The sequence below is a fragment of the Burkholderia sp. USMB20 genome (assembly GCF_000949135.2).
In the GTDB taxonomy this organism is placed as follows: domain Bacteria; phylum Pseudomonadota; class Gammaproteobacteria; order Burkholderiales; family Burkholderiaceae; genus Burkholderia.
The window spans coordinates 913,487-971,157 of record NZ_JTAN02000019.1; the positions used below are offsets into that span (position 1 = coordinate 913,487).

44 protein-coding genes (2 of these 44 running past the window's edge) are annotated in these 57,671 nt (G+C 64.5%); 21 read left to right on the forward strand and 23 right to left on the reverse strand.

The genetic code is table 11. The annotated features are described in order from the left end of the window. The 9 genes in view from PL79_RS28740 to PL79_RS28780 are tightly spaced (at most 60 nt apart) and all read right to left on the reverse strand, a layout consistent with a single transcriptional unit that may run on beyond the window. Positions 1 to 5,631, reverse strand: the 5' portion of a protein-coding gene (locus tag PL79_RS28740; RefSeq protein WP_082088460.1) for a glycosyltransferase. The gene continues 108 nt to the left of window position 1, outside the view; only the first 5,631 of its 5,739 coding nucleotides appear in the window; its start codon is at positions 5,629 to 5,631; its stop codon lies off the left edge, out of view. Positions 5,632 to 5,643: 12 nt separating this feature from the next. Continuing rightward, positions 5,644 to 7,500 (reverse strand): BNR repeat-containing protein, encoded by a 1,857-nt coding sequence (locus tag PL79_RS28745; RefSeq protein ID WP_082088459.1) that lies wholly within the window; start codon positions 7,498 to 7,500, stop codon positions 5,644 to 5,646. Further along, the gene (locus PL79_RS28750) at positions 7,497 to 10,214 is read right to left on the reverse strand and encodes a hypothetical protein (protein ID WP_135801169.1); all 2,718 of its coding nucleotides are present in this window, start codon (positions 10,212 to 10,214) and stop codon (positions 7,497 to 7,499) included. Before PL79_RS28750 ends, PL79_RS28745 begins: the two co-directional genes overlap by 4 nt. Positions 10,215 to 10,220: 6 nt before the next feature. After that, positions 10,221 to 11,489: a UDP-N-acetyl-D-mannosamine dehydrogenase gene (wecC, locus tag PL79_RS28755; protein ID WP_044844067.1), complete on the reverse strand. Its 1,269-nt coding sequence runs from the start codon at positions 11,487 to 11,489 to the stop codon at positions 10,221 to 10,223. Beyond that, positions 11,483 to 12,556, reverse strand: coding sequence for a non-hydrolyzing UDP-N-acetylglucosamine 2-epimerase (gene wecB / locus PL79_RS28760; RefSeq protein WP_328592085.1), 1,074 nt, complete (start codon positions 12,554 to 12,556; stop codon positions 11,483 to 11,485). The genes wecC and wecB overlap by 7 nt, the downstream gene beginning before the upstream one ends. A gap of 60 nt (positions 12,557 to 12,616) precedes the next feature. Then, positions 12,617 to 13,789: a chain-length determining protein gene (locus PL79_RS28765; RefSeq protein WP_235879351.1), complete on the reverse strand. Its 1,173-nt coding sequence runs from the start codon at positions 13,787 to 13,789 to the stop codon at positions 12,617 to 12,619. Beyond that, a complete protein-coding gene (locus PL79_RS28770; protein WP_044844064.1) occupies positions 13,786 to 14,448 on the reverse strand; it encodes an ABC transporter ATP-binding protein in 663 nt (220 codons plus the stop codon). Before PL79_RS28770 ends, PL79_RS28765 begins: the two co-directional genes overlap by 4 nt. Continuing rightward, the gene (locus PL79_RS28775; protein ID WP_044844063.1) at positions 14,445 to 15,260 is read right to left on the reverse strand and encodes an ABC transporter permease; all 816 of its coding nucleotides are present in this window, start codon (positions 15,258 to 15,260) and stop codon (positions 14,445 to 14,447) included. Before PL79_RS28775 ends, PL79_RS28770 begins: the two co-directional genes overlap by 4 nt. Positions 15,261 to 15,266: 6 nt before the next feature. Further along, positions 15,267 to 16,433, reverse strand: a complete 1,167-nt coding sequence (locus PL79_RS28780) for a polysaccharide biosynthesis/export family protein (RefSeq protein ID WP_044844062.1) — start codon at positions 16,431 to 16,433, stop codon at positions 15,267 to 15,269. 714 nt (positions 16,434 to 17,147) lie between these two features. Here PL79_RS28780 and PL79_RS28785 point away from each other — a divergent pair. Next, a complete protein-coding gene (locus tag PL79_RS28785) occupies positions 17,148 to 17,960 on the forward strand; it encodes a mechanosensitive ion channel family protein (protein ID WP_044844061.1) in 813 nt (270 codons plus the stop codon). 176 nt (positions 17,961 to 18,136) lie between these two features. On the opposite strand, the gene PL79_RS28790 is transcribed toward PL79_RS28785, so the two are convergent. Continuing rightward, positions 18,137 to 18,820, reverse strand: a complete 684-nt coding sequence (locus tag PL79_RS28790; protein WP_044844060.1) for a DedA family protein — start codon at positions 18,818 to 18,820, stop codon at positions 18,137 to 18,139. 171 nt (positions 18,821 to 18,991) lie between these two features. Between PL79_RS28790 and mutL the strand changes: the two genes are divergently transcribed. Further along, on the forward strand, positions 18,992 to 20,986 hold the full coding sequence (mutL, locus tag PL79_RS28795) for a DNA mismatch repair endonuclease MutL (RefSeq protein WP_044844059.1): 1,995 nt from the start codon (positions 18,992 to 18,994) through the stop codon (positions 20,984 to 20,986). Beyond that, complete coding sequence (gene miaA / locus PL79_RS28800) at positions 20,983 to 21,960, forward strand: tRNA (adenosine(37)-N6)-dimethylallyltransferase MiaA (RefSeq protein ID WP_044844058.1); 978 nt, start codon at positions 20,983 to 20,985, stop codon at positions 21,958 to 21,960. Before mutL ends, miaA begins: the two co-directional genes overlap by 4 nt. Positions 21,961 to 22,131: 171 nt before the next feature. On the opposite strand, the gene purM is transcribed toward miaA, so the two are convergent. Next, positions 22,132 to 23,187, reverse strand: coding sequence for a phosphoribosylformylglycinamidine cyclo-ligase (gene purM, locus PL79_RS28805; RefSeq protein WP_014897998.1), 1,056 nt, complete (start codon positions 23,185 to 23,187; stop codon positions 22,132 to 22,134). 247 nt (positions 23,188 to 23,434) lie between these two features. Between purM and hda the strand changes: the two genes are divergently transcribed. The 7 genes from hda to PL79_RS28840 all read left to right on the forward strand — a co-directional run bounded on the left by hda (position 23,435) and on the right by PL79_RS28840 (position 29,158). After that, on the forward strand, positions 23,435 to 24,169 hold the full coding sequence (hda, locus tag PL79_RS28810; RefSeq protein WP_044844057.1) for a DnaA regulatory inactivator Hda: 735 nt from the start codon (positions 23,435 to 23,437) through the stop codon (positions 24,167 to 24,169). An 11-nt stretch (positions 24,170 to 24,180) separates the two neighbouring features. Continuing rightward, positions 24,181 to 24,858, forward strand: coding sequence for an HAD family hydrolase (locus PL79_RS28815; RefSeq protein ID WP_044844056.1), 678 nt, complete (start codon positions 24,181 to 24,183; stop codon positions 24,856 to 24,858). 5 nt (positions 24,859 to 24,863) lie between these two features. After that, positions 24,864 to 26,399 carry a polynucleotide adenylyltransferase PcnB gene (pcnB, locus tag PL79_RS28820; RefSeq protein WP_044844055.1) on the forward strand — a complete coding sequence of 512 codons (1,536 nt, stop codon included), beginning with the start codon at positions 24,864 to 24,866 and terminating at the stop codon, positions 26,397 to 26,399. Positions 26,400 to 26,434: 35 nt separating this feature from the next. Beyond that, a complete protein-coding gene (folK, locus tag PL79_RS28825) occupies positions 26,435 to 26,977 on the forward strand; it encodes a 2-amino-4-hydroxy-6-hydroxymethyldihydropteridine diphosphokinase (RefSeq protein WP_044844054.1) in 543 nt (180 codons plus the stop codon). Then, positions 26,974 to 27,660 carry a deoxynucleoside kinase gene (locus PL79_RS28830; RefSeq protein ID WP_044844053.1) on the forward strand — a complete coding sequence of 229 codons (687 nt, stop codon included), beginning with the start codon at positions 26,974 to 26,976 and terminating at the stop codon, positions 27,658 to 27,660. Before folK ends, PL79_RS28830 begins: the two co-directional genes overlap by 4 nt. Positions 27,661 to 27,703: 43 nt before the next feature. Continuing rightward, a complete protein-coding gene (panB, locus tag PL79_RS28835; protein WP_044844052.1) occupies positions 27,704 to 28,519 on the forward strand; it encodes a 3-methyl-2-oxobutanoate hydroxymethyltransferase in 816 nt (271 codons plus the stop codon). Between the two features lie 186 nt (positions 28,520 to 28,705). Continuing rightward, positions 28,706 to 29,158, forward strand: a complete 453-nt coding sequence (locus tag PL79_RS28840; protein ID WP_135801171.1) for an STY0301 family protein — start codon at positions 28,706 to 28,708, stop codon at positions 29,156 to 29,158. 7 nt (positions 29,159 to 29,165) lie between these two features. Here PL79_RS28840 and PL79_RS28845 read toward each other — a convergent pair whose 3' ends face one another. The 5 genes from PL79_RS28845 to grpE form a co-directional block, all read right to left on the reverse strand. Beyond that, the gene (locus PL79_RS28845; protein ID WP_044844051.1) at positions 29,166 to 31,103 is read right to left on the reverse strand and encodes a chorismate-binding protein; all 1,938 of its coding nucleotides are present in this window, start codon (positions 31,101 to 31,103) and stop codon (positions 29,166 to 29,168) included. A 4-nt stretch (positions 31,104 to 31,107) separates the two neighbouring features. Then, positions 31,108 to 32,244: a molecular chaperone DnaJ gene (dnaJ, locus tag PL79_RS28850; protein ID WP_044844050.1), complete on the reverse strand. Its 1,137-nt coding sequence runs from the start codon at positions 32,242 to 32,244 to the stop codon at positions 31,108 to 31,110. 264 nt (positions 32,245 to 32,508) lie between these two features. Continuing rightward, the gene (gene dnaK, locus PL79_RS28855; RefSeq protein ID WP_044844049.1) at positions 32,509 to 34,452 is read right to left on the reverse strand and encodes a molecular chaperone DnaK; all 1,944 of its coding nucleotides are present in this window, start codon (positions 34,450 to 34,452) and stop codon (positions 32,509 to 32,511) included. Positions 34,453 to 34,599: 147 nt separating this feature from the next. Further along, complete coding sequence (locus tag PL79_RS28860; RefSeq protein WP_044844048.1) at positions 34,600 to 35,040, reverse strand: thioredoxin family protein; 441 nt, start codon at positions 35,038 to 35,040, stop codon at positions 34,600 to 34,602. Positions 35,041 to 35,050: 10 nt separating this feature from the next. Continuing rightward, positions 35,051 to 35,596 carry a nucleotide exchange factor GrpE gene (gene grpE / locus PL79_RS28865; protein WP_044844047.1) on the reverse strand — a complete coding sequence of 182 codons (546 nt, stop codon included), beginning with the start codon at positions 35,594 to 35,596 and terminating at the stop codon, positions 35,051 to 35,053. A 350-nt stretch (positions 35,597 to 35,946) separates the two neighbouring features. Between grpE and PL79_RS36280 the strand changes: the two genes are divergently transcribed. Beyond that, the gene (locus tag PL79_RS36280; RefSeq protein WP_006476841.1) at positions 35,947 to 36,108 is read left to right on the forward strand and encodes a hypothetical protein; all 162 of its coding nucleotides are present in this window, start codon (positions 35,947 to 35,949) and stop codon (positions 36,106 to 36,108) included. On the opposite strand, the gene PL79_RS28875 is transcribed toward PL79_RS36280, so the two are convergent. The 3 genes from PL79_RS28875 to hrcA form a co-directional block, all read right to left on the reverse strand. Continuing rightward, positions 36,080 to 36,487 carry an RNA-binding S4 domain-containing protein gene (locus tag PL79_RS28875; protein WP_044844046.1) on the reverse strand — a complete coding sequence of 136 codons (408 nt, stop codon included), beginning with the start codon at positions 36,485 to 36,487 and terminating at the stop codon, positions 36,080 to 36,082. The genes PL79_RS36280 and PL79_RS28875 overlap by 29 nt on opposite strands. Positions 36,488 to 36,492: 5 nt before the next feature. Further along, a complete protein-coding gene (gene hemH, locus PL79_RS28880) occupies positions 36,493 to 37,557 on the reverse strand; it encodes a ferrochelatase (RefSeq protein ID WP_044844045.1) in 1,065 nt (354 codons plus the stop codon). A gap of 137 nt (positions 37,558 to 37,694) precedes the next feature. Further along, entirely contained in the window at positions 37,695 to 38,717 is a 1,023-nt protein-coding gene (hrcA, locus tag PL79_RS28885; protein WP_011544637.1) for a heat-inducible transcriptional repressor HrcA, read from the reverse strand. A gap of 130 nt (positions 38,718 to 38,847) precedes the next feature. On the opposite strand from hrcA, the gene PL79_RS28890 reads away from it, so the two are divergent. Beyond that, on the forward strand, positions 38,848 to 39,750 hold the full coding sequence (locus PL79_RS28890) for an NAD kinase (protein ID WP_044844044.1): 903 nt from the start codon (positions 38,848 to 38,850) through the stop codon (positions 39,748 to 39,750). 19 nt (positions 39,751 to 39,769) lie between these two features. Continuing rightward, positions 39,770 to 41,419, forward strand: coding sequence for a DNA repair protein RecN (gene recN, locus PL79_RS28895; RefSeq protein ID WP_044844043.1), 1,650 nt, complete (start codon positions 39,770 to 39,772; stop codon positions 41,417 to 41,419). A gap of 259 nt (positions 41,420 to 41,678) precedes the next feature. On the opposite strand, the gene glnE is transcribed toward recN, so the two are convergent. Beyond that, positions 41,679 to 44,480: a bifunctional [glutamate--ammonia ligase]-adenylyl-L-tyrosine phosphorylase/[glutamate--ammonia-ligase] adenylyltransferase gene (gene glnE / locus PL79_RS28900; protein WP_044844042.1), complete on the reverse strand. Its 2,802-nt coding sequence runs from the start codon at positions 44,478 to 44,480 to the stop codon at positions 41,679 to 41,681. Positions 44,481 to 44,707: 227 nt separating this feature from the next. On the opposite strand from glnE, the gene PL79_RS28905 reads away from it, so the two are divergent. The 3 genes from PL79_RS28905 (at position 44,708) to tldD (ending at position 51,345) form a co-directional block, all read left to right on the forward strand. After that, the gene (locus PL79_RS28905) at positions 44,708 to 48,907 is read left to right on the forward strand and encodes a YhdP family protein (protein WP_044844041.1); all 4,200 of its coding nucleotides are present in this window, start codon (positions 44,708 to 44,710) and stop codon (positions 48,905 to 48,907) included. A gap of 51 nt (positions 48,908 to 48,958) precedes the next feature. Next, positions 48,959 to 49,786, forward strand: a complete 828-nt coding sequence (locus PL79_RS28910; RefSeq protein ID WP_044844040.1) for a carbon-nitrogen hydrolase family protein — start codon at positions 48,959 to 48,961, stop codon at positions 49,784 to 49,786. Positions 49,787 to 49,878: 92 nt separating this feature from the next. Further along, positions 49,879 to 51,345 carry a metalloprotease TldD gene (gene tldD / locus PL79_RS28915; RefSeq protein ID WP_044844039.1) on the forward strand — a complete coding sequence of 489 codons (1,467 nt, stop codon included), beginning with the start codon at positions 49,879 to 49,881 and terminating at the stop codon, positions 51,343 to 51,345. A 110-nt stretch (positions 51,346 to 51,455) separates the two neighbouring features. Here tldD and PL79_RS36385 read toward each other — a convergent pair whose 3' ends face one another. After that, positions 51,456 to 51,701 carry a hypothetical protein gene (locus PL79_RS36385; protein WP_185725004.1) on the reverse strand — a complete coding sequence of 82 codons (246 nt, stop codon included), beginning with the start codon at positions 51,699 to 51,701 and terminating at the stop codon, positions 51,456 to 51,458. A gap of 42 nt (positions 51,702 to 51,743) precedes the next feature. On the opposite strand from PL79_RS36385, the gene aroG reads away from it, so the two are divergent. The 3 genes from aroG (at position 51,744) to PL79_RS28935 (ending at position 53,592) form a co-directional block, all read left to right on the forward strand. Beyond that, a complete protein-coding gene (aroG, locus tag PL79_RS28925; protein ID WP_044844038.1) occupies positions 51,744 to 52,817 on the forward strand; it encodes a 3-deoxy-7-phosphoheptulonate synthase AroG in 1,074 nt (357 codons plus the stop codon). A 119-nt stretch (positions 52,818 to 52,936) separates the two neighbouring features. Continuing rightward, a complete protein-coding gene (locus PL79_RS28930) occupies positions 52,937 to 53,206 on the forward strand; it encodes a type II toxin-antitoxin system Phd/YefM family antitoxin (RefSeq protein WP_044844037.1) in 270 nt (89 codons plus the stop codon). Next, positions 53,203 to 53,592: a type II toxin-antitoxin system VapC family toxin gene (locus PL79_RS28935; protein ID WP_044844036.1), complete on the forward strand. Its 390-nt coding sequence runs from the start codon at positions 53,203 to 53,205 to the stop codon at positions 53,590 to 53,592. Before PL79_RS28930 ends, PL79_RS28935 begins: the two co-directional genes overlap by 4 nt. An 85-nt stretch (positions 53,593 to 53,677) precedes the next feature. Here PL79_RS28935 and hmpA read toward each other — a convergent pair whose 3' ends face one another. Together hmpA and PL79_RS28945 are read right to left on the reverse strand one after the other, a co-directional pair. Then, a complete protein-coding gene (hmpA, locus tag PL79_RS28940; protein WP_044844035.1) occupies positions 53,678 to 54,886 on the reverse strand; it encodes an NO-inducible flavohemoprotein in 1,209 nt (402 codons plus the stop codon). Positions 54,887 to 54,980: 94 nt separating this feature from the next. Beyond that, a complete protein-coding gene (locus tag PL79_RS28945) occupies positions 54,981 to 55,532 on the reverse strand; it encodes a cob(I)yrinic acid a,c-diamide adenosyltransferase (protein ID WP_044844034.1) in 552 nt (183 codons plus the stop codon). A gap of 140 nt (positions 55,533 to 55,672) precedes the next feature. Between PL79_RS28945 and PL79_RS28950 the strand changes: the two genes are divergently transcribed. Continuing rightward, entirely contained in the window at positions 55,673 to 57,082 is a 1,410-nt protein-coding gene (locus tag PL79_RS28950) for an FAD-binding oxidoreductase (protein ID WP_044844033.1), read from the forward strand. Positions 57,083 to 57,119: 37 nt separating this feature from the next. Continuing rightward, positions 57,120 to 57,671, forward strand: the 5' portion of a protein-coding gene (locus PL79_RS28955; RefSeq protein WP_044844032.1) for an FAD-linked oxidase C-terminal domain-containing protein. It continues 942 nt past the right edge of the window; the window shows 552 of its 1,494 coding nt (coding positions 1-552); it begins with the start codon at positions 57,120 to 57,122; the stop codon falls past the right edge of the window.

The following is a 57,671-nucleotide window of genomic DNA, read 5'->3' on the forward strand; positions in this document are numbered from 1 at the left end:
CCCCGGATAATCAGGATGCAATTTTTCGAGCGCGGCATTACCTTCGGCAACCAACTTGGCTTTCTCACCCTTGAAGCTGGCAGTTCGTACGTGGAATACGAAAGACCACGGAGACAGAAGATTTTTATAACCAGCCTTCAGTCCACGCATGCAGAAGTCATTTTCCTCTCCATAGCCTCGCGGAAATGCTTCCTCATCAAATGCTCCAATCTTGTCGACAAGTTCCCGCTTGATATACATACAGAAGCCATTGCCGGTCGGAAGTTCGATCGGATCTTTAGGCGTACTCCCCGACAGAACCACGGACGCATATTCGTCATACGACATGCTGTCCGGTTTCGGATTCGCTCGGCCTGGAACAGGAAACGAAAATGCGCCTGCGTTGTCACTCATGGCAGTCACCGTGCCGACCGAGTCGGGCCCATACGCTGTGATTCTCAGTCCAAGTAACCAATTCGACGTCACCACCGTATCGCTGTTCAACAGAACGACGTCATCCGTACCGGCGAGCTTCAGCCCTCTATTGACCGTTTTCGTATAACCGATGTTTCGCTCGTTACGAACGACGGTCACATTGCCCACGCCGTCGAATTTCGAGAGAGCGGGAAACACTTGCTGATCCGGACTTCCATCATCGATAACGAGCAAGCGCGTATGTTGCGGGTCCGTATTTGCGATGACGCTTTCGATGCACGCTATCGACTCGTTCAGTGCGTTATATACAGGAACGATTACCGTGACATCCCGACTAACTGCGTGTGACGGAAAACGCCCGTATCTTTCCGTCGCGAGCTTGAGCATCTGCTTGGCTTGGTCTGCAGCCCGCGATACTTCATTCACGACCTGCTCTCGTCCGAGAATTTTCGAGAACGCCTTGCCGAGGTTGCCTTGAAGCGTTGCAGGGGTGTATTTCTCGAGGACAAATTGCCGCCCTGCCTCGCCGAAGGTGTCTATCAGTGCAGGGTTCGCACAGAGCGCCCTGACCTTCTGTGCAACCTGTGCAACATCCCGATATGGAACCAAGAATCCTGTTTTCCCAGATTGGACGAGCTCGCCCAATGCACCCCAGTCGTACGCGATAACGGGGCGTCCTGCCGATAGCGCTTCGGCTACCGTTCGTCCGAACGATTCGGCAAACAACGACAGGTTGAGGACCACATTGACACCCACTAGCGCCTCACGAGGCGTTTGTTTGTATCCTGCAAAAACCACATTTCGTGGAATCCGTCCACTCTCCTGAAGCGCCATGAGCTCGCTTATTTCCTTTCGCTCTGGCCCAACCAACCAGAATCTCGCCGCCGGGGCGATTCTTTCGCAAATTCGAGCCACCTCGACAAGATCATAGATCCCCTTTTTCGGGATATTGCTGCTGATCAGCGCGAATGTGATCTCCCCCGGATAAATGGGGTTGGGCACATCAAGGCACGTCAGATCGACGACGTTTGGTGCTACAAACGTGCGATCCGGGTGTCCCAGCGCCTGAGCAGTCGTCCTCGAGTTCGCCACGACGTAGTCGGCGCTCGCATACACGTGGCGGGCGATGTCCTCGGGCGACATCCCGATAGCCTTCGAAAGATGCTCATCATTCGAAATCATTTCCCGCACGTGAACGACGCTGGGCACGCCACACTCCCGAGCAGCGAGCAACGGCTCCCGGATAACGATCGTGTTGACGTAGACGGCATCGATCGAATGCTTTTTAACGATGGCAGAGAATCGTTCCACGGCAGATCGCGACATCGGTACTTCTTTTTGCCAGTGGTGATACTCGAAAACATATAGCGCATGGACGTACTGTAGAACCTCTGCCAGATACTCCTCATTGCCGAAACCCGGAAAGGTTGCAACGACGTTGAAACCGCATCCGTTCAATGCGACGAGCATATCCAGGAAGCTTCGCTCACCTCCGAACAACTGCGTTCCGGCCGCGTGCGCACACAGGAGCAGCCACGGCGCATCCGGCCGGATCGACCGCTTTCCGCCGACAAACGTATCTCGCTTAGGCACAACAGCGTCACCCGATACGTCCGTAATAGGCCAGGACACGGCGTGCTCCCGGTCAAGGGTGGTCCGTGTCTCGGCGCGAGCGACCACAGGACGATAGACCGCAATACCCCTCTCCAGATTTCTTTCCGAATCGACTCGCCACTCCTTCACGACGTACCCATCCTCCGCATAGTAGGAGAAGTCGTCAGGCGTGTGCTTTTCCGACCATCGCGCAATAAATTTTGCTCGATTGTGCGCAATATATTTTCCGCGGCCGGGCGTCTTGCCTTCATAGTGAATCACCGTGGCGTCTGCGGCGTACCAACAATGTCCATGAAAGCGCTCTCTGAGCCTGAGGCATAGATCGATGTCCTCTTGCCCGTTGATGAATACAGGATCGAATCCTTCGATTTCCGCAAAATCCTCGCTGCGCAGCGCTATACAGGCAGCCGTAATGGCCTGGAACGGCCGACTCTTGTTGATGCACTCGGCATCCCCCGGAAATTCCACGTATATCGGATAGCCGAGGGCACTCCATCGCGAAAACACCACCCCGCCACATTGCAGCGTTCCGTCCGGGAACAGGAGCTTGGGCTGGACGGCCATGACCTTTGCATCCGCAAGGGGCTGTACCAATTTTTCCAGCCATCCATTCGTGACCGTCGTATCGTTGTTCAGAAACACGACTGACTTCCCGCTTGCGTGCGCAAAGCCGACGTTGCAGCCAAGGGCAAAATTCAGGTTCTCCCAATTTCGCACGACTTTGACCCGCGTACCGCTCTTGAGCTTTTCGACCTGCGCCGCCGTAACTGGGTCGCTGCCATTGTCGACGAGAATGACTTCCCATGACAGCGTAGAATCCGCGTTCAATATCGATTGCACGCATTTCACGGTGAGCTCGGGTTGGCCATACACAGGAATCACGATAGACACGTCGAGCGTGCGAGGCTTCCGAGATTCCGCGGCGAGCCGATTCCAGTCGATCAGCGTCCTGTTCAGTACTTCGAACCGAAACTGCGGCTCCCTCTCAGGCTCGCTGAACAGCAACCTGCCCTCTCGCGCACCGCTGGACAGATAATGGAACAACGGCTCAACCCTGTGTCGCCTAACATCCTGATTCTGAGACAGATATTGTGTCGGACTGAATGACTTGACCGGACGCTTTCCGCTGAAGCAACCGATCAGAATATAATGCGCCAACGCATCGACATCCATCGGCAGTTCTTCGGAATACTGAAATCTGTAAAGCGCTTCGTCAAAGACCCCCGCCTTCCGGATCGCGTCCACATATCGCGCAAGACTAGCTCGATGCGCAAGAGCGGCACCTACGTCAGCCTTGCCGACGAAAGCGGAATTGTTCGTCAACTGAAGCGTGCAATTTCCTTCGCCGCTGCTCGAGCCATGCAGCAGGCCGACGCTGCCTCCGTAAATGGTCGGCAGTAGCCCGAATGCGCGCTCTAATGCGTGTTCGAGTTTTCCGTCCTTATTATTCGCAGCCTGCTGGTCCGCGATATGAAAGGTTGCATACTCGCAAATTTTTTCGAGCAGTTCGGGGCGAACCCAAAACATCGTTCCAGCAAAAAATCCCCAGTCCGTCTCGGGAATGTCCCTCCCGTAGCTCTCCCTCAAGATGCGCGAAACGTTCGTCTTGTTCTCGTACATCAGTCTGGGCGCCGATTGATACAGCATCGCTGGTCCTGCCAGGCAGAGTTCCGGATGCTCATCGAATGCGCGAACCACAGAGGAAAAGGAGTCGTTGGAACCCAGCAAGCTGTCGAGCATCACATTTCGCCACACCACCGCAGATTCGTCATAGCCGCGCTTGGTGTGAATCTTGCACACAGCCATGTATCGCTCGTTGATCAACGTAGGAATCAACGAGAGAAATGGGAGGATGTCCATCCCGCGATTGGGACCAAAGGCGAATCGCGCATTCGGGAAACTGCGAAGAACATTTTCGTGCGCGCTCGACGCGAGTTCGACAGGCGCCGTCACAAAAAGGTCGAAAGCGGTACCGATTCGCTCCAATCGCCCACAAATTTCCGGCCAGATCTCCGGATAAAAATAGTGGACGACGACGGCAATTCGACCGGACACGCCACTGCGCCCTGCGTTCGCCCACGGACGAGCGCCTGCCGATCCAGCGGCGCCCCCAGTCGCAAGCTGGCGTGCGTCTACACCTCCCCGGTCATTCGTTGTCTCAGATCCCGGATGGCGTGCGTCTGCGGTGTTCAACAGGTATTGCAGCGTCTCGCGAACATTTGCGTCCAAGCTGTTGAGAAGGAGTTCACCGCCTTTCGACAGGGGTAAATTGCGGTATTGCTCGACAGCCTGACGCAGGCGAAGCACATTTGTGTCGTGGCCAAGCTCGGTATGAAAATAGGCACGCCCGGCCTCGCTCAAGCGGTCAGCAGTACCGGAATCACTCAATACCTGCCCCAGCTTGGCACTCAACGTTTCTGGCGTGACCGCCAGAAGCGCGCCTCGCGCAAAGACATCGACCAGCGCCTGGGTCTCGCTTGCCAGAACAGGCATGCCGACGGCCAACGCGTCAGAGAGCTTGGCCGGAATCTGACGCTGTGCAACAGCCGAACCGACATCCTGCAACAGAACGCAGACGTCCCCTACCGCAGCGATTTCTGGAGCACTTTCGATGGGTTGATTGCCGATGAAAAGGTATTCGACACCGGCAATCGCTTGCAATCTCGCCTTCAGTGCCGCATCGGAGAATTCGCCGACTATGACGAACACCAAGTCATTCCGCTTGAGTGCCGCTATGGCCTCGGCTGTTTCAAGCAACCCCTTGTGCGTCCTCGGCGTACCGAAAAACAGTACGACCTTCTTCTCTTGCGGCACACCGTGCTTTTCCCGGCACTTTCGCTTGAACTCCGGAGATGCATCAAAGAGCTTTTCATTCCGCGCATGCTGAATGACTTGGCCGCCGTAGCGCTGCTTGAGAACGGTGTTCGAAACAGTAACGCCGTCGAAAGATTCTGCAAGCCCGACGGCCAGACGCGTCCAGTTCTTCCCCGCAAGGTCTGCTAGAGCAGGCAGTTGATGGTGTTTCTGGATGTATTCGTCAATGCCGACAGACGCGTCGTCGCCAAAAAAGGCAAGTTCGTCGTCGTCGACGTCAACGATGACCTTGGCACCCCAAATCAGCTTGTAGAGAATCCCCAGGAAGATATTCGGGGCTCGCGGCTTGGACAGATGCACGATGTCGCAAGGATGGTCCGCAACCAGTTCGATCGCCTGATCGATATAGCGCGACTCGTCGTCCGCCACGAAGCAGTGCTTCGCGATCCGACTTCCTCGAATAGGCTCCCAGATCTGTCGCCCGTACTTCGGAAATATGCTGCCGACGATTTCCACGTCCGCGAAGTCTTCGTACAACATTGCCAGCGTGTACGCACGCCCGGCGGGATTGCGCCCGAGATCCCAACCACACACGCCTACACGCGGTTTTTTGACACATTGGCGCTCTCTCAGGTACTTCCTCCGCGCCAAAACGAAATTCGCCGAGATGTGCTTGGCCAACCCCGGAGCCTTGAGCAACACCCGTGCGTAGTGGCGAATAGCGTCTTCGAAGTTTCCCGCCCGCATCGATGCGTTGCCAAGTGCGAGAGACGTATCCAGATTTTTCATATTTTTTTGGACTTAGTTTTTAAATTTGAATTGAATGTCCAGCAGTGTGACGGGCCCATTCGTCTGCCGCCAGCCGATGTCATGACTGGGTTGCTCGTTGTACTGCAGCAACATACTCAATACGTTTTCCTGCTCCCACCGCAATCGGTCGATTACGGGTTCCGCGAACCCGAGATCCTCATCCCACAGAACCCGGGTGTTGTCTTGATGCCAGGTGTACTCGGGGGCGGCCAGTACTGTCGCAACCATTCTTCCGTCGCTGTGATCTCCGCGAGTAATGATGTACGCGTTGTCCAGGCGGTCGATAACGATTTCCGGCCGACTGATCGGGATCTGCAGCGTTCCACCACCTTGCAACGCAAATGGCTCAACGCGTTGCGATACGATCTGGTGATGCCATTGCTTACCGTCGTACCGCAAGTGTTGATACTGCGGGATGCCGTTTGAATCATCGGCATAAAAAACGATATGCGGACGATTGCAGCTATCGAGCGCCATGCTGCATTGATTAATGAGGTTGCTGCCCGGAGACACCGGATGAACCGTTTCAGCATTTACCGGCGTAATCGGAAGCTGGTAGCCTCGCCCTTTGGACGTTACCCAACTGACCCCATTGTCTAGCGAGCAGGCGTAGCCGATATTGATGTTGTTGACTCGCTCCTCCACACCGAGCGTATGTGTACGCCAGACAAAGCTCAGGTGAAGGCTGCCGTTCCGACCGATAGCCGGGTGGTTCCAATAGGCGTTACTGGTCCACGGTTTCGACTCGCTACCGCTCAAAACAGGTGTCGGATGGTCCGTCCAACCCGCGGATGCCTCGTCGTAGGTCTTGAGACGCGCGGTGCCATTGTTGTGTACGCCATCGCGATATAGCAGCGTCAACGGAAAGCCATGATGCGGCTGCATGAAAGTCGGGTAGGTTACCTTCGTTTCAGCCTCTCCAGTCATGGGCAGTTCGTCGGTCCAACTCGATATATCGTTGGGTCGAGTGCTTCTGCGATATCGCAACTGCGTAGCGTGGTGATCGTAACAAATGTGCAGATGGTCAGCGCGATCGATACCGAGACTGATGCTGTTGTGAGCGTCTGCCAAATTGTATTCACCATACAGGTCAAACGTCTGCAGATCATCTGTCTCCAGATCACGGCGCACGACGCGCAGCGTATGCGCATCGACATAAAAGGCCGTGATTTGCTTTCCCTGATGAGTCAGAACACCGTGGTGGCGAAAGATAACCGTATTGATCGTATTTCCGGCCCAAGCATCACCTAGATCGAACTCAGCCAGCTTGACGACATGAAAACGTCGTGTGGATGAGTGCGAGAAACGTCGATCCGATCGCGCAACGCTTTCCAGCTCTCTTTCAAGATGACCGGGCGCTACGCCAAGTTCGCTGCACTGCTGGTGGATTCGTGCCTTGGTCAATAGCGATCGGTCGGCCTCCGGTGTACCGACAGCAATGGAAGATTCGAAATGAGCGAGCGCCCGCGGCAGATTACCGGCCACAGCGGCGGCACGCCCCAAGCTGTTATGAACGCCTGCTGCAAGAATCTGGCAAAGGAGCTTCTGGCTGATCCCCCAATCCTGGGCGAGTCGAATGAACTGTTTGGCTTCGGCGATTTGCCCGGTTTGCAGGCGGCCTGCCGCTGCAAGCAGGGCCAGCTTGGCTCGATCCGGATGGTGCTGCAAGACACCACGCCCGAGTTGGGCGAGGCTGTGCCAGTCGCCGAACTGCCATTGCGTGCGCGCACGCTCCAGCAGATTCTCGTCGTAAGGAACAACGGCGGAATCGATCTCGACTACCGTGACGGGCTGTGCAGATTCCTTCGCCGCCGTCGTATAGCGAACGGACGCGGATTTCTTTCTCATAACCCGGACTCTCGAAGCAGAATATCCTTGATCAGGTCGAGTTGAGCTTCGGCCCGAACCATCTCCTCTTGCACAATCTTCTGACGCGCCGCCAGCTCCGCCTCGTACACCTGACGACTTTGAATCAGTTGTTCCAATACGTTGACTCGCGCGAGGCGTTCAGTTGCCTGCCTGGCAGAGTCATTATGTTGCCCAGCGAGCACCGACTTCTCCTGCTCCAGCTGTGCCCTGGCTTGCTTCAAGGCTTCGATTTCGTGACTGCGTTCGGCCATCTGCTTAGCGGCCTCTTCGTACCGACCAGTGAGCGCTGCCTTATCCTGCTCCAGTTGTGCCTTGGCCTGCTTGAGAGATTCAACCTCTCGGCTGCGCTCTCCAGATTGCTTCGCGGCCTCTTCGTACTGCCTTGCCAGCAGGAGCTTGCTCTGCTCCAGTTGCGCCCTGGCTTGTTTCAGCAATTCGACCTCCTGATACCGCTCGGCAGCCTGCTGCGCAAGTTCCTGATGTCGGCTCGCAAGTGCCACCTTGTCCTGTTCCAGAAGTGCATTCGCCTGCTTCAGCGCTTCGACCTCACGACTTTGCTCGGCCGCTTGCTTCGCCGCTTCTTCTTGCTGCCCCACCAGCATCAGTTTGTCCTGCTCCAACCGGGCGTTGGCAGTTTGCAGTGCTTCGACCTCCTGACTGCGCTCGGCCACCTGTCTAGTAGCGTCATCATGCTGGCCGATCAGGGCCGCTCGGTCTTGTTCCAATTGCGCATTGGCCTGTTTTAACGCATCGACTTCCCGGGCACGTTCAACCGACTGCTTGGTCGCATCTTCACGTTGCCTCGCCAGCGTCGCCTTGTCCCGCTCCAACTGCGTTGCGAGTTGCTTGAGTGAGTCGATCTCGCGGCTACGCTCGACCATCTGCTTCGCGGCCTCCTCACGTTGAGCCACCAGCTTCGCCTTGTCCTGCTCAAGCTGCACGTTAAGTTGTTTCAGCGTGTCGATCTCGCGGCTACGCTCGACCATTCGCTGCGTCGCTTCTTCGCGCTGCTGCGCGAGTACCAGCCCTTCTTGCTCCAGTTGAGTGTTGGCACTCTTCAACGCATTGGTTTCCTGAACACGTTCAGCGACTTGCTTCGCGACATCTTCATGCCGCCCCATCAAGACCGCATGGTCCTCTACCAATTGCATGTTGACCTGTTTCAATGCATCGACTTCACTGCCGCGCTCAGCCAGCAGTTTCTCGGCCGCCTGATGCAGACCGGCCAAAGTCGTCTTGTCCTGCTCAAGCTGCGCGTTGAGTCGCCTCAGTGCTTCGACTTCGCGGTCGCGCTCGGACGCATGCTTCGCTGCAGCATCGTGCAAATCGGCCAGTACAATCTTGTCTTTCTTGAGCTGCGCCATGATGCGCTCCAGCGCATCGACTTTCCGCATCTGCTCAGTCGCCTGTTTTGCGACCTTTGCGTACCGCATCTCCAGCGCCGACTTTTCCTGCTTGAGTTGCACCTTGGCTTGCTTCAGCACTTCGACCGCACGAGTACGGTCCGCCGCTTGCTTTGCAGCCTCGCGGTGCTGCCAAGTCAATGCCACCTGTTCTTGCCCAAACTGGGCGTTGGCTTGCTTCAGGCTCCTGATTTCCAGGGCATATTCATGCACCTGCCTAATGGCCTCGTCATGCCGGGCCGTAAGCGCCAATTGGTCCTGCTTGAATCGAGTATTGAGCTGCTTCAATTCCTCGACTTCGCTCGCCCGTTCACGAACCTGCCGAGCGACCTCTCCGTAGAGATCTGTCAACGACTGCTTGTCCTGTTCGAGCCGGGCGTTCGCCTGCTTGAGCGTCTCGTTTTCGTCGCGAAGCGAATCGAGCTGCTTCGATAGCTCGTCCCTTTCCTGTACCAGGCCGCTCAACTGACGCTCAATCTCGGCGCGGCGCTCCGAAAACCCGATCTTCTGCTTGGCCTCGCGCTGCAGCGCGTGCCGTGCCTCATGGCGCAATTGGGAAGCCTGCCGGCCTTCCGACTCGCTAAACTGAATGTCAGAAGGCAGGACGTCCAGCATGGCACTCGCTTCGATGACGTCACCCGCTTCATGAAGTCGGAACGCGAGCCATTTCAATCGGTAAGGCTTCGGATCCAGTGCATACGCGCGACGTGCAGCTTCAGCCGCGCACAGGCGATCACCTTTCATCAGATACCGCGCCAACGCAGTGTATCCGTCGGCCTGCATGGCGGGCGAACTCGACGTCTGCGACATAAGCTTGTCGACCGCGTCGAAACTCCCCGCACCGTACGCGTCGATGATCTTGTCGAATCCTTTTCCACCGAGCGATTCCGGAGGTGTCTGCCGACTATATGACCGCCAGATCCTCCAGAGCTTTCCAGGCAACGTCGCAATCGAGCCCGGGGAATCCGCGCCCTCGATCAGCAAGTCCCCCAGCTTCGAATTCAATGCATTGCGAGACTCGGTCTGATGGACTTGCCGCTGAACGTCCACCAACGCATGTAAACGCCGGCTTTCCGCCAACGCTTCGGGCAGTTCATCGTCCACCCAGCCCCAACCGGTCGCACCACCAGCTTGCGGCTCGGCTGCAAGGTCGCCCGAAAACGGCTTATTCTGCAGATGGTGATGCTCGAGCGCCTCCTGAACCTGATGGAGTTGCAGGAGTAACAGCTCGTTTTCTTCTCCCATCTCGTGGAGACGAGACTCGAGATCATCCTGAATATTCTGGTTCATTATCATTTATTTTGCGTTTTTCCAGACACCACGCGTGTCGACAAGCAATTGCCTGCCGCCAAGCTCGGGCTTCAAGTTTTTGAACTCTGCATGATCGACAAGCAGGACGAGGACGTGAGCCTCCGCAATCGCATCATCCAGTGCGGACAATGTTGCTCTTCCCGCTGCAAGCTCATCGGGTAACGTTTGAAGGTTCGGTTCCACGATCGCGATTTTTCCGCGATGGCAATTCGCGAGCGCCTGCGCAACTTCAAGGGCCGGGCTTTCGCGCAAATCGTCGATATCCGCCTTGTATGTGATACCGAGGCAAGCAACACAAATTTCCTCGGCCGGGACACCCGAACGGGACAGCACTTCGACAGCCTCACCGACCTTGCGAATAACCCAGTCCGGCTTCGCGTCGTTGACACTGCGTGCAGCACGGATAAGCGTCGCGTCCTGCGGTGCGCCGTCCACGATGAACCACGGGTCGACCGCAATGCAGTGCCCCCCCACCCCGCACCCCGGTTGCAAGATATTGACGCGGGGATGCCGGTTTGCCAGCTTGATCAGTTCCCAAACGTCGATACCTTGCTTGTCGCAAATCATCGACAGTTCATTCGCAAAGGCGATATTGACGTCACGGAAACTGTTTTCGGCGAGCTTGCACATTTCAGCAGTGCGAACATCCGTGACAATGCAGTCGCCTTGTACCACTAAGCTGTAAAGCGCAATCGCCGCCTTGGAGCAACTCGCGGTCATCCCGCCGATCACACGGTCGTTAACGACCAGTTCATGCACGATGCGGCCAGGTAAGACGCGCTCGGGACAGTGAGCGATCCGAATATCGGATGCTTCTCCAGTCTGTTGCGGAAAAGTAAGATCCGGGCGGATTTCTGCCAACCAGTTCGCCAGCAATTCGGTCGCACCGACCGACGATGTCGATTCGAGAATGACCAAGTTGCCCTTGGCCAGCACGGGCGCAATCGATTTGGCCGCAGCCTTGATGTAGCTCAAATCCGGCCTTCGGTCTGCCGTCAGCGGCGTCGGCACGGCAATGATGAACGCATCGGCAGGCTCGACGTGAGTCGTCGCGCGCAGGTAACCGGCACCCACCGCGGCGTGAACCAGAATGTCGAGTTCTGGTTCGACAATATGGATATTCCCTCGGTTAATGGTATCGACGACATGCGAAGACACATCGACGCCAATAACCCGAATCTTGCGCGACGCGAATAACGTAGCAGTCGGCAGGCCTATGTAGCCGAGGCCAATTATGGAAATCGTATTCAACATGCGTTCACCAAAATATCGCGGATGCGCTGGGCAGCATTGCCATCGCCGTAGGGGTTGGCCGCCCGGGCCATGGCGGCATATCCAATCGGATCGTCGAGAAGTCTGCACGCCTCCGCAACTATTGCCGCTTGGCTAGTGCCGACGATCCGCACCGTGCCGGCGGCCACCGCTTCCGGACGCTCCGTCGTCTCACGTGTCACAAGCACCGGCTTGCCCAAGGCCGGCGCCTCCTCCTGAACTCCACCCGAATCCGAAATCAGCAGCGTGGCTCTGTCCATCAGGTAAACAAAGGGCAGATAGTCCTGCGGCCCCATCAGATACACGCCCGGAACGTCGCCGAGAAGGCGATATACGGACTGTCGGACCCGAGGATTGAGATGGACCGGAAAGACGATTTCCACGTCGCCACGCCGGACAATTTCCCGCAATGCGTAGCACACGGAGTCGAGGCCACCGTCCAAATTCTCTCTGCGATGTCCGGTGACAAGAATCAAACGCTTCTTCGGATCGAGAAAACCGAAACGCGAATCAAGCTCGCTGCGCTGTGCAGTGTCGTCACGCATCTTTGCTGCCGTGGCCAGAAGGGCATCGATAACTGTATTTCCGGTTATGTGGATACTCGATTCAGCAATGCCTTCCCGCAGCAGATTGTCACGAGCGCTGGATGTCGGCGCGAAATGGTATTTGGCCAGAACGCTCGTCAACCTGCGATTTGCCTCCTCCGGCCAAGGAGCTAGCATGTCACCGGTCCGCAGACCGGCCTCGACGTGCCCGACTTCGATCTGTCGATAGTGTGCGGACAGAGCGGCGGCAAGCGTGGTCGACGTGTCTCCCTGCACCAGAACCAGATCCGGCCGAGCCTCACTCAATACGATGTCGAGGCCAGCCAGCGCTCTGCTCGTCATCCCGGTCAGCGTTTGATCCGGTGCCATGACGTCAAGATCGTAGTCGGGACAGATGCCGAAAAAATCGAGCATGGAGTCGAGCATCTGACGATGCTGTGCCGTTACGCAGACTTTCGTCTCGATCTCAGGTTCATTCCTCAGTACACCGACCAATGGTGCCATTTTTATCGCTTCTGGCCGGGTTCCAAGGATAATCAAGGCCCTCATTGAATCCCCCGAAACTCAATCTACGTGATCACGAATGATGCTTTCCAACAATTTCAAAACCCCAATCAAGGAGGTAGCAAGCAGCAGAGTCAGAAATGCGTTATAGAGTCGCTTCGGCTGCAATGGATAACTCGGTCTCGTTGGTGCTTGCAGGATTGAAACCATCTTGAGCGTGCGGGCTGCGTCCATCCGCCCTTTCTCAAGCGCCGAAAGCGCAGTTTTGTACAAGTCCTGTGCGAAACTCACCTGCATCTGTAGGCGCTGGAACTCCTCTACGGTGTAGTTGAGCGTCCCTTTCGACGGTGACGCCAGTTCAGCCCGCTTTTGCGCGATCTGCTTTTGAAGCGCGTCGAGGTTGTTCCGGAGCATCACCACGGTGGGCTGATCCGGGCTCAACGTTGGAGGCAATGAAGCAATTTGCGTCTGCACATCAACTTTTTGCGCTTCGAGCTTGTCAATCAGCGCATTCTGGCTCTCGGCCGTTGCCTGTGGAGCCATTAACCCCTTGCGGTTCTGAAAATCGATCAGCGTATGCGTCGCATCTAGAAGACCGCCATGCGCCAGCGTCACCTGCCGCTCGAGGAAGCGCACCTGTGACAAAGCCAATTCATGATCAATCTGATTCATGTGTGCTTCACCTTCGCGAACCATGAAATTGACGATTTCCTGCGCAGTCTTCGAATCATAGGCTTGTGCCTGGATGCGCAGTACACCGCTGTAGTCGTCGTACTCGACATCGATACGCGACAGCCAGTAGCGATAGAACCACTCCATCGGTGCGTTCTTGAACCACATCCGCGAAATAGGATCTCGATGTCCATCGCTGAAATGAGAGCGCAAATCCAAAGCGGCATCCAACTTCTTAAGAACATCTTCCGACAGAAGATATTCGCGCAACAGCAGCTGATCACCGCGATTGGGACCACCAGCACCGGGAACGAGCGTTGATACATCGACACTCGGACTGCTGATCTGATCGGTGGATCGGATGATCACATTCGCATCCGATACAAATCGATCGGAAGCGATGAACAGCCAATACACGGTGGCAAGAACCGCATAAATCAAGATCACCTTGATAATCAGCCGAAATACTTCCATCGAGAAAAGCGTCGACTTCCCTCTTCCATATACCGCAGCCAGCTTGGCACCAATGCGCCCACTTCTGCTCACTGTTAGTTCTTTCATACCAAGATAGCGTCCTTATAAGCCCTCAATGCCTCATCAAGTTCGTCGAACCAATATGCCTTACCGCCATTGATCCAGATACCGGACTGGCAAAACTGTTTTAGCGTACCTTCGTCATGGGACACCATGATCACGCTAGCCCGATCAACCTTATTCTTGAAAGCATCAGCGGCTTTTTTTCTAAATCTAGCATCGCCCGCAGCCGTCACTTCGTCTGAAATATATACATCGAACTCGAAAGCAATCGACAGCGCAAACTGGAGACGCGACCGCATCCCAGACGAATACGTCTGCACGGGCTCATCAAATGAATCACCCAGTTCGGTGAAGTCCTGAATAAACGAGAGTCGATCCTTCAATTCTTCTTCACGACCGTACACCCTGCAAACGAACTTCGCATTCTGACGCCCGGTCAGCGTCCCTTCCAACCCCCCTCCACCTACTGGCCAGGATACGCGACAGCGTCGCTCAACTCGTCCCTTTGTCGGGTAATCAACGTTCCCAATAATACGCAGCAGCGTCGACTTGCCCGCACCGTTCACACCGATCAGGGCAATATTCCGTTTCGGCGGGATCGTCATACTAATACCCTGCAGCACCCACTTGCCGGCTCCGTGCTCTGTCAGATATCGCTTATGAACATCTTCGATAATGATCATTTCATCACCAGCTTTTTTGCAAATCGCCGATAGAGCATCAGACCCACAAGCATAAATATAATCCCGCCTTCATATAGATAGGCAAGACTCACTTCGGGGAGCGTATGATATGAGGACAAAAATCCGAGCCGCAGCAACTCAACACCATGCACAACCGGATTAATTAGCAATATTTCACGATACGGCGTTGGTACCAGCGCAATCGGAAACATCGCCCCGGAGATATAAAACAATGGCAAAAAAAGTATTTTGAAAACGTGGTCGAGCTCCGGCACGAATTTCATCGCAACCGAAGTAATCAAACCAAAGCCTAGCGCAAACAGCCACAGTCCAAAAATACTGGCTATCATCAGCAACGGATCTGCCGGCAGAAAAACCGGATTCAGCATACCCGGCGTGATCATCCGACCCGCAGCGACAGCGATGAAGAAGATGACGATTGAAATCGGAATCATCAAAAACAACTCGAGAACAGCCCGCATGAACGCCGCATCGAATGGCTTGACCTGCCGGTATACGAAGAAGGCCTTATTGCAGTCGATCCCATGCAATACCTGAACCCAAGTACGCCGCCAAAGCAGAAATCCAATGAAGCCGGCGATGATCCACATGGTTATCTCGATTCCGCCAATCTGGTGAATGTGGAACGTGATATATCCAAAGGCGTGGATCGCAATATAGAACACGGGCTCGATCAGCAGCCAGAGCCAAGCCGCCCGTGCTTCAAAGAGGCGATCCAACGCCTCGCGCAGAAACATCGCGCGCCAGACCGAAACCGTAATCTCCATCGGAGTACGCACGTTTCCGTCCATGGCGCGTTACTCCAGTTCCCGGTTAATGGTAGCCGCCGGGCTGGCCACCATCACAACGAGCGTAAGGAACTTCTTGAACTCAACCTCGGGCGAGTTCGAGACGTAAATCACGTCATGATTCTGAATCGGGAAGTTCTGTGTCACGAAGAACGCTGCTGGATCCCGCAGGTTGATCTCGTAGACCACCGGCACGGTGCCGTTGATGGCCCTGACCGCCTTGTCCTGCGCATCGACCAGCTTCGCGTCTTCGAATCGGAACACGAACACGCCGCGTGCGTCGGCACGGTTGTCGTTGAGGCCACCCGAACGCGCGAGCGCCTGGGCCAGCGAAATGCCTTGCGCTTCGAACGGAATCTCGTCGTTCTTGCCCGTTGCACCCAACACCGAAAAGCTCTGCGACTGGAAGAGTGCCGTCACGACATCGCCCGGCTTGAGCACGACGTTCTGGTGCGGATCACGAATGACCGAATCGAGCGGCATCGTCGCGGTGACACTGCCTCGCGAAAGCTGCACGGCCATGCGGTTGACCGACTGCTTCACGCCGCCCGCAAATGCCAGCGCATCGAGCAGACGCTCACCCTTCGGGGTCAGCGGCATCAGCGCGCTCGTGTTGACTTCGCCCACGACCGTGATGTTCGACGCATTGTTCTTGGTGACGCTGACGAGCACCTGCGGCAGGTTCGCCTTGCCCTTGAGATGGCCGACGATGCTCGACTCGATCTGCTCCGTCGTGCGCCCTTTGACCGGGATCCGCCCCGCGAACGGGATGGTGATCGTGCCGTCCGAGGCCACCATCTGGTTGGGCAGCGTGACGCTGTTGGCCGTGCTCGTCGTCATCGGCTGCGCGGGCGCCAGCGTGCTGAACAGCATCGCCGGCGGCGCCTCCCAGATCGTCACTTCGATGACGTCGCCCGGGCCGATCAGGTAGTTGTTGGTAACCGCACTCGGAAAGATGTTCGCGAATTGGCCCAGCTTCTTGCTGTCGGCAAGTTTCCGCGCCAACGTATCGTTGACGTCCACCAGTTGAATGCCTTCGATCCGTCCGCCGGTTTCCGGCACTTCCTGCACTTTCTGGCGCGACGCACCGGAAGCAGGTATCCAGTCCGGATAGGTTGCACACCCCGAAAGCGCCACAGCGGCAAGAACGGAAATTGCCAATACACTCTTTTTCATGGATCTTGAGGCCAAGACTTTTTACTATTGATTTGCAAGCGTCATTTCCCGGGCGTTCAATCAACGCATCCCCCGAACACCCGAACGCTCATTCATCAGCCGATTGACTCGATCAGGCCACCGGCGTCTCAAAAATTCTTCACTTAAATTTGCACTCTTTCGGACATTGACGACCGAAAAAGCAACAAATCCCCCCTCTGTGACAACAGAAGAAATGGTTACTGCACGTCGAATCCCGCCACGGATACCTGGCCAGTTAGCGAACGAACGTCGGAAAACCACGGAAAATAACCAACACGACGGCACACCTGCAAGGCACGTCCGGCATTGGCAGCCGGCCGATTGCGCCTGTTATCAGGGGTGTTCGACCGTCTCATGCAATCGAACTGCCCGCTCTGGTTCTCGCGACTTACAGCGCAGGGTCTCCCGACGCCGACATTATCGCATGGAAGTCGGACACACCCGAAATCACTCTGTAAGTTATAGGATCAGTCCGCATCACGATCGACCGGTAATAAGCGGTAATTAATACGGACTGCATACCCGATTTAACAATGTTCGTGTCGTGGCAAACGGCATGCGACACGCGGATTGAAACGTTTTACATGCCGCTGCTCCGGCGGGTGCGGTGGTTGTCTCGGTCATGCAGGTCGGTTATAACCGTGCGACGAAAATCGGCCGCAGGCCATTCTTTAAACCCGCCATGGAGCCCCCATGCTGAACCTGGAATCCACCCAGCAATTCCTGATGACCCGCGGCCTCGACTTCGGCCTCAACCTCCTCGCCGCGATCGTCCTGTGGTTCATCGGCCGCTGGGCGATCCGCCTCGGCACGCGCCTGCTGGGCAAGGTGGTACGCCGCAGCGGCAAGGTCGACCCGACGCTCACCGACTACCTGACCTCCGTCGTCAGCGTGCTGCTGACGATCCTGCTGATCCTCGCGATCCTGCAGATCTTCGGTGTTCAGACCACGTCGTTCGCCGCCCTGCTCGCCGGCCTCGGCCTCGCGATCGGCACGGCCTGGGGCGGCCTGCTCGCGCACTTCGCCGCCGGCGTGTTCATGCAGGTGCTGCGTCCGTTCAAGATCGGCGACGTGATCAGCGCGGGCGGCGTCACGGGCACGGTGAAGGAACTCGGCCTGTTCGGCACGACGATCATCACCGCCGACAACGTCGTGACGATCGTCGGCAACAACAAGATCTTCTCGGACAACATCGCGAACTACAGCGCGACGCCGCATCGCCGCGTGGACCTGACCGCGAAGATCGCGAACGGCGTCGACGCGGCCGATGCGATCAACCGCCTGAAGACGCAGATCCAGTTGATCCCGAACGTGATGAAGGTGCCGGCGCCGGACGTCGGCGTGCTGCAGTTCACGCCGGAAGGCCCGCTGCTGTTCGTGCGTCCGTCGACGCAGCCGGAGAACTACTGGCAGGTGTACTGCGACACCAACCGCGTGATCCTCGAGACGTTCCGCGACGCGCAATACCCGACGCCCGAAACGCCGATCTTCCATCGCACGACCTGAGGAACGGTGCCGCCAAGCGGTTCGCGGGATCTGACTGAAGCTGCCGGCGTCGAGCAGCCGGATCGGCCGATACCGCACATCGGCAATCGATCGGAGCGCACGAACCGTACGGACGAAAAAAAGCGTGGCAATGAACTGCCACGCTTTTCACTGCGCCGAAGCGAAAACGCGCAGGCTCAGTGGCCGCGCGTGTTCTGCGTACCGCCCGAATGCCGCCCGCGCACCAGCTTCCACAGCGCGCCGAGCGCGACCGGCACGATCGCCGCGCCGATCCCCGCCAGCACGATCACGTTCAGATACTGGCGGATGAACGGGATATTGCCGAAGAAGTAGCCGAGCAGCACCAGCAGCAGCACCCAGAGCAACGCGCCGACCACGTTGAACAGCTGGAAGCGCGCGACGCTCATCGACGACGCGCCGGCAACAAACGGTGCGAACGTGCGCACGACCGGGATGAAACGCGCGAGCACGATCGTCTTGCCGCCGTGCTTGTCGTAGAACGAGTGGGTCTTCTGCAGCGCCGCGCGATCGAGGAAGCGCTCGAGCACCGGGATATGCGTATTGAACACCTTCGGCCCGACCCAGCGGCCGATCAGGTAGTTCACGGTATTGCCGGCAATCGCCGCGACCAGCAGCAGCACGATCAGTCCGCCGACGTTCATGTCGCCCGTCGCCGCGAACGCGCCGCCGATGAACAGCAGCGAATCGCCCGGCAGGAACGGCAACACGACGAGCCCCGTCTCGCAGAACACGATCAGGAACAGCACCAGATACACCCACGCACCGTACTGCCGGATGAAGTCGCCGAGGAACGCGTCGATATGCAGGACCAGGTTGACGAAATGAAGCAGCGTATCCAAATGCGATTCCTCGAAGGCGAAAGGGCCGGAGCGGCCGAAAAGCGGAAGTGCCCGCCGCACAAGGCGGTGCGCGGAACGCAGTCATCATACCGAAACTACCTTAAGGCTCCGTGAAAAAAACGTAAGCGGCCCCGGCCACGGCATCCGCCGCCGCCTCGCTATAATTCGGCCATGTCCGAAATCACCGAAACGGCCGCAGGCGCCGTGCCCACGCCCGCCGCGCGCCCGCTGCGCGCGATCCAGCCCCTGCCCGATCAGCTGATCAGCCAGATCGCCGCCGGCGAGGTGGTCGAACGCCCGGCGTCGGTCGTCAAGGAGTTGCTCGAGAACGCGATGGACGCCGGCGCGACGACGCTGCGCATCGTGCTCGAGGAAGGCGGGGTCAAGCGCATCTCGATCACCGACGACGGCTGCGGGATTCCGCCCGACGAACTGCCGCTCGCGCTGATGCGTCACGCGACGAGCAAGATCCGCTCGCTCGAGGAGCTCGAGGCGGTCGCAACGCTGGGTTTCCGTGGCGAAGCGCTCGCGTCGATCGCGTCGGTCGCCGAGATGTCGATCACGAGCCGCACGGCCGAGGTCGCGCATGCGACGAAGATCGACGCGACCACGGGCGCGCTGTCGCCGGCCGCCGGCGCGGTCGGCACGACGATCGAGGTGCGCGAGCTGTACTTCAACACGCCCGCGCGCCGCAAATTCCTGAAAAGCGAGCAGACCGAGTTCGGCCACTGCCTGGAAATGATCCGCCGCGCGGCGCTCGCGCGGCCGGACGTCGCGATCTCGGTGCTGCACAACGGCAAGGCCGTCGAGCACTGGAACGCGACCGAACCCGCACAGCGCGTCGCGAAGATCCTCGGCGACGGCTTCGCGACCGCACACCTGCCGCTCGACGAGCAGGCCGGGCCGCTCGCCGTCTACGGCTGCGCGGGCCTGCCGACCGCGAGCCGCGGCCGCGCCGACCAGCAATACTTCTTCGTCAACGGCCGCTTCGTGCGCGACAAGCTGCTCACGCACGCGGTACGCGCGGCGTACGAGGATGTCCTCCACGGCGACCGTTACCCATCGTACGTGCTATTCCTCGATCTGCCGCCCGAAGCGGTCGACGTGAACGTGCACCCGTCGAAGATCGAGGTGCGGTTCCGCGATTCGCGCTCGATCCACCAGTACGTCTTCCACGCGGTGCAGCGCGCGCTCGCGCGCCATGCAGGCGCGTCGCCGGAAACCACCGCGGGCGGCCATGCCGCACAACTCTCACCGGCGCCGAGCGGCCCCGCGTCATTCCTGAATACGCCGCTCGGCCAGGGCGCGGCCACCGGCACGGGCGGCAGCGGCTTCTCGTTGGCGTCGTCCTCCTCGTCGTCGGGCAACACGTGGATGCGCCAGGCGCGCATGACGCAGGGCACACTGCCGGTCGCGCAGCCGCTCGCGCTCTACGACGCGCTGTTCGGCCGCAAGGATACGGGCGCGGGCACGCCGGACGGCACGACGATCGTCGCGCGCGATGCGGCCGATGCGGCGGCTGCGCCGGTCGCGCCGCTGTCGGGCTTCGTCGCGTCGCCACTCGCCGCCACCGCGCACGACGAGCAGCCGCTCGGCTTCGCGCTCGGCCAGATCCACGGGATCTACGTGCTCGCGCAGAACGCGCACGGCCTCGTGATCGTCGACATGCACGCGGCGCACGAACGGATCCTGTACGAACAGTTCAAGAACGCGCTCGCCGACCGCACGGTCGCCGTGCAGTCGCTGCTGCTGCCGATCTCGATGACGGCGACGCCGGTCGAGATCGGCACGGTCGAGGAAGAACGCGACACGCTCGAATCGCTCGGCTTCGACCTCGCGGTGCTGTCGCCGACGTCGCTCGCGATCCGTGCGGTGCCCGCGCTGCTGAAGGACGCGGACCTGCAGTCGCTCGCGCGCGCGGTGCTCGCCGACCTGCACGCGTTCGGCGGTTCGCGCGTGCTCACCGAACGCCAGCACGAGCTGCTCGGCACGCTTGCGTGTCACCACGCGGTGCGCGCGAACCGGCGCCTGACGCTCGACGAGATGAACGCGCTGCTGCGCCAGATGGAAGCGACCGAACGCGCGGACCAGTGCAATCACGGCCGGCCGACGTGGTATCAGCTCACGCTGAACGATCTCGACCGTCTCTTCATGCGCGGACAATGAGCGCTGCACCGCAGTCCGCCCCGACGACGATCGCCTGCCTGCTCGGCCCCACCGCCTCCGGCAAGACGGCCGCGGCGCTGGCGCTCGCCGCGCGCCGTCCGATCGAGATCGTCAGCGTCGATTCGGCGCTCGTCTACCGCGACATGGATATCGGCACCGCGAAACCGACGCGCGACGAGCGCGCGAGCGTGCCGCATCACCTGATCGACATCATCGACCCGGCCGATGCGTATTCGGCGGCCGAATTCCGCGCGGACGCGCTGCGCCTGATCGGCGAGATCGCCGCGCGCGGCCGCACGCCGCTGCTCGCGGGCGGCACGATGCTGTACTACAAGGCGCTCACGCAGGGCCTCAACGACCTGCCGACCGCCGATCCGGCCGTGCGCGCCGAGCTCGACGCCGAGGCGGCGCGCGACGGCTGGCCGGCACTCCACGCGCGGCTCGCGCAGGTCGACCCCGCGACGGCCGTGCGGCTCGCACCGAACGATTCGCAGCGGATCCAGCGCGCGCTCGAAGTGTTCCTGCTGAGCGGGCAGCCGATGTCAGTGCTGCTCGCCGCGCCGCGGCGCGCGGACGACGAAGCCGCTGCGTACCGCTTCGTGCCGGTCGCACTGGAACCATCCGACCGCGCGGTGCTGCACGCGCGCATCGCGCAACGCTTCGACGCGATGCTCGACGCGGGCTTCATCGACGAAGTCGAACGGCTGCGCCGCCGCGAGGATCTGCATCTCGGCCTGCCGTCGATGCGCTGCGTCGGCTACCGGCAGGCATGGGAATTCCTCGACGGCGACACCGACTACCGGACCATGCGCGACAAAGGCATCTTCGCGACGCGCCAGCTGTGCAAACGGCAGATCACGTGGCTGCGCGCGATGCCGGAGCGGATCGTCGTCGACTGCGTCGCGCCGGATTCGACGGCGCAGGCGCTCGACACGCTTGAACGCGTGCTCGACGGTCGCATCGACGATCAATAACGGGGCAGGATCGCCGCGCATCGATCCTGCTTGCGCGCGATACCCTCGTCTTCGGTCATCGTCGTTCCTCCTTCGGCCGCCCGCCAATACGCCAAGCGCCGCACCAGAAAAAAAGCCGCCCGGATCGACTCCGGGCGGCTTTCGTTACTGCATCCTACTTGGCGCGCTGCGTCAGACCACGACCGTCTGCGCCTCGCCTTCGCGGCTCGCACGCACGGTGCCGATCTTCCACACCTGTTCGCCGGCGGCCGTCAGGTCGGCGATCGCCGCGTCGGCATCGGCTGCCGAGACGATCACGGCCATCCCGATCCCGCAGTTGAACACGCGGTGCATTTCCGCGTCGGCGACGCCGCCGTGCTCCTGCAGCCACTTGAACAGCGGCGGCAGCGGCCACGCGTTCTGGTCGAGCTCGGCCGTGAGACCTTCGCGCAGCACGCGCGGAATGTTCTCGACGAGGCCGCCGCCGGTGATGTGGGCCATGCCCTTCACCGACAGCTTCTGCATCAGCGCGAGCAGCGGCTTCACGTAGATGCGCGTCGGCGCCATCAGCGTGTCGGCCAGCGAGCGGCCGTGGAAATCGGCCGACAGGTCGGGGTTCGCGCGCTCGATGATCTTGCGCACGAGCGAGAAGCCGTTCGAGTGGATGCCGCTCGACGCGAGGCCGAGCACCACGTCGCCTTCGGCGATCGTGCTGCCGTCGATGATCTTGCTCTTCTCGACCGCGCCGACCGCGAAACCGGCCAGGTCGTATTCGCCGTCCGGGTACATGCCCGGCATTTCGGCCGTTTCACCGCCGATCAGCGCGCAGCCCGACAGTTCGCAGCCGTGCGCGATGCCCTTGACGACGGTCGCGGCCGTGTCGACGTCGAGCTTGCCGCACGCGAAGTAATCGAGGAAGAACAGCGGCTCGGCGCCCTGCACGAGGATGTCGTTCACGCTCATCGCCACCAGATCCTGGCCGACGGTGTCGTGTTTGTTCAGATGAAACGCCAGCTTGAGCTTGGTGCCGACGCCGTCGGTGCCCGACACGAGCACGGGCTCCTGGTACTTCTTCGGCACTTCGAACAGCGCGCCGAACCCGCCGATGCCGCCGAGCACGCCGTCGCGCAGGGTTTTCTTCGCAAAAGGCTTGATCTTGTCGATGAGCGCGTCGCCCGCGTCGATGTCGACGCCTGCGTCGCGGTAGGACAGACCTTGGGCGTCGGGAGCGGATTTCGGAGGATTCATGGGGGAATGCGAGAAGGTCGGTAAAATGCGATTTTACCCGAAGCCGGCCCGTTGGCCGGAATTCCCAGCACCGAATCGTCAGGGATTGCATCTTGGTCGACACGTCCCCGTTTTCATCGCCCCGCGAGCCGCGCCGGAAACCGCGCGCCGCCGTGCGTGCGGCCGCGTGTTCAGGCACCGGAGCAGCCCCCCGCGCGTGCCCGGCGTACGGCGCGCGTTTCATCAACCGACCTGCATTGTGACTGTTGTGTCCCGTCAACTGACGCTCGATCTCGGCACGCCGCCGCCCGCCACGTTCGACAACTTCATCATGAATGAGGAGAACGACGAGCTCATCTCGCGGCTCCAGAAGCTCGACCTCGCGCTCGCGGCGGGGCCCGTGCCGGACCGGTCGTTCTACATCTGGGGCGAGCCCGGCAGCGGCCGCACCCACCTGCTGCAGGCGCTCGTGAGCGACGCGTCGTACGGCTACGCGCGCTACCTGACGCCGCAAAGCCCGCTCGGCGCGTTCACGTTCGACCCGCGCATCGGCATCTACGCGATCGACGACTGCGACAAGATGAGCGACACGCAGCAGGTCGCGCTGTTCAACCTGTTCAACGAGGTCCGCGCGCACCCGTCGAGCGCGTTCGTCGCGGCGGGCCCCGCGGCGCCGCTCGCGCTCGACGTGCGCGAGGATCTGCGCACGCGCCTCGGCTGGGGGCTCGTGTTCCACCTGTCGCCGCCGTCCGACGCCGGCAAGATCGCCGTACTGAAGCTCGCGGCGAAGGAGCGCGGGATCGCGCTCACCGACGACATCGCCGCTTACCTGCTCACCCATTTCCGCCGCGACATGCCGAGCCTGATGGCGCTGCTCGACGCGCTCGACCGCTTCTCGCTCGAGCAGAAACGCGCCGTCACGCTGCCGCTGCTGCGCCGGATGCTGGCCCGCCCCGGCGACGACATCGCACCACCGGGCACAGGCCCGAACCGCTTCGAGTAAAATGCGCTTCCATGACTAATCTGGCACTCTTTGACCTCGATCACACGCTGATCCCGACCGATAGCGACCACGAATGGGGCCGCTTCATGGTGAAGCTCGGCATCGTCGACGCGGAAAGCTTCTCGCGTCAGAACGATCAGTTCTTCGCCGACTACAAGGCCGGCAAGCTCGACATCCATGCGTACCTGTGCGCGATGCTCACGCCGCTCGCGAAGTATTCGCGCGCGCAGCTGGCCGAATGGCACGAGCAGTACATGCACGAGGTGATCCGCCCCGCGATGACGCCCGCCGCGCTCGAACTCGTGCGCAAGCACCTCGATGCCGGCGACCTGTGCTGCGTCGTGACCGCGACCAACGAATTCATCACGCGTCCGATCGCGACCGCGTTCGGCGTCGACACACTGATCGCGTGCGAGGTCGAAACGACCGACGGCCATCCCGACTCGCCGTACACGGGCCGGCCGACCGGCACGCCGAGCTATCGCGAAGGCAAGATCGTGCGCACCGAAGCGTGGCTCGCGTCGCTCGGCAAGCACTGGGACGACTTCGAACACAGCTACTTCTACAGCGACTCGCACAACGACATCCCGTTGCTCGAGAAAGTCACCGACCCGATCGCGACCAACCCCGACGACACGCTGCGTGCGCATGCAAGCGACCGCGGCTGGCGCATCCTCGATCTCTTCTGAACGTCGTGATCAAAAAATTCATTCGCAAGCTGCTCGGCCAGGACGGCGCCGAACACACGTCGCCCGTCGAGGCGCCCGCCGTCGAAACGGCCCCTGCCCCGCGCCCCGCGAAGGGGAGCCGCGGCGGCGGCGCCAAGAAGGCGCGCAGCAACCACGAGCCGACCGTCGTGCCGGCCAGCGTGCACCAGATCGATCCGTCGCTGATCTCGCGAAACGCCGTGCGCGTGACCGACACACTGCAGCAGGCGGGCTTTCGCGCGTTCATCGTCGGCGGTGCCGTACGCGACCTGCTGCTCGGCATCGCGCCGAAGGACTTCGACGTCGCGACCGACGCGACGCCGACCGAGGTGCAGCGCCTGTTCCGCCGCGCGCGCCTGATCGGCCGCCGCTTCCAGATCGTCCACGTGCAGTTCGGCCAGGAACTGATCGAGGTGTCGACGTTCCGCGCGCTGGTCGACGCGCCGCCCGAAGCCGCCGCGGCCGAGCCGCCGAAGCGCCTGAAGCGCGACGAGCTCGATCGCCGCACGCACGCGGTGGACGCGAGCGGCCGCGTGCTGCGCGACAACGTGTGGGGCGAACAGCACGAAGACGCCGCGCGCCGCGACTTCACGATCAACGCGATGTACTACGACCCGTCGACGCAGACGGTGCTCGACTACCACGACGGGATGGCCGACATGCGCGCCCGCCTGTTGCGGATGATCGGCGACCCGGCCACGCGCTTCCGCGAGGATCCGGTGCGGATGCTGCGCGTCGTGCGCTTCGCGGCGAAGCTCGGCTTCGAGATCGAGCCGCACACGCGCGAGCCGATCAACGCGCTCGCCGACCTGATCAACAACGTGCCGGCCGCGCGCCTGTTCGACGAAATGCTGAAGCTGCTGCTGTCGGGCCATGCGCTCGCGTGCCTGCAGCAGCTGCGCAAGGAAGGCCTGCACCACGGGCTGCTGCCGCTGCTCGACGTCGTGCTCGAGCAGCCGCAGGGCGAGAAGTTCATCACGCTCGCGCTGAACAACACCGACGCGCGCGTGCGCGCCGGCAAGCCGGTGTCGCCGGGCTTCCTGTTCGCGACGCTGCTGTGGCACGACATGCGCCAGCGCTTCGAGCAATACACGGCGGAGGGCGAAATCCCGGTGCCGGCGCTCCATCGCGCGATGGACGACGTGCTCGACATGCAGACCGAGAAGCTCGCGATCCACAAGCGCTACTCGGCCGACATGCGCGAGATCTGGGGCCTGCAACTGCGCCTCGAAAAACGCTCGGGCCGCAGCGCGATGCGGCTGCTGGAACACCAAAGGTTTAGAGCGGGGTATGATTTCCTCCTGTTACGCTGCGAATCCGGCGAGCTCGATGCGGAAGTCGGACAGTGGTGGACGGATTTCATCGAAGGCGACGCGGCCGCCCGTGAGGCACTCCTCACGCAGGGCGGCTCGAAGGAAAAATCGCCCCGCAAGCGGCGCCGCCGCGGCGGTGCGCGAAACCGCAAGCCGGGCGAAGGCGCCGCCGAGCAGGCGCCGGACACCGCGGGCGGTTCCGACGACTGACGCGCTCGCCGGCGAACGACGTAGGAAGTGAAGCCATGACGGTTGCATATATCGGACTGGGGGCGAATCTCGGCGATGCGCGCCAGACCCTGAAGGACGCGGTGGTGTGCCTCGCGCAGCAGCGCACCATCTCGATCCTCGGCAAATCGAGCCTGTATCGCACGGCGCCCTTCGAAGCGGGCGGCGACGATTACTACAACTGCGTCGTCAAGCTCGACACGACGCTGTCGGCCCGGGAGCTGCTCGCGCTCTGCCAGAAGATCGAACATCACTTCGGGCGCGAGCGCCCGTATCGCAACGCGCCGCGCACGCTCGACCTCGACATCCTGCTGTTCGGCTCCGATTCGATCGACGAACCCGACCTGATCGTCCCGCATCCGCGCCTCACCGATCGCGCATTCGCGCTCGTGCCGCTCGTCGAAATCGAACCGGCGCTCGACATCCCCGCGCGCGGCCGCGCCGATGCGTTCCTCGCCGCCGTCGCCGATCAGCGCGTCGAGAAGGTGCAGACCTGCCAATGCCTGATGCAGAAGGCCCTTGCCGCCGGCGCTGACGCCGACAAGAACCCCTGCCGATGAACACCACTCCGCTGACCGTCACCGCGCCCGACCTGCGCGCCCCGCATCGCTACCTCGTGATCGAAGGCCCGATCGGCGTCGGCAAGACGACGCTCGCGCGCCTCTTCGCCGAGCGCTGGTCGATGCAGGCGCTGCTCGAACGCCCGCAGGACAACCCGTTCCTCGAACGCTTCTATCGCGACACCGCGCGCTATGCGCTGCCCGCGCAGCTGTCGTTCGCGCTGCAGCGCGCGCAGCAGGCGCGCGAACTGATCGGCGCGCTCGATACAGGCCGGCCCGTCGTCGCCGATTTCATGCCGCAGAAGAACGACATCTTCGCGCGGCTGAACCTGCCGGAAGACGAATGGCAGCTGTACCGGTCGATCGCGACGCACCTCGACGTGCCGCAGGCACCCGCGCCCGATCTCGTCGTCTACCTGCAGGCGAGCCCCGAGGTGCTGTTCTCGCGCATCCAGAAGCGCGGGCTGCCGATGGAGCTGCAGATCAGCGACGCGTACCTGCGCTCGCTCGTCGATGCATACAACGAATTCTTCTATCACTACGACCGCACGCCGGTGCTGACGGTCGCAGCCGAACACCTGAACCCGCTGGATTCCCCCGAAGACCTCGCGCTGCTGGTCGAGCGCATCGACACGATGCGCGGCCGCAAGGAATTCTTCGTCAAGGGCGAGACGACGCGCTGACGCGTCCTCGCCTGTCGTTCCTCCCCATCGAACCGGATTTCCCATGACCTATCTCCAGGAATCGAGCCGGCCTGCCGTCACGGTGCCCAAGCTGCAGGCAATGCGCGAAGCCGACGAGAAGATCGCGATGCTCACCTGCTACGACGCGAGCTTTTCCGCGCTGCTCGATCGCGCCGGCACCGACGTGCTGCTGATCGGCGACTCGCTCGGCAACGTGCTGCAGGGCCACACGACCACGCTCCCGGTGTCGCTCGACGACATCGCGTACCACACCGCATGCGTCGCGCGCGTGCAGCCGCGCGCGCTCGTCGTCGCCGATCTGCCGTTCGGCACGTACGGCACGCCGGCCGAGGCGTTCGCGAATGCGGTCACGCTGATGCGCGCCGGCGCGCAGATGGTGAAGCTCGAAGGCGGCGAATGGCTCGCCGACACGATCCGCTTCCTCGTCGAACGCTCGGTGCCGGTGTGCGCGCACCTCGGCCTCACGCCGCAGTCGGTGCATGCGTTCGGCGGCTTCAAGGTGCAGGGCCGCACGGAAGCCGGCGCCGCGCAGTTGCTGCGCGATGCGCGGGCGATCGAAGATGCGGGCGCGCAGCTCGTGGTGCTCGAGGCGGTGCCGACGCTCGTCGCGTCCGAAGTCACGCACATGCTGAAGATCCCGACGATCGGCATCGGTGCGGGCCTCGATTGCTCGGGTCAGGTGCTGGTGCTGCACGACATGCTCGGCATCTTCCCCGGCAAGCGGCCGCGTTTCGTGAAGGATTTCATGCAGGGCCAGCCGAACATCCAGGCGGCCGTCGAGGCGTATGTGAGCGCGGTGAAGGACCGCACGTTCCCGGGCCCGGAACACTCGTTCTGACGCGGGACGGGCGTGCCGTGGCGCGCGGTCGGCGCTTGCTGCGGCACACTCGCTGACGTGGCCGCGATGCGGTGCGCCGTTTCTCGTAGTGCATTGCGGACAATACGTACTTTCTAACTCGTCCTATTCCTGCACACCTTCGTCGCTGCGACCATCAAACCTTCGTCAAGCGAAGGAGTGGAAAAGATGGCGCATGTGTATGAAAAGGCGGCTGAACATCGGCTGCTCGCCATCGCCGCGCTCGCATGCAGTCCGCTCGTCGCATTACCCGCGTCCGCTGCGACCGAAGACTGCCCCGCACGCGTTGCCGTTACCCAGCGGCTCGACGGTCAACCACCCGATGGCTGGAAAAGCTTCGACACGCAAAGCACCTACCCGCTTGCCAGCGTCACCTTCTGGTCAGGGCCGCCGGACCGGATGATGTCCTTGCTGCCGAACCGCTCGCGCTCCGAACCCAAAAGCGACGTCCATACCTGGTCGCTCGCTGAAAACCGTGAGGATTACTGGGTCTCATGCGACTACGGGAATACGAGCGTCGTGATCGCACGACCGCTCGGCAGACAGGCGCAGACTTGCGTCGCGCGTTACAGGCGTGGGCACGCCATCGTACAAAGCTGGCAATGCACGCCGGGGAAGTAATCCGCGTTCAGGCCGGTGCGCTGCCTTGAATCAGCCGCGCCGCGACCGACCCGCGCAACGCATTGCAGATCATCAACTCGTCCGCGTTCAGCACATCGTCGAGCGTCAGCACACGCTCTTTTGCGCCTAGCGCCGGATCGTCGAGCAGCACACCGCGCATCACGCCGGGGAGCACGCCGCACGACAACGGCGGCGTCAACCAGACGCCATCACGCTTCACGAACACATTCGACCGCCCGCCTTCCGTCACCTCGCCGCGCTCGTTGACGAACAGCATGTCGAAGCCGCCGAGCGCTTCCGCCGCCTGCCACGCACGGTCGTACTCGGCACGGCGCGTCGTCTTGTGCAGCAGCAGCGCATCGTCCGCGCGGGTCGGCGCGAAGCCGTGCGCGGACGCGAGCATCACGCCGACCGGCCCCGCGGGCAGCGGCTTCAGTGCCGCGGCCGTGATGTCGACCGTGCCGTCCTTCGCGAGTGCGAGCTTCATCCGGTACGGGCCGTCGCCGTCGAGCGCCGCGCAACGCGCGTCGATCTCGCGGCGCAACGCGTCGGCGTCGAGGCGGAAGCCGAACGCATCCGCGCTGCGCTGCAGCCGCGCGAGATGGCGCTCGAGATGCCGGATGCCGTCCGCACGTGTCGCGGCCGTGGTTTCGAACAACTGGAAGCCGGGATCGGCATCGGTCAGGAATCGCGCTTTCAATTCGCACTCCGCATATTCGTCGGCGGCGACGCTGTCGAGCACGATGCCCGCGCCGACACCCATCCTGCCGCGCCGCCGGCCGCTAGCGGCCGTTGCCGCGTCGCGCGTGCCGATCGTTGCGGCCGCATCGACGGCGATCGCATCGAGCGTCAGCGTCCGGATCGCGACCGACAGGCAGAAATCGCCGCAGCCGGCCACGCCGTCGGGCACCGCAGCGCCTGCCGAAAGGCCTTCCTTCGGTGCATCGAGCCAGCCGATCGCGCCCGTATAGAGCCCGCGCGGCGTCGACTCGATCGCGTCGATCAGTTCCATCGTCTTGTGCTTCGGCGCACCGGTGATCGATCCGCACGGAAACAGCGCACGCAGCATCTGCGCGAACGTGGTGCCGTCGCGCCAGCCGGCCTCGACCGTCGACGTCATCTGCCACACCGACGCATACGGCTCGACCGAGAACAGCGCCGGCACCTTGACCGTGCCCGTGCGCGCGATCCGCGACACGTCGTTGCGCAGCAGGTCGACGATCATCACGTTTTCCGCGCGGTTCTTCGGATCGTTCGCGAGGAACGCGGCAGCCGCCGCATCGTCGCGCGGATCGGCCGAGCGCGGCGCGGTGCCCTTCATCGGCCGCGCGCGCAGCACGTCGCCGTGCTTCTCGACGAACAGCTCCGGCGAGCACGACACGACCCACGCGCCGTCGGGCAGCGCGATCAGCGCGCCGTAACGCACGGGCTGACGCGCGCGCAGCCGCCGGTACAGCGCGAGCGGCGTGCCGAACATGTCGAAATTCAACCGGTACGTGTAGTTGATCTGATACGAATCGCCCGCCCGCAGCGCGTCGTGCACCGCGGCGATCGCCGCGTCGAACGCGTCGCGCGACACACTCTTCGCGACGTGCGCGACGCCCGCGATCGACGGCGGGCCGCCGCCGTCCTGCTGCGCGAGCCACGCATCGACTTCGTCGCGCGACAGGCGCTCGCAGCGCGCATACAGCAAAAAGCGCAGCGGGGCATGGCCCGGCTGCGCTCTGTCCAGATTGCGTCCGAATTCGTAGTCGCCGACGACGATCGCATGCAGCCCGTCGCGCAGATCCTGCGCCACCGCCGCATCGACTTCGTCGAGCCGTGCCGGATCCGTGCACACGCGTTCGCGCACGAAACCGGAATACAAACGACTCGACCGCGCGGACGCGGTCGAGTCGCAATCGTCCAAGAGCGCGAACGACGCGCTCTCGTTGCCTTCAGTCATACCGTTACTCGAAGAAGCTCTTCACCCGGTCGAACCAGCTCTTGCTCTGCGGGCTGTGACGCGCACCGCCCTCGGCCAGCGACTTCTCGAACTGCTTGAGCAGATCGCGCTGCTGGTCGGTCAGCTTCACGGGCGTCTCGACCTGCACGTGTACGTACAGATCGCCCGCGATGCTCGAACGCAGACCCTTGATCCCCTTGCCGCGCAGGCGGAACGTCTTGCCCGACTGCGTGCCTTCCGGCACCGGGAACGACGCACGGCCGGCCAGCGTCGGCACCTCGATCTCGCCGCCCAGTGCGGCGGTCGTGAACGGGATCGGCATCTGGCAGTGGAGATCGTCGCCGTCGCGCTCGAACACCGAGTGCGGCTTGATGTGGATCTCGACGTACAGGTCGCCCGGCGGCCCGCCGTTGATACCCGGCTCGCCGTTGCCGGCGGAGCGGATCCGCATCCCGTCGTCGATGCCGGCCGGGATCTTCACTTCGAGCGTCTTGGTTTCCTTCACCTTGCCCGAGCCGTGGCAGTGCACGCACGGTTCCGGGATGTAGGTGCCGGTGCCGTGGCACTTCGGGCAGGTCTGCTGGATGCTGAAGAAGCCCTGCGACATGCGCACCGTGCCCTGGCCGTGACACGTCGGGCAGGTTTCCGGCTTCGTGCCGGGCTTCGCGCCCGACCCGTGACAGACTTCGCACGACACCCAGCTCGGCACGCGGATCTGCGTGTCGTAGCCGTGCGCGGCCTGCTCGAGCGTGATTTCCATGCTGTAGCGCAGGTCGGCGCCGCGATACACCTGCGGACCGCCGCGGCCGCCGCGCGCGGCACCGCCCGCGGCCTGGCCGAAGATGTCGCCGAAGATGTCGCCGAACGCATCCGCGAAGCCGCCGAAACCCTGTGCGCCCGCACCGCCCATGTTCGGATCGACGCCCGCGTGGCCGTACTGGTCGTACGCCGCGCGCTTCTGGTCGTCCGACAGCATTTCATAGGCTTCCTTCGCCTCCTTGAAATGCTCTTCCGCATCCTTGTTGTCCGGATTGCGGTCAGGGTGATACTTCATCGCAAGCTTGCGATACGCCTTCTTGATTTCGTCGTCGCTCGCGTTCTTCGCGACGCCCAGAACCTCGTAGTAATCCCGTTTCGCCATATCGATTCACTGTGCCGTCGCGCGTCACGCACGCGGCGGCTCCTTTCGCCCGCAGTAAAGTCTCTCGACTCGTCTGGCGCTGCGCCGTCCGCGGACGGCTCGCGCAGCACCCGCCAAAAAACAAATGTGCCCGGAGGGCCGCGAAGCCCGCCAGGCGTGGAGTCGATCCGGCCATCCGGAAGGAAAGACAGACCGCTTTCAGTCGTTGGTCAACCGCGCCGCGCGCGTTTCCACGCGCGGCGTACGGTGCCATTGCAACCCGGCTTAGTCCTTCTTCACTTCCTTGAACTCGGCGTCGACGACGTCGTCGGCAGCCTGCTGCGCACCGCCCGCCTGGGCCGCGCCTTCCGCTGCACCCGCCGCGCCGGCTTGCTGCGCCTGCATGTCGGCGTACATCTTTTCGCCGAGCTTCTGCGAAGCCTGACCGAGTTCCTCGACCTTCGCGTCGATCGCCGCCTTGTCGGCCGACGTATCCTTCAGCACGTCCTCGAGCGACTTCAGCGCCGCTTCGATCTTTTCCTTCTCGCCCGCGTCCAGCTTGTCGCCGTACTCGGTGAGCGCCTTCTTCGTGCTGTGGACCAGCGCGTCGCCCTGGTTGCGCGAATCAGCCAGCTCGCGCAGCTTGTGGTCTTCCGCTGCGTTCGCTTCCGCGTCCTTGATCATCTGGTCGATTTCAGCGTCGGACAGGCCCGAGTTCGCCTTGATCGTGATCTTGTTTTCCTTGCCGGTCGCCTTGTCCTTCGCGCCGACGTGCAGGATGCCGTTCGCGTCGATGTCGAAGGTCACTTCGATCTGCGGCACGCCGCGCGGCGACGGCGGGATGCCTTCGAGGTTGAACTCGCCGAGCAGCTTGTTGCCCGCTGCCATCTCGCGTTCGCCCTGGAACACCTTGATCGTCACGGCCGACTGGTTGTCGTCCGCCGTCGAATACACCTGAGCGTGCTTCGTCGGGATCGTCGTGTTCTTGTTGATCATCTTCGTCATCACGCCGCCGAGCGTCTCGATGCCGAGCGACAGCGGGGTCACGTCGAGCAGCAGCACGTCCTTGCGGTCGCCCGACAGGACCTGGCCCTGGATCGCCGCGCCGACTGCGACGGCTTCGTCCGGGTTCACGTCACGGCGCGGATCCTTGCCGAAGAACTCCTTCACCTTCTCCTGCACCTTCGGCATGCGGGTCTGGCCGCCGACCAGGATCACGTCGTCGATGTCCGACACCTTGACGCCGGCGTCCTTGATCGCGATGCGGCACGGTTCGATCGTGCGCTCGACCAGATCCTCGACCAGCGCTTCCAGCTTCGCGCGGGTGATCTTCAGGTTCAAGTGCTTCGGACCCGATGCGTCGGCCGTGATGTACGGCAGGTTGATTTCGGTCTGCTGGCTCGACGACAGCTCGATCTTCGCCTTTTCAGCGGCTTCCTTCAGGCGCTGCAGCGCGAGCACGTCCTTCGACAGGTCGACGCCCTGCTCCTTCTTGAACTCGCCGATGATGTAATCGATGATGCGCTGGTCGAAGTCCTCGCCGCCGAGGAACGTGTCGCCGTTGGTCGACAGCACTTCGAACTGCATTTCGCCGTCGACGTCCGCGATCTCGATGATCGACACGTCGAACGTGCCGCCGCCGAGGTCATACACGGCGATCTTGCGGTCGCCCTTCTCGGCCTTGTCGAGGCCGAACGCGAGCGCGGCTGCCGTCGGCTCGTTGATGATCCGCTTGACTTCGAGGCCCGCGATGCGGCCGGCGTCCTTGGTTGCCTGGCGCTGGCTGTCGTTGAAGTACGCCGGCACCGTGATCACGGCTTCCGTGACCGGCTCGCCGAGGTAGTCTTCGGCCGTCTTCTTCATCTTGCGCAGCACTTCAGCCGAAACCTGCGGCGGCGCGAGCTTCTCGCCGTGCGCTTCGACCCATGCGTCGCCGTTGTCGGCCTTGATGATCGCGTACGGCATCAGGCCGATGTCCTTCTGGACTTCCTTCTCTTCGAAGCGGCGGCCGATCAGGCGCTTCACGGCGAACAGCGTGTTCTTCGGGTTGGTCACGGACTGACGCTTGGCCGGCGCGCCGACGAGCACTTCGTTGTCGTCCATGTAGGCGATGATCGACGGCGTCGTGCGCGTGCCTTCCGAGTTCTCGATGACCTTGACCTGGTTGCCTTCCATGATGGCGACGCACGAGTTCGTGGTGCCGAGGTCAATACCGATGATCTTTCCCATTTTTCCTAATCTCCAGAAATGCTTGTTTGCTGCGCGAAACCCCGCGTTTTTGGGCAGTTTCGCGCGCCAGAATTCAACTCTGTTCCCGAAATGCGTCCGGCCGATCCGTTTTCAAGACCCGCCAAGCGATGCGGATATTAAATTTTTTCAATCGCCGCCGGTAGCCGGATCGTACGAACCGGCGTCGCGGCCCGACTGCGCGCCGGTCGCCGCGGCGATCTTCGCGCGCGCCGCCGACACCGCCGCCTGGAACTGCGCGAGGCCATGCCAGCCGGTCGCGCGGCCGAGCCGCTTGCCGCGGTGGAAGAAGAACCACGTCGGCACGCCGTGCAGGCCGAAGCGGCGCCCCAGCTCATGATGTTCGTACACGTTGCAATGGAACCACTTCAGATCCAGCGCGCGGATCGCGTCCGGCTGGGCGAGCATCGCCTTCTTGGCGATCTCGCAGTTGAAGCAGTCGACGCCCCAGAAGAACACCACGGCGAGCGCATCCCCGGCGCCGGCGATCGCGGCGTCGAACGTGTCGGCCACCAGCGCCTGCATGTCGAACGCGTCGAACGCGGCCGGATCGACGCCGGCGGGAACCATCGCGTCGGCCTTACTTCGGCTGGGCGACCGTGACGAGCGCCGGGCGCAGCACGCGGTCGGCGATCATGTAACCCTTTTGCAGGACGGTCACGACGGTGTTCGGCTCCTGCTCGGCCGGCACCATCGAAATCGCCTGGTGCTGGTGCGGATCGAACTTCTCGCCGACCGGGTTGATCGCGACGACGCGGCCCTTCTCGAGCGCGCTCGTCAGCTGGCGCAGCGTCAGTTCGACGCCTTCGCGCACCTTCGTGATGTCGCCGGACGTATCGCCGACGGCAGCCTCGAGGCTGTCCAGCACGGGCAGCAGGTGCTCCGCGAAGCCCTCGATCGCGAACTTGTGCGCCTTCGAGACATCTTCCTGCGCGCGGCGGCGGACGTTCTCGGTCTCGGCCTTCGCCCGCAGGAAGCTCTCCTGCAGCTCGGCGACCTTGGCTTGAGCCTCCGCGAGCGCCGCGTCGGCTGCTTCGGCGGCGGGCGCCGCGCCTTGCGCCGCCTGCTTCTCGCTGCCGATGTCTTCGGCCGATTGGGTAGCCGGGTTCTCTTGCGTGTTTTCCATGTCGCTGAAAGTCGATTAGAGGTTGAAGCCAAATCGGCAACCGCCGGACCGTATGTCGGCGGCACCGCACATTGTTGGTGCAAATAAGGGCGAAAACTCCGATTTCAAGGGGGTTATTCACCGGCATTCGCCAATGCCGTGAAACAACCGCGCTGCGCGCCGCCGATTACGTGCATTTGTCGCCGGATCGGACGAAACGACCGGTAACAACGCTTACCAGGCAAGTACTAGCTCGGCACAGGGGGGTGCACTACACTCCATTCAAGCGTCGAAAAAGCGCGTTTACCCTAGCTTACCGGCGCCTGACATCCACCTGGCGCTGCATTCACAGTCCCATCGAGGCGCGTACCGTGAAACTGACCTTTGCCATATCGGTGGTCGCGCTGGTACTGATTGCCGGCACCACCACCATCTGCCTGTCCGGAGCCGTCACCGACCGCACGACCGAATACGGCAGCGCGCGGGCGACGTTCGACCAGATGTTCAGCTCCCACCAGAAAATCTGTCGATGATGCGCCGGTCGCGCTTGGTCGGCCGGCCGTGCAGTTCCGCCGCCGGCTCGCGATAGGTGCGGCGCCGTTCCAGTTCGGCGAGCCGCGCGACGCGCCCCGCTTCCGTTTCCTCGTAAAGCGTCTGCGCGATGCTCGCGGGCCCGCGCACGTCGCAAATGCCAAGCACGGCAATGTGCCAGACGACACCGTCGATCGCAATCTCGACCTCGTCGCCGACGCGCACGTCCTTGGCCGGCTTCACCGCCGCGCCGCCGATCTTCACGTGGCCCTTGTCGACCGCGTCGGATGCGAGCGAGCGCGTCTTGAAGAAGCGGGCCGCCCACAGCCATTTGTCGATGCGCAGCTTCGCGCCGGGGTCCGTCGAAATCCTGTAGTTCATCGCGTTCAACTCACCGTTTCGGGCTGCGCGGCCTTCACCGGCCAGCCCTGCAGATTCTCGGCGACGATCTCGCCCAACGCGCCGATCCATGCGGGCGCGCCGTTCAGGCACGGAATCCGGTGGAACGCCTGGCCGCCGCCCGCGATGAACTCGTCGCGCACCTCCATCCCGATCTCCTCGATCGTCTCCAGACAATCGGCCGTGAAACCGGGACAGAACACGTCGGCCCGCCGCACCCCCGCCTCGCCGAGTTCGCGCAGCGTCGGCGCCGTGTACGGCTGCAGCCACTCGGCCTTGCCGAAGCGCGACTGGAACGTCACGCGGCATTCGAGCGTCGACAGCCCGAGCGCGGCCATCAGCAGCGCGCCCGTCTGCTGGCACTGGTCGTGATAGGGGTCGCCCAGATCGAGCGTGCGCTTCGGCACGCCGTGGAAACTCAGCACGAGCTTGTCGCCGGCCGCGAAGTCGGGCCGGCCATGCTGCGCCCAGTACTGGCGAACCTGCTCGGCGAGCGCGTGGATGTAGGCCGGATGGTCGGCGTAGTGCCGCACCGTACGCACTTCCGGCTGGTTGCGCATCCGTGCGAGCGCGGCGAACGCGGCATCGAATGCCGTCGCGGTAGTGGACGCCGAGTATTGCGGGTACATCGGCATCAGCAGCACGCGCTCGACGCCAGCACGCTTGAACTGCGCGAGCGCCTGCGCAATGCCCGGGCTGCCGTAGCGCATCGCGTAGTCGACCGTCACCTGATAGCCGTTCGACGCGAGCAGGTGGCGCACGCCGTCGGTCTGGCGCTCGGTGTATACGCGCAGCGGCGAGCCTTCGGGCATCCAGACGGCCGCGTATTTCTTCGCGGACGCGCGACCGCGCAGCGGCAGGATCAGCGTGCGCAGCAGCACCTGCCAGACGACCTGCGGGATTTCGACGACACGCGGATCCGACAGGAACTCGGCCAGATAGCGCCGCACCGCGCGCGGCGTCGGGGCGTCGGGCGTGCCGAGATTGATCAGCAGCACGCCGATGCGATGGGCAGCTGCGACGCTCGAAGGCGGCTCAAGATCGAAACGCATGGGCAGGAACGTGCTCGGGGCACGCAGTCGGACGGCCCTCAATTATAGCGGGCCGTCTCGCCCGGGTCGGCTGGCCGTTCGGCCGACTGGCGGTGCGCACGGCGCCGCGGCACGATGGCGGGACGGTATCGGTCGGGTTACTGCTGGCTCAGCGTGAGCGACAGCAGCCGCGCGGTGATGTCGACGATCGGGATCACGCGGTTGTACGCCATGCGGGTCGGGCCGATCACGCCGAGCGTGCCGACGATCTGGCCGTTCACCTCGTAGGGCGCGGTCACGACGCTCATTTCCTCGATCGGCACGAGCGTCGATTCGCCGCCGATGAAGATCTGCACGCCCTGGGCGTGGCTCGACACGTCGAGCAATTGCAGGAGGCCCGTCTTTTGGTCGAACACGTCGAACAGCTTGCGCAGCCGCGCCATGTCGGACGACAGATCCGCCACTTCGAGCAGGTTGCGCTCGCCGGAAATGAGCACGGTGTCCTCGGTGTCGGGCACCTCGGTGCTGGCCGTCACGGCCGCATGCATCAGCGTGGTCATGTCGCCGCGCAGCTGGTCGATCTCGTCGCGCAGGCGGCGGCGCACCTCGTCGAACGACAGCCCGGCGAAGTGCGCGTTGATGTAGTTGGACGCCTCGGTGAGCTGCGACGGCGAATAGTCGCGCGGCGTCGCGAGCATCCGGTTCTGCACGTCGCCCTCGGGCGTGACGATGATCAGCAGGATGCGCTTGTCCGACAGCCGCATGAACTCGATCTGCTTGAACACGTGGCTGCGGCGCGGCGTCAGCACGACACCCGCGAACTGCGACAGGTTCGACAGCACGCTCGCCGCGGCCGCCACGACCCGCTGCTGCGGTTCGCCGGCCTGCAGCGTGTTCTGCACCTGGCGCGCGACGGCCTCGGCGTCGATCGGCGCCTCGACCGTCAGCATCGTGTCGACGAACAGCCGGTAGCCGCGCGGCGTCGGCACGCGGCCGGCCGACGTGTGCGGGCTCGACACGAGGCCGAGCTCCTCCAGGTCGGACATCACGTTGCGGATCGTTGCCGGGCTCAGTTCGAGCCCGGAGTAACGGGACAACGTGCGCGAGCCGACCGGCTGACCGTCGGCGATATACCGTTCGATCAGGGTTTTCAGGAGGGTTCGTGCGCGAGGATCTAGCATGGTGGAAAATTTTAGCGCAACCGCGCGAGCACGGCGAGTGGCCGCGGCCACTGTCGCCCGGGCCGACCGATCCGGCCCCGTTCGCGCACAGCCGGTTCTTTTCGTCAACGAGCTATGGTGTAATGCCGGCATGAAAACCGGTAATCAGTTCAACACCGTCGCGCTCGTCGGCCGGAGCAACACGCCCGGCATCGCCGAGCCGCTCGCCACGCTGGCTGGCTGCATCGCGAAGCTCGGCTTCGAGGTCGTGTTCGAAGCCGAAACGGCGCGCGAGATCGGCATCTCCGGCTATCCGGCGCTCACCCCGGCGGAGATCGGCGCGCGCGCGGACGTGGCGGTCGTGCTCGGCGGCGACGGCACGATGCTCGGCATCGGCCGCCAGCTCGCGCCGTACAAGACACCGCTGATCGGGATCAACCACGGGCGGCTCGGCTTCATCACGGACATCGCGGCGGCCGACATGCAGGCGCGCGTCCCGGTGATCCTGTCGGGCAAGTTCGAGCGCGAGGAGCGCTCGCTGCTCGAGGCCCGGATCATGCGCGACGGCGAACCGATCTACCACGCGCTTGCGTTCAACGACGTCGTCGTGAACCGCAGCGGCTTTTCCGGGATGGTCGAGCTGCGCGCGTCGGTCGACGGCCGGTACATGTACAACCAGCGTTCGGACGGCCTGATCGTCGCCACGCCGACCGGCTCGACCGCCTACGCGCTGTCGTCGGCCGGCCCGATCCTGCATCCGCAGCTCCAGGGCATCGTGCTCGTGCCGATCGCGCCGCACGCGCTGTCGAACCGGCCGATCGTGCTGCCCGACGATTCGAAGATCGCGATCCAGATCGTCGGCGGCCGCGACGTCAACGTGAACTTCGACATGCAGTCGTTCACGTCGCTCGAGCTGAACGACACGATCGAGGTGCGCCGCTCGAAGCACACGGTGCCGTTCCTGCACCCGGTCGGCTACAGCTACTACGCGACGCTGCGCAAGAAGCTGCACTGGAACGAACACGCATCGAACGAAGACGACAAGGCGTCCTGACGCACCCACGCCCGACACCATGCTCCGCCACCTCTCGATTCGCGACTTCGTCATCGTCGCCGCGCTCGATCTCGAATTCGACAGCGGCTTTACCGTCTTTTCCGGCGAAACCGGCGCCGGCAAATCGATCCTGATCGACGCGCTGGCCCTCGCGCTCGGCGAACGCGCCGACGCGAGCGTCGTGCGCGCCGGCTGCGGCCGCGCCGACATCACCGCCGAATTCACGCCGCACGACCGCGTCGCGCGCTGGCTCGACGAACACGCGTTCGACGCCGAGGACACCGTGATGCTGCGCCGCGTGATCGACGCGAACGGCCGCTCGCGTGCATTCATCAACGGCACCAGCGCGACGCTCGCGCAGCTGCGCGAGCTCGGCGAGATGCTGGTCGACATCCACGGTCAGCACGCGCACCAGCTGCTGATGCGGCCCGACGCGCAGCGCGAGCTGTTCGACACGCACGCGGGGCTCGTGGCCGATGCCGCGAACGTCGCACGCGCGTGGCGCGTCTGGCGCGACGCAACGCAGGCGATCGACGCCGCGAAGGCGCATGAGCGCGAACTGCAGCTCGAACGCGAGAAGCTCGCCTGGCAGCTCGCCGAACTCGACAAGCTCGCACCGCAACCCGGCGAATGGGACGAAGTCGGCAGCGAGCACAAGCGCCTGTCGCATTCGGCGAACCTGATCGCCGGCGTGCAGGGCGCGCTCAACGCGCTGTCCGAGGCCGACGACGCGATGCTCCCGCAGCTCGGCGCGATCGTGTCGAAGCTGCGCAGCCTGGCCGACTACGACACGGGGCTCGGCGACGCGCTCGCGTCGCTCGAACCGGCCGAAATCCAGCTGCAGGAAGCCGTCTATTCGCTGTCGCACTACGCGCAGCGCCTCGATCTCGACCCGGCCCGGCTCGCGCAGGTCGAAACGCGCCTCGACGCGCTGCACTCGACCGCCCGCAAGTTCCGGCTGCCGCCCGACACGCTGCACGAGGAACATGCGGCACGCCGCGCGCAGCTCGCCGCGCTCGACGCGGCCGCCGATCTCGGCGCGCTCGAAGCCGCGCAGGCGAAGGCATGGGAAGCCTATCTCGCCGACGCGAAACACCTGTCGACGGCCCGCGCGCAGGCCGCGAAGGCGCTCGGCACGGCCGTCACGGCCGGCATGCAGGAACTGTCGATGGCGGGCGGCAGCTTCGAAGTCGCGCTCGTGCCGCTCGCCGACGGCGGCCCGCACGGGCTCGAACAGGTCGAATTCCGGGTCGCCGGGCACCCGGGCGTGCCGCTGCGGCCGCTCGCGAAAGTCGCGTCGGGCGGCGAACTCGCACGGATCAGCCTCGCGCTGGCCGTGATCGCTAGCGCCGCCAGCCCGACGCCGACGCTGATTTTCGACGAAGTCGACACGGGGATCGGCGGCGGCGTCGCCGAGGTGGTCGGCCGCCTGCTGCACCAGCTCGGGCGCGACCGCCAGGTGCTGTGCGTGACGCACCTGCCGCAGGTCGCCGCACGCGGCGACCATCACTTCCAGGTCGCGAAAGGCGCCGACGAGCGCGGCGGCACCGTCTCGTCGGTCGTCCCGCTCGACAAGGCGAGCCGGGTCGAGGAAGTCGCGCGGATGCTCGGCGGGCTCGAGATCACCGCCACCACGCGCAAGCACGCGAAGGAAATGCTGGCGGCCTGACGCCGGCTTCGTCGGCCGAATGCAGAAGATCGGCGCATGCGCCGGTCCCGGACCGCCGACGAACCCCACGTTTTTCGGCACGTGGCGTGTCGCTTTTCCCGGAACAGGCCTGCAGCGGCACGGCGAGCTGGCAGACCGATCTACCGGTCGAACCGCTCGCACGGCGCAGTTTTTCGATGGACGGCCGCCGCCCGGGCGCGCCCGCCCTGCCCCGCGGATTCGAGCGTCCTGCCGCGAACGCCGAATTCAAACGTCCGACTCAAACTCCCGTTTCGACTGCGCCGAACACACGCTCCCACAACGCCGTCACGGCCGCCCGCTCGTCGGCCACCAGCGCCGGATCGACCCGCGCCTTCTCCATCCCGTCGAGCCGCAGCTTGTGCTGCAGCTTCCGGTACTTGCGATACGCGGCGCCGACGCGCTCGGCCTCGTCCTCGCCCATCAGCCCGAATCGCGCGACCTCGCGCAGCAGTGCGATGTTGCCGGTGTTGCGGATCAGCTCGGCATCGCTCGACGCATGCAGCAGCACCCAGTACTGGACGATGAACTCGATGTCGACCATCCCGCCGCGATCGTGCTTCAGGTCGAACAGCTCGGTCTGGTTCGGGTGGCCGGCGAACACCTTGCCGCGCATGTCGACGATTTCCTTCGCGAGCACCGCCCCGTCGCGCGGCGTCGTCAGCACCTGCTGGCGGATCGCCTCGAAGTCCGTGCCGATCTGCGGATCGCCCGCGCTGTAGCGGGCGCGCGTCAGCGCCTGGTGTTCCCACACCCACGCGGTGTTGGCCGCGTCGCCCTCGCGCAACTGGTAGCGGCGGAACGCGTCGAGATCGGTCACGAGCAGCCCGGCCTCGCCGTTCGGCCGCAGCCGCAGGTCGATGTCGAACAGCGCGCCCGCGCCGGTCGCGGTCGTGAGCCACGTGATCAGCCGGCGCGTGAACGTCGTGTAGACGTCCGCCGAGCGCTCGTCGGGGTCGTCGTACAGGAAGATCAGGTCGAGATCCGATGCGTAGCCGAGCTCCTTGCCGCCGAGCTTGCCGTACGCGATCACCGCGAACTTCGGCACGTCGCGGTGGCGCTTCGCGAGCTGCGACCAGACGACTTCGATCGTCACGTCGAGCACCGCGTCGGCGAGTTCCGACAGGCGGTCGCTCACATGCTCGACCGACAGCTGGCCGGCCAGGTCGATCAGCAGGATGCGGAACACCTCCGCGTGCTGCGCGTGTCGCAGCAGGTCCATCTGCTGCTCGGGGCCGTCGGCGGCCGCGAGGCGCGCACGCAATGCGTCCTTGAACGCAGGCCAGTCGAACGGGCTCGCGATCGCTTCGTCGTCGAGCAGTTCGTCGAGCAGCTGCGGATGGCGGATCAGGTAGCCGCCGCCCCAGCGCGTCGCGCCGAGCACCGACAGCACGCGGTCGAGCGCGGCCGGATACTCGGTCAGCAGCGCGAGATAGACGCCGCGCCGGCTGACCGTCTCGAGCAGGTCGAACAGCCGCACGATGGTGTCGTCGCGGCGCGCGGCGTCGATCCGCGGCGCGGCCTCGAGCGCGCGCTGCGCGACGCTGTCGAAACGCTGCCGGCTCTTTTCCGGCAGGCCCGCGTAGCGCGACGACTGCCAGATCGCGCGCAGCCGCGCGAGCACGGCCGCCGGATCGGTGAAGCCCACGCCGTCGAGGCGCGCGAGCAGCGCGTCGTCTTCGCCGTCGTCGGCGAGCGCCCCGCTCCAGATCCACGTCGCGGCCGTGTCCTCGCCCGCCGCGCAGGGGCCGCCGTTCACCTTGTCGGCAAAGATCTGGTCGAACTGCGCCTCGACGAACGTCCGGTGACCGTCGAGCACCGTCATCAGCGCCGCATAGTCGGCAAAGCCGAGCGACGCGGCCAGCACCGCCCGCTCGCCCGCATCGACCGGCATCGCGTGCGTCTGCGCGTCGTCGCGGTACTGCAGCCGGTGCTCGAGCGTGCGCAGGAAGTTGTAGGCGTCGGTCAGGCGCTCGCGCACGTCCTCGCCGATCAGCCCGCGCGCCTGCGCATGGCGCAGCACCGCGAGCGTCGGCCGCACGCGGAATTCCGCATCCTGGCCGCCGCGGATCAGCTGGAACACCTGCGCGCTGAATTCGATCTCGCGGATTCCGCCGCGCCCGAGCTTGATGTCGTCGGCCTTGTCGGGCCGCATCGACGCTCGGCGCGCGGCTTCCTGGCGAATCTGCTGGTGCAGCGCACGGATCGCGCCGATCACGCCGAAGTCGAGATAGCGGCGGTATACGAACGGCTTGACGATCGATTCGAGCTGCGCCGCCAGCCGCCGCGCCGCGTCGCTGTCACCTTCGGATACGAGCCGCCCCTTGATCCACGCGTAGCGCTCCCATTCGCGCCCCTGCACGTAGAAATACTCCTCTAGCATCCCGAGACTGCAGACGAGCGGCCCCGAATCGCCGTTCGGGCGCAGCCGCATGTCGACGCGAAACACGTAGCCGTCGGCCGTGACCTCGGACAGCACGCCGATCAGGCGCCGGCCGAGCCGCGTGAAATATTCCTGGGTGGACAGCGGCGAGCGCGTGCCGCCGGCCGTTTCGCCGTCGTCCTCGTAGACGAAGATCAGGTCGATGTCCGACGACACGTTCAGCTCGCGGCCGCCGAGCTTGCCCATCCCGACCACGCCGAGCACGACGCGCTGGCCGTCGGCGCCGCGCGGCTCGCCGTACATCGCCTCGAGTTCGGCCGACAGCAGCGCGAGCGAGCGTTGCACGGCCACTTCGGCGAGATCGGTCATCGCGCCCGTCACCTCGGCGACGCTCGCGACGCCGCGCAGGTCGCGCTCCGCGACCGCGCCGAACACCTCGATACGCAACTGCCGCAGCGCGCGCTTCAGCTGCTCGTCGCCCGGCGCGGCCGTGCCGGCCGGCGCGGCGAGCAGTTCGGTCAGACGCGCGTCGAGCTGCGCGCGCGTGAGCGGCGCGGCGGCCCACGCGGCGATCTGGCCGGACAGCGCGGGACGCGCGGCCGCCGCGCGGGCGATGTAGCGGGAATAGGACGTGCTGATCAGGGCGGAAGCGTCGGTCATCGAAAAAGCGGGCCTGGCGGTAAGGCCCCGCTGCGGGACAACGCGTGCGCGCCCCGCTGCCGACAGGCCCCTTGGACTCGGCGCGGTGTCGCGACGCGGGTACGCCGCCGCGACAACCGCGCGCAGGAAAGCCCGTGCCGTGCGGCCTCAACGGCCGCCGGCACGAACCCGTGTGATACATTTCAACGTCAGTCTGCAAAACTACCATATCGCCGCCCTTCCGCCGCATGTCCGACCGTCAGGAATCCGCCGTAGCTGAGCCCGAAGCGGGACCTCCGAAGCACGATCATCCGGTCCTGCGTCGCGTGTTCAGGGTGACGCTGGCAGTCGGGATCGGCACGTACTTCGTCGCGTCCGGCGCGTTCCTCGGGATGCGCTACGTGCTGCTGCCGCGCATCGACGAATACCGCCCGCGCATCGAGCGCGCGGTGTCCGACAAGCTGCACGCGCAGCTTTCGATCGGCAAGCTGTCTCCGCACTGGTCCGGCATGCAGCCGGGCGTCGAAGTCGCCAACCTCACCATTCGCGGCCGTGACGGCCAGATCGCGCTGTCGGTCCCGCACGCGACGGCCGCGCTGTCGTGGATGTCGCTGCTGCGGCTGTCGCCCGCGCTGTCGAGCCTGATCGTCGACCATCCCGACCTCGTCGTCGCGCGCGCGGCCGACGGCTCGCTGAGCGTCGCGGGCGTCGGCGTCGCGACCACCCATGGCGGCAACGACACGTTCGGCACGTGGCTGCTGAAGCAGGAAGCGATCGTGCTGCGCAACGGCACGCTGCGCTGGCGCGACGCGCAGCACGACGCACCGGAGCTCGCGCTGTCCGGCATCCGCCTCGCGGTGCTCAACCACGGCCGCGAGCACAAGGCCGCGCTGCAGGCGCCCGCGAACGGCACGCTGCTGCTCGGCCCGCTCGATTTCCGCGCGCGTTTCCGCCACAAGCCGCTCGCGCCGATCGGCAAGCCGACGAACTGGACCGGCGACGCGTACCTGTCGACCGGTCCGGTCGACCTGCAGACGCTCGGCCGCTATCTCGACATTCCGCTCACGATCCACGCGGGCCGGATCGACAACGCGATCTGGGCGACCTTCCAGGACGGCCACCTGCGCTCCGCGGGCGGCGACCTGCAGGGCGCCGACGTCGTGCTGCGCGTGCGGCCGACCCAGCCGCGCCTCGACGTGCCGACGGTCGGGTTCGGCTGGGACATGGCGCTGGACGCCGGCCACGACTACACGCTGCACCTGACGCGCTTCAACGCGGAGCTCGGCCAGCCGCCGCTGCCGGACGGCACGCCGCTCGCCCGTTCGCTCGCGCTGTCGACGCTGACTGCCCGCTACCGCGTGCCGACCGCCGACCAGGGGCAGCTGCTCAGCGTCGTCGGCGACCGTGTCGATCTCGGCATCCTCAGCGAGTTCATCCGCGGGCTGCCGCTGCCTGCGCGGCTGCGCAACGAGCTGATCAAGCTCGACCCGCGCGGGATGGTGTCGAACTATCACATCGAGGTCGAACGCGCGAAGCCGGCGCGGGCCGACCTGGCCGACGAAGAGCGGCGCATGGGCGCCGCGCCGATCGTCCGCTACCGCTTCCTCGGCGATCTGCAGGGCATCAGCGTCGCCGCGCAGGAGCCGCCGCCGGGTCTTTCCCCGCGCGGTCACCCGCGCGCCGGCTGGCCGGGCGTCGAGAATTTGTGGGGCCACATCGATGCGAGCGAAACCGGCGGCAGCGCGCACTTCGACACGGTCAATGCGGCGGTCACGGTACCCGGCGAATTCGACGAGCCGCGCCTGACCTTCGACCGGCTGCGCGGCAACGCGAAATGGGTGATCACGCCGGCGCCGGGCGAGAAGCACGCGCGCGTCGACGTGACGTTGCCCGACCTGTTCGTCGCGAACCCCGATGCGGAAATCGCGGTGTCGGGCACGTACACGAACCCCGGCCACGGCCGCGGCTCGCTCGACCTGCGCGCGGATTTCGCGCGCGCGTCGGTTGCGCGCATCCCGCGCTACCTGCCGACCGGGATGTCCGAGCACCTGCGCGACTATCTCGGCCATGCGCTGCAGGACGGCCAGGTGACCAAGGGGGCGTCGATCGTCGCGCGCGGCCCGCTCGAGAAATTCCCGTTCGAACACGAGCCGGACGCCGGCGTGTTCCACATCGTCGCGCCGTTCACCGGCGGGCGCTTCGAGCCGACGCCGTACCCGCCGCGCAAGCTCGCGAACGGCACGCCGAGCGTCTGGCCCGCACTCGACGGAATCGACGGCGTGTTCGAGCTCGCGCAGAACAAGCTGCGCTTCGACATCGCGCGCGCGCACTACAAACGCGTCGCGCTGACGAAGGTCGCCGGCCGGATCGACGATCTCGGCAATCCGTCGAAGTCGCCGCTCGTCATCGACGGCCATGCGCAAGGCCCGCTCGCGGACCTGATCGACTACGCGGACAACAGCTCGCTCGGCGCGATGAGCGGGCACATCGGCCAGCGGATCGATGCGCAGGGGCCCGCGGCGCTCGCGCTCAAGATCACGATTCCGCAGCACGTTCCGCATCCGCATACGCACGTCGAGGGCACGCTCGCGTTCGGCGGCAACACGCTGTCGACCGACGGCGTGCCGCCGCTGTCCGCGCTGCGCGGCAGCGTGCGCTTCAGCGAGGCCGGCGCGTCGCTGCACGAGCTGTCGGGGCGCTTCCTCGGTGGCCCGGTGCGCGCGAACGGCAACTTCCAGTCGCACGGCCCGTACGCGGTGGACGTCGACGGCAAGCTCGCGCTCGACGCCGCGCGCGGCCTGAACCTGCGGGGCACGGCCGCGGCGCTGCTCGAGCACGTGGTCGGCGACGCGCCGTACCAGCTCGCCGTGCGCGGCGCGCCGGGCCGCCTGCCGGAGGTCACCGCGCATTCCGACCTGACGGGCGTCGCGCTGAATTTCCCGGCGCCGTTCGCGAAACCGGCCGGCACGCCGATGCCGTTCCGCTTCACGCTGCAGCCGGCCGCCCAGGCCGGCGGCAAGCGCCTCGAGCATGCCGACCTGACGCTCGGGCCCGTGTCCGCGACCTACCTGCTCGACGCGACGCCCGGCCAGCCGCTGCGCGCGGTGCGCGGCGCGATGGGCATCCACCGGATGCCCGACCTGCCGCAGGACGGCGTGAGCGCCGCCGTCGACGTCGACGAACTGGACGCCGACGCGTGGCTCGCGCTCGCCCGCACGCTGCAGCACGACACGCCGCGCGCGCCGGAGCCGCAGGCCGCGCCGCGCGTCGACGTCGCGAGCTTCACGCCGAAGCGCTTCGCGCTCCACTTCGGCACGCTGAAGCTGCTCAAGCGCAACTGGGAAAACGTGATCATCGGCGCGTCGCACGTCGACGAGCTGTGGCAGGCGAACATCGCGTCGAACCAGGTCTCGGGCTACCTGTCGTGGGCGCCGGGCGGCGGCCACAACGGTGCGGGCGTGCTGAACGCGCGGCTCGCGAAGCTCGTGATCCCGCAGAGCGCGCAGCACGACCTCGTCGGCCGCGCGATGAACCTGCCGACGCCGACCGACCGGCCGATGCCGTCGGTCGACCTGATCGTCGACCAGGTCGTCGCGCGCGATCACGACATCGGCAGGCTCGTCGTCAACGCGCGCAACCTCGAGGAAGACGGCGTGCCGGTATGGCAGCTCGACAAGTTCGAACTGGCGAACCCGGCCGCGAAGCTGACGGCGACCGGCAACTGGCGCACGTCGCGCCGCGCGCTGGCCCGCGGCGTCGACGAAAACGATGCGCCGCGCCGCAGCGTGTTCGACTTCAAGCTCGACGTCGGCAACGCGGGCGCGCTGCTCGACCTCGTCGGCCTGCCGCGCACGCTTGCAAACGGCCACGGCACCGTGACCGGCAAGGTCGGCTGGCGCGGCGGCCCGACCGCGGTCGATCTGCCGTCGCTCGGCGGCCAGGTCGCGCTCGACCTGGAACACGGCCAGATCCTGAAGGTCGATCCGGGTGCCGCGAAACTGCTCGGCGTGCTGAGCCTGCAGAGCCTCGCGCGCTTCCTGACGCTGAATTTCCGCGACGTGATCGGCAAGGGGCTGCCGTTCGACAAGATCACGGGCACCAGCCGGATCTCGAACGGGATCGCGCGCACCGACGACTTCTCGATGACGACGGCACCGGCGAACGTGACGGTGCGCGGCGCGGTCGACCTCGGCGCCGAGACGCAGGACCTGCACGCGCACGTCGCGCCGAAGATCGGCGCCGGCACGGCGGCAATCGCGGCCGCGATCATCAATCCGCTGCTGGGTGTCGGCGTGCTGGCCGCGAACTACGCACTGTCGGAGACGCTGTCGCACGCGTTCGCGCTCGACTACGCGATCACGGGCTCGTGGGCCCATCCGCACATCGAGCGGGTGCGAGGCGATCAGGGTAAGATGAATCACGGTCCGGCCGATGCGGCGAGCCACTGACGCGCGCACGGTGCCGGGCCGCACCCCATTTATGACGCAACCGATCCAGCGATGACCGATCACACCCGTTCCGCCACGCCCTTTCGGGTCGCCGCGCTGCAGATGGTGAGCACGCCGGACGTCGCACGCAATCTCGCCGAAGCCGGCCGCCTGATCGCGGAAGCGGCCGGCGACGGCGCGCAGCTCGTCCTGCTGCCCGAGTATTTCTGCTTCATGGGCCATCGCGACACCGACAAGCTCGCGCTCGCCGAACCCTACCGTGACGGCCCGATCCAGCGCTTCCTGTCGGAGGCCGCGCACCGTCACGGCATCTGGGTGATCGGCGGCACGCTGCCGCTGAAGGCGCCGGAGCCCGATCGCGTGCTGAACACGACGCTCGTGTTCGACCCGAACGGCCAGGAAGCCGCCCGCTACGACAAGATCCACCTGTTCAACTTCGAGAAAGGCGACGAATCGTTCGACGAGGCGCGCACGATCCGCGCGGGCGACACGGTCGTCGCGTTCGACGCGCCGTTCGGGCGGGTCGGCCTGTCGGTCTGTTACGATCTGCGCTTTCCGGAGCTGTATCGCAGGATGGGCGACTGCGCGCTGATCGTCGTGCCGTCGGCGTTTACGTATACGACGGGCCGCGCGCACTGGGAAATGCTGCTGCGCGCGCGGGCCGTGGAGAACCAGTGCTACGTGCTCGCGGCCGCGCAAGGCGGCAAGCACGAGAACGGCCGGCGCACCTGGGGCCACAGCATGCTGATCGACCCGTGGGGCGAGATCGTCGCGGTCCGCGACGAAGGCGCGAGCGTCGTGACCGGCGCGCTCGATCCGCAGCGCATCGCCGACGTGCGCCAGAGCCTGCCCGCGTGGCGGCATCGCGTGCTGGCCTGAACCGCTGAACCGCCCGGCGCTTGAAACGCTGCCCGGCCAACCCATCTGCCCAGAACGCACCCGACAACTTTTTGAGAACCCTCGATACCCGCATGAACATCATCGAACCCGGCATCCGCAATCTTGCGCTGGCGAAGGACATCCTCCTCACGCCGTACGGCCTCGACGAGAGCCTGCTCACGCGCACGATCGCCGACATCTTCACGCATCGCGTCGACTACGCCGACCTGTACTTCCAGGCGACCCGCAGCGAAGCGTGGAGCCTCGAGGAAGGCATCGTGAAGTCGGGCAGTTTCAGCATCGACCAGGGCGTCGGCGTGCGCGCGGTCGCGGGCGACCGCACCGCGTTCGCGTACTCGGACGACCTGTCGCCGGAAGCGATCGCGCAGGCGGCCGCGGCCACCAAGGCGATCGCGGCGGCCGGCGGCGGCCGCCAGAAGATCAAGGCGGCCACTTCCCTGAAGGGCATCTCGGGCCGCGACCTGTACCTGCCGTCCGATCCGCTCGCGTCGCTCGACGCGACCGCGAAGGTCAAGCTGCTCGAGCGCATCGAGCAGATGGCGCGCGGGCGCGACCCGCGCGTCACGCAGGTGATGGCGGGCCTCGCCGGCGAATACGACGTCGTGCTGGTCGCGCGCAGCGACGGCGCGCTCGCGGCCGACATCCGCCCGCTGGTGCGCGTGTCGGTCACGGTGATCGCCGAACAGAACGGCCGCCGCGAGATCGGCTCCGGGGGCGGCGGCGGCCGCTTCGACTACGGCTACTTCACCGACGACGTGCTGTCGCGCTACGTCGACGACGCCGTGCACGCGGCGCTCGTCAACCTCGACGCGCGCCCCGCGCCGGCCGGCGCGATGACCGTCGTGCTGGGGCCGGGCTGGCCGGGCGTGCTGCTGCACGAGGCGATCGGCCACGGCCTCGAGGGCGACTTCAACCGCAAGGGTTCGTCGGCGTTCGCCGGCCGGATCGGCGAGCAGGTCGCCGCGAAGGGCGTGACGGTGGTCGACGACGGCACGCTGCCGAACCGCCGCGGCTCGCTGAACATCGACGACGAAGGCAACCCGACGCAGTGCACGACGCTGATCGAGGACGGCATCCTGAAGGGCTACATCCAGGACACGCTGAACGCGCGCCTGATGAAGATGCCCGTCACCGGCAACGCGCGGCGCGAGTCGTACGCGGCGCTGCCGATGCCGCGCATGACCAACACGTACATGCTGAACGGCGACAAGGATCCGAAGGAAATCATCGCGTCGGTGAAGAACGGCCTGTACGCGGTGAACTTCGGCGGCGGCCAGGTCGACATCACGAACGGCAAGTTCGTGTTCTCGGCGTCCGAGGCGTACATGATCGAGAACGGCAAGATCACCTACCCGGTGAAGGGCGCGACGCTGATCGGCAGCGGCCCGGAATCGCTGAAGTACGTGAGCATGATCGGCAACGACATGTCGCTCGACTCGGGCGTCGGCGTGTGCGGCAAGGAAGGCCAGAGCGTGCCGGTGGGCGTCGGCCAGCCGACCCTGCGGATCGACAAGATGACGGTCGGCGGTACGGCATAACCGCATCGCGGCGCAGACAATCCGCGCATTTTGACAAAAGCGCGCGGATTCTCCGCATTTTTGAGCACCCCCGGTTGCCAGCGACGCGGCGACCGGGTATAAATTCCGAATCAACTTTTTTGACGAACCGAATCTCCGTCATGTCCGCCAAGTTTTATTTTTACTTTTTTTGGCATCTCAGACCGCTGGCGGATCGAGAGGGTTGATGGCGCGTGAAGCGCAACCGAAATTCCCGAAAAAACCGCCGGCGAACCCGGCGGTTTTTTTTCGCCCTTCGCCACCCGGTCGCCGCCGCAGCGGATCCCGCGGCCCCGACCGAAATCACTGAATCGCTTGAATCGATGAATCTGCCGCACGCGCACTGACCGAACGGCGCCCGCAAAACCAGGAGAAACAGCATGCCCCCGCACAACACCGACGACGTCCGCATCCGCGAACTCAAGGAACTGACGCCGCCCGCCCACCTGATCCGCGAATTCGCGTGCTCCGAGGCCGCGTCCGAGCTGATCTACAACTCGCGCCAGTCGATGCACCGCATCCTGCACGGGATGGACGACCGGCTGATCGTCGTGATCGGGCCGTGCTCGATCCACGATACGAAGGCGGCGATCGAGTACGCGGGGCGGCTCGTGAAGGAGCGCGAGCGCTTCAACGGCGAGCTGGAAATCGTGATGCGCGTGTACTTCGAGAAGCCGCGCACGACGGTCGGCTGGAAGGGGCTCATCAACGATCCGCACCTCGACAACAGCTTCAAGATCAACGAAGGGCTGCGCACCGCGCGCGAGCTGCTGCTGCAGATCAACGAGATGGGGCTGCCGGCCGCGACCGAATACCTCGACATGATCAGCCCGCAGTACATCGCCGACCTGATCTCGTGGGGCGCGATCGGCGCGCGCACGACCGAGTCGCAGGTGCACCGCGAGCTGGCGTCGGGGCTGTCGTGCCCGGTCGGCTTCAAAAACGGCACCGACGGCAACGTGAAGATCGCGGTCGACGCGATCAAGGCCGCATCGCAGCCGCACCATTTCCTGTCGGTGACCAAGGGCGGCCATTCGGCGATCGTGTCGACGGCCGGCAACGAGGACTGCCACGTGATCCTGCGCGGCGGCAAGACGCCGAACTACGACGCGGACAGCGTGAACGCCGCGTGCGCGGACATCGGCAAGGCCGGCCTCGCCGCGCGCCTGATGATCGACGCGAGCCACGCGAACAGCTCGAAGAAGCACGAGAACCAGATTCCCGTGTGCGCGGACATCGGCCGCCAGGTCGCGGCCGGCGACGAGCGCATCGTCGGCGTGATGATCGAGTCGCACCTCGTCGAGGGGCGCCAGGACCTGAAGGAAGGCTGCCCGCTGACCTACGGCCAGAGCATCACCGACGCGTGCATCGCGTGGGACGACAGCGTGAAGGTGCTCGAAGGCCTCGCGGAATCGGTGAAGGCACGCCGCGTCGCGCGCGGCAGCGGCAACTGACAGGCGATACCGGTCCGGACCGTGGCTTCCCGCCTGCCGACGGGTTGCCATGGTTCGACTGCGACCGGCATCCGGTTCTGCTAGACTAGCTAACACCCCCTAGCTAACCGGAGGTACTCATGTCGACCGTCAACATGCATGATGCCAAGTCGCGGCTTTCAAGTCTCGTCGAGGCACTGGAACTGGGGCGCGAATCCGAAGTCGTGATCGCCCGCAACGGCCATCCGGTCGCCCGCATCGTTCCCTACACGGCGCCGCGCCGCATCGGCGCCGCTCGTCAGCTGCTTGCCGGCCTGAACATCCCGACGACGGTCGAAGCATTCAATTCCGGCGACGAATCGATCGCAGCCGATTTCGATGCCAGCGCCGAGCGAGGACTCGCGCCGTGAAGCTGTTGCTCGACACGCATATCGCGCTGTGGGCGGCTGAAGGCGCGCCGCAACTGTCGCCGACCGCCGTCGCATTGATCGAGGATCCGCAGAACACGCTGTACGTCAGCGCCGCGTCTATCTGGGAAATCTCGATCAAGTATCGTAAAGGCAACCTCCCCGTTCATCCACGCGATGCCCGTTCGGCATTCCGGCTCGCTGGCTTCGCGGAATTGTCGATCAATAGCGATCACGCCGAGGCGGTCGCTGCGTTGCCGGATTTCCCTGACCATGCCGATCCGTTCGATCGCATGATGGTCGCGCAGGCGCTACATGAAGGCATGCCGCTCGTCAGTGCCGATCCGAAGGTATGGCGCTACCACGCAACACTGATGCTACGCGCCTGAAGTCGCCTGCCTGGCGCAGCACGAACAAAAGCCCGACTCGCGCCGGGCTTTTTCATTGCCTCGGCCGGAACCGGCCGTCAGATCCTCACTCGAGCGCACCCGAGCCGAAGATCTCGGTGTTGATGCGTTCCGGCGCGACGCCGAGCGCGACCAGCGCGTCGCGTTGCGCCTTCATGAACGCGATCGGGCCGCAGATGTAGTAGTCGGCGTCAGGCACAAGCGCGTATTGCTTCACGCGTTCCGGCGTCAGGCGCCCTTCGAGGTCGTGATCGACGCCAACCCGGTCGGTCGGCCCCACCAATTCATATAGCACCGTGCGCTTGACGTTCGCGTGTTCGCGCACCGTATCGTTCAGCCAGTCGCGGAACGCATGCACCGCGCCCGACCGGCATGCGTGGACGAACCGCACTCCACGCGTGCTGCCTTCGCCGACCAGCGTCGAGGCCATCGACACCATCGGCGTGAGCCCGACGCCGCCTGAGATCAGCACGACCGGCGTATCGGCGCCGCGCTTCAGCGAGAATTCGCCCATCGGCGCGGTCACCTCGACGATCGCGCCCTCCTCCACGCCGTCATGCATCAGCGTCGACACCTTGCCGGCCGGGATCGCTTCCGGCTGGCCGGCCTCGCGCTTCACCGAGATGCGCAGCCACTTGCCGTGCGGCGCGTCGGACAGGCTGTACTGGCGCGGCTGATCGACGCCGAGATCGCCGACGAAGCGCTTCACCGTGACGTACTGGCCCGGCGCGAAGCTCGGCGCGTCGCCGCCGTCGGCGGGCGTCAGGTAGAACGACGTGATCTCGTCGCTCTCACGCACCTTGCGGGCAACCTTGAACGGACGGAAGCCGCTCCACGCTGCGCCCGCGTACAGGTCGGCCTCGGCGCCGATCAGGATCTGCGCGAGCTGGCCGTACGCCACGCGCCATGCCTCGAGCGTCTCGGCATCGACCGCATCGCCGAGCACTTCGACGATCGACGCGAGCAGGTTCTCGCCGACGATCGGGTAATGCTCGGGGCGGATGTTCAGGCTCGCGTGCTTGTGCGCGATGTGCGACACCGCCCCGCCGAGCGCGCCGAGGTTGTCGATGTTCGCCGCATACGCATAGACCGCCTTCGCGAGCGTTTCCGGCTGGCTGCCGGTCTTCTGGTGCGTCTGGTTGAACAGGTTCTTCAGTTCCGGATGCCGCGCGAACATGCGCTGGTAGAAATGCTTCGTGATCGTCGCGCCGTGCACGGCGAGGACAGGGGCAGTGGCCTTCACGCGAGCCATCTGGTCAGCGGTGATGTGGGTCATGTTCGTTCTCCGTTAAACATGCTCGTACGATACATCTTTAAAAACAGACGTCCGTCGGGCAAATTGTCGCAGTGCGGAAACACGACGCCGGGCGTCAGCGGACGCGCCCGCGCTCCCACAGCACGTCCGAGCCGCCATCCGCGCGGTTCAGCACACGCGCCAGCACGAACAGCAGGTCCGACAGCCGGTTCACGTAACGCCGCGGCGCGTCATTGAGCGTGTCGGTACGCCCGAGCGCGACGATCGAGCGCTCCGCGCGGCGGCACACCGTCCGGCACACGTGCGCGAGCGACGCCGCACGCGAGCCGGCCGGCAGGATGAATTCCTTCAGCGGCGGCAGCGTCGCGTTGTAGTCGGCCAGCCACGTGTCGAGGCGCGCGAGGTGCGTGTCGTCGAGCACCGCATGGCCGGGAATGCACAGCTCGCCGCCGAGATCGAACAGGTCGTGCTGGATCGTGACGAGCGCCGTGCGCACGTCGTCCGGCAGCGTCTCGGCGAGCAGCACGCCAAGATTCGAGTTCAGTTCGTCGACGTCGCCGATCGCGGCGATCCGTGCGTCGTCCTTGCCGATGCGCCGGCCGTCGCCGAGGCCCGTGGTGCCGTCGTCGCCCGTGCGCGTCGCGATCTTGCTCAAGCGGTTGCCCATGCGAATGTCCTCTCGTGCGCGGCCGCGATGCGGCCCGGTTGGGTTGGTACGCGATTATCGCAGCCCGCGGCGGCGGGCGCAGCGGGCGTTCCAGCGTAGAATGGACCGAAAGTTTGACAAGCAGTCGTCAGGAGACATTCGTGAATCACCCTGCCCCGCCGGCCGCCACGCGCCGCCCGCTGCCCCCCGCCATGCTCGATGCGCTGCGCGCCGCCTTCGGCGAGCGCGTGTCGACCGCCGACGCCGTGCGCGCCCATCACGGCCGCGACGAATCGCCGTTCGATCCGCAGCTGCCCGACGCCGTCGTGTTCGCCCGCAACGCCGATGAAGTCCGCGAAGTCGTGTCGCTGTGCGCGCTCTACAGCGTGCCGCTGATCCCGTACGGCGCCGGCTCGTCGCTCGAAGGTCATCTGCTCGCGGTGCGCGGCGGCGTCTCGCTCGACCTGTCGGAAATGAACCGCGTGCTGTCGATCAACGCGGAAGACCTGACGGTCACGGTCGAACCGGGCATCACGCGCAAGGCGCTCAACGAAGCGCTGCGCGACACCGGCCTGTTCTTCCCGATCGATCCGGGCGCCGACGCCAGCATCGGCGGGATGACCGCGACCCGCGCATCGGGCACCAATGCCGTGCGCTACGGAACCATGCGCGAGAACGTGCTCGGCCTGACCGCCGTGCTCGCCGACGGCCGCGTCGTGAAGACGGGCTCGCGCGCGCGCAAGTCGTCCGCCGGCTACGACCTCACGCGCCTGTTCGTCGGCTCCGAAGGCACGCTCGGCGTGATCACCGAGATCACGCTGCGCCTGCATCCGCTGCCCGAAGCCGTGTCGGCCGCGATCTGCACGTTCCCGTCGATGGGCGACGCGGTGCGCACGGTGATCGAGACGATCCAGATCGGCGTGCCGATCGCGCGCGTCGAATTCGTCGACGCGCTCGCGGTGCGCTCGATCAACCGCCATTCGAACCTGACGCTCGCCGAAGCGCCGACGCTGTTCTTCGAATTCCACGGCACCGAGGCCGGCGTGAAGGAACAGGCCGAGCTCGTGCAGGCGCTCGCGGGCCAGAACAACGGCCAGGGCTTCGAATGGGCGACCCGCCCCGAGGACCGCACGCGGCTCTGGGCCGCGCGCCACAACGCGTACTTCGCGATGCTGCAGCTGAAGCCCGGCTGCCGCGCGGTGACGACCGACGTGTGCGTGCCGATCTCGCAGCTCGCCGCGTGCGTCGAGGAAACTGAGATCGACCTGCGCGCGTCGTCGCTGCCCTGTCCGATCGTCGGCCACGTCGGCGACGGCAATTTCCACGTCGCGATCCTGATCGATCCCGACAAGCCCGAGGAAATCGACGAAGCCGAACGCATCAACGACCGGATCGTCGAGCGCGCGCTGCGCCTCGGCGGCACCTGCACCGGCGAACACGGCGTCGGGCTGCACAAGATGCGCTTCCTGCCGAAGGAGCACGGCGACAACGCGATCGACGCGATGCGCGCGATCAAGCTGGCGCTCGATCCGCGCAACCTGATGAATCCCGGCAAGATCTTCACGTGCTGACACGGCGGCGCGCCGCCGCGCCCCGGCTGGAGACCCAATGAACGCTTCCGTCGAACTGTCGAGCGCGACCCGCGCGCAGCGCCAGCGCGAAGTCGTGCAGGCGCTGATGGCCGTGCTGCCGACGCATTGCCTGCTGTTCCGCGACGAAGACACCGCGCCGTACGAATGCGACGGCCTGTCGGCGTACCGCCGGCTGCCGCTCGCGGTCGCGCTGCCCGAAACCGAATCGCAGGTGCAGCGGATCGTGCAGATCTGCCGCCGCATGGAAGTGCCGATCGTGCCGCGCGGCGCCGGCACGAGCCTGTCCGGCGGCGCGCTGCCGATCGCGAACGGCGTCGTGCTGTCGCTCGCGCGCTTCACGCGCATCGTCGAGGTCGATCCGTACGCGCGCACGGCCACCGTGCAGCCCGGCGTGCGCAACCTCGCGATTTCGGAAGCCGCCGCGCCTTACGGGCTGTATTACGCCCCCGATCCTTCGTCGCAGATCGCCTGCACGATCGGCGGCAACGTCGCCGAAAATTCCGGCGGCGTCCATTGCCTGAAATACGGGCTGACGGTGCACAACGTGATGCGCGTGCGCGCGGTCACG

Coding starts and splice junctions, on each gene's coding strand:
- PL79_RS28745 (WP_082088459.1), bottom strand. CDS start 7,500: ATGAGAAAGAAATCCGCGTCCGTTCGCTATACGACGGCGGCGAAGGAA.
- PL79_RS28750 (WP_135801169.1), bottom strand. CDS start 10,214: ATGAACCAGAATATTCAGGATGATCTCGAGTCTCGTCTCCACGAGATG.
- wecC (WP_044844067.1), bottom strand. CDS start 11,489: ATGTTGAATACGATTTCCATAATTGGCCTCGGCTACATAGGCCTGCCG.
- wecB (WP_328592085.1), bottom strand. CDS start 12,556: ATGGCACCATTGGTCGGTGTACTGAGGAATGAACCTGAGATCGAGACG.
- PL79_RS28765 (WP_235879351.1), bottom strand. CDS start 13,789: ATGAAAGAACTAACAGTGAGCAGAAGTGGGCGCATTGGTGCCAAGCTG.
- PL79_RS28770 (WP_044844064.1), bottom strand. CDS start 14,448: ATGATCATTATCGAAGATGTTCATAAGCGATATCTGACAGAGCACGGA.
- PL79_RS28775 (WP_044844063.1), bottom strand. CDS start 15,260: ATGGACGGAAACGTGCGTACTCCGATGGAGATTACGGTTTCGGTCTGG.
- PL79_RS28780 (WP_044844062.1), bottom strand. CDS start 16,433: ATGAAAAAGAGTGTATTGGCAATTTCCGTTCTTGCCGCTGTGGCGCTT.
- PL79_RS28785 (WP_044844061.1), top strand. CDS start 17,148: ATGCTGAACCTGGAATCCACCCAGCAATTCCTGATGACCCGCGGCCTC.
- mutL (WP_044844059.1), top strand. CDS start 18,992: ATGTCCGAAATCACCGAAACGGCCGCAGGCGCCGTGCCCACGCCCGCC.
- miaA (WP_044844058.1), top strand. CDS start 20,983: ATGAGCGCTGCACCGCAGTCCGCCCCGACGACGATCGCCTGCCTGCTC.
- purM (WP_014897998.1), bottom strand. CDS start 23,187: ATGAATCCTCCGAAATCCGCTCCCGACGCCCAAGGTCTGTCCTACCGC.
- PL79_RS28815 (WP_044844056.1), top strand. CDS start 24,181: ATGACTAATCTGGCACTCTTTGACCTCGATCACACGCTGATCCCGACC.
- folK (WP_044844054.1), top strand. CDS start 26,435: ATGACGGTTGCATATATCGGACTGGGGGCGAATCTCGGCGATGCGCGC.
- PL79_RS28830 (WP_044844053.1), top strand. CDS start 26,974: ATGAACACCACTCCGCTGACCGTCACCGCGCCCGACCTGCGCGCCCCG.
- panB (WP_044844052.1), top strand. CDS start 27,704: ATGACCTATCTCCAGGAATCGAGCCGGCCTGCCGTCACGGTGCCCAAG.
- PL79_RS28840 (WP_135801171.1), top strand. CDS start 28,706: ATGGCGCATGTGTATGAAAAGGCGGCTGAACATCGGCTGCTCGCCATC.
- PL79_RS28845 (WP_044844051.1), bottom strand. CDS start 31,103: ATGACTGAAGGCAACGAGAGCGCGTCGTTCGCGCTCTTGGACGATTGC.
- dnaJ (WP_044844050.1), bottom strand. CDS start 32,244: ATGGCGAAACGGGATTACTACGAGGTTCTGGGCGTCGCGAAGAACGCG.
- dnaK (WP_044844049.1), bottom strand. CDS start 34,452: ATGGGAAAGATCATCGGTATTGACCTCGGCACCACGAACTCGTGCGTC.
- PL79_RS28860 (WP_044844048.1), bottom strand. CDS start 35,040: ATGGTTCCCGCCGGCGTCGATCCGGCCGCGTTCGACGCGTTCGACATG.
- grpE (WP_044844047.1), bottom strand. CDS start 35,596: ATGGAAAACACGCAAGAGAACCCGGCTACCCAATCGGCCGAAGACATC.
- PL79_RS28875 (WP_044844046.1), bottom strand. CDS start 36,487: ATGAACTACAGGATTTCGACGGACCCCGGCGCGAAGCTGCGCATCGAC.
- hemH (WP_044844045.1), bottom strand. CDS start 37,557: ATGCGTTTCGATCTTGAGCCGCCTTCGAGCGTCGCAGCTGCCCATCGC.
- hrcA (WP_011544637.1), bottom strand. CDS start 38,717: ATGCTAGATCCTCGCGCACGAACCCTCCTGAAAACCCTGATCGAACGG.
- PL79_RS28890 (WP_044844044.1), top strand. CDS start 38,848: ATGAAAACCGGTAATCAGTTCAACACCGTCGCGCTCGTCGGCCGGAGC.
- recN (WP_044844043.1), top strand. CDS start 39,770: ATGCTCCGCCACCTCTCGATTCGCGACTTCGTCATCGTCGCCGCGCTC.
- glnE (WP_044844042.1), bottom strand. CDS start 44,480: ATGACCGACGCTTCCGCCCTGATCAGCACGTCCTATTCCCGCTACATC.
- PL79_RS28905 (WP_044844041.1), top strand. CDS start 44,708: ATGTCCGACCGTCAGGAATCCGCCGTAGCTGAGCCCGAAGCGGGACCT.
- PL79_RS28910 (WP_044844040.1), top strand. CDS start 48,959: ATGACCGATCACACCCGTTCCGCCACGCCCTTTCGGGTCGCCGCGCTG.
- tldD (WP_044844039.1), top strand. CDS start 49,879: ATGAACATCATCGAACCCGGCATCCGCAATCTTGCGCTGGCGAAGGAC.
- aroG (WP_044844038.1), top strand. CDS start 51,744: ATGCCCCCGCACAACACCGACGACGTCCGCATCCGCGAACTCAAGGAA.
- PL79_RS28930 (WP_044844037.1), top strand. CDS start 52,937: ATGTCGACCGTCAACATGCATGATGCCAAGTCGCGGCTTTCAAGTCTC.
- hmpA (WP_044844035.1), bottom strand. CDS start 54,886: ATGACCCACATCACCGCTGACCAGATGGCTCGCGTGAAGGCCACTGCC.
- PL79_RS28945 (WP_044844034.1), bottom strand. CDS start 55,532: ATGGGCAACCGCTTGAGCAAGATCGCGACGCGCACGGGCGACGACGGC.